Raw genomic sequence first — 56,123 nt, 5'->3', positions numbered from 1 at the left:
CCTTCGGAGGCCGTTGGATCCGGCGCCATGACGCCTCAAATCAGCCCCATTGTCCTGAAGGACGTCTCCGCGTGTTTACCGATGATGAGGTGGTCGTGAACGGAGACGTCGATCGCCTCGCAGGCCGCGATGACACGTTCGGTCATCAGAACGTCGTCGTCGCTCGGCGTGGGGTCGCCCGAAGGATGGTTATGGACCAGAATGACGGCGCTTGCCGCCAGTTCGAGTGCGCGTTTCGCCACCTCCCGCGGATAGACCGGGACGTGTCCGATTGTCCCCTGTCCGAGCGCCTCATCGGCGATCACCGCGTTCTTGCGATCCAGAAAAAGAACGCGAAACTGCTCTGTCTCCCGATGCGCCATGCAGGTGCGGCAGTAGGTCACCAGAGCATCCCATGACGAAACGACCTCCCTCTGAAGGACGCGCGTCTGCGCCATGCGCTGCGCGAAGGCATCAACGAGGCGAAGTTGCAGCCAGACCCAGCGATCCGCCCCCTCCACCTGCATTATACGATGTTCTGAAGCGGCGATGACACCGTTAAGGTCACCAAAAGCGGCGAGAAGGCGTTTCGCCAGCGGCTTCACATCGATGCGCGGTATCGCGTTGAAGAGCAGCAGTTCCAACAGTTCATACTCAGGCATCCCTATCGGCCCGCCGTCAAGAAAGCGCGTGCGGAGGCGTTCGCGATGTCCCCAGTAATGGGGGCGCTGCGCGCCGGTCTCATCCCGGACCAGCCCTCCTCCTGCGGCAGCGTCAGGCTTCAGGCGATCGGTCATCCGGTAAGCGGGTGGGTACGGCTGCGCCCAAGCATCGGGCGGGGCGCTCCGGGCCTCCAGTTCCGCCAGACCCCGAAGCGCTTCCGCCGAGAAACCCGACTTCTGCTGGCCATCTTGCCTAAGGGCAGGAGTACCGTCGGGCTGACCCTCACGACGGCGGCGTCCGATCCACCACACCTTTCATTACTCCCCATGCTCTTGCGGAGAAGCTAGGGCGAGAAGGGTAAAAATAGTCTTAACAGGCGGCGGAAAGAGCACTCCGGGTCTGCCCCAAGGCAGAAATCGTCCTCACATTGTTGGAAACCGCCAACAGATTTTGGCGGGTGAGCGGACCAACTGGCCTCCCACCCAAGCTTCGCCAGATGCCCGGCATTTTGCAGCAGCCCGCTAGCGCGATTGCATCGTCATTCCATGCTGGATTCACGCCCCCAATACCGCTGCGTCGCCGCCTCCGCCAAGTCATCCAGTCCCGTGACACCCGGCCCTTCCTCCACCCCGGCCCGGTCGAGAAGCGCTTTCGCCCCGTCATTCAGCCCAATCGCCTTGAGGTGGGAAAATGCGTCCATGACAAACGCGACCGCTGCCCCGTTGCGCGACAGCTTCTTCGCGGCTTCCGGTGTAAGGACGAGCGCCACCGCATCGAACAACACGGAGGGCGACCCCGCGAGTTGCCCATCGGCCTTCATCTTGCCACCCTTGAGCGACAGGCCGCCCACTTTCGGCGCGACGGTAAAGGCCGTGCCGCCCGCACTCTCTACTGCCTTGATAACGCGTTCCAGCTCACCCTTATCGGAGCCTTCGTCGAACAAAACGCCGACGGTGCGGCCGTTGAGGGTCGCGGTCCAGTTTTTCTGGATCGAAAGCGCATCGGAGAGATCGAGGTCAACCGGCTCCCGCGCAGGGGTTGCGCGATCGGGGAGGTCCATGGCCAACCCCTCGGCCACTTGCGCCGCGAGCGCCTCATCGACATTCCGCAACAGGGAGAGCACACGCTTGCGCACATGCTCCAATTCCACCTTGGAGAGTTCAAACGTGAACGCGGAGGCGATATGGGACTGTTCGCTCTCGGTCTGGGACCGGAAGAACAGGCGGGCCTGGCTGAAATGGTCGCTGAAGCTTTCCGCCCGGATACGCAGTTTTGGCCCTTCGACCTGCTGCGGCGCGGTCCTGAAGCCGGACGCGGCGGCACGCGGGCCGGGATCCTCCCCTGCATCGGCCAGACTGTTGGGTTCGTAGTTGGAGCGGCCCTTCGGCACCATGGTCTGCATCATCCCGTCCCGCTGCATGTTCGCGAAGGGACATTTCGGCGCGTTGATCGGGATTTGGTGGAAATTCGTCGTGCCGAGCCGGGATTTCTGCGTGTCCAGATATGAAAAAAGCCGCCCCTGCAACAAGGGATCATCGGTGAAGTCTATCCCCGGCACCACGTTGGAGGGCAGGAATGCCGCCTGCTCATTCTCGGCGAAATGGTTGTCCGGGTTGCGGTCAAGCACCATGCGCCCGATGATCCTGAGGGGGATGACTTCCTCGGGAATGATCTTGGTCGGGTCCAGGACGTCGAAGGGCAGCTTCTCTGCTGTCGCGGCATCGAAGGCCTGAATTCCGAATTCCCATTCCGGGAAATCGCCCGACGCGATGGCATTCCACAGATCGCGCCGGTGATAATCGTTGTCGGCCCCTTGCAACTTGGCCGATTCATCCCAGACAAGCGACTGCGTCCCCAGCTTCGGCCGCCAGTGGAACTTGACGAACGTCTCCTCGCCTGCTGCGTTCACCAACTTGAATGTATGCACACCGAAACCCTGCATCATGCGCGGGCTACGCGGGATGGCGCGGTCCGACATTGCCCAGAGCACCATATGCATGCTCTCAGGCATCAGGGAGACGAAATCCCAGAATGTATCATGCGCGCTCGCGGCCTGAGGAAAGCCGCGGTCGGCCTCCATCTTCACGGAATGGATGAGATCGGGGAACTTGATCGCATCCTGAATGAAGAAGACCGGGATATTGTTGCCGACCAGATCCCAGTTGCCTTCTTCGGTATAAAATTTGACGGCAAACCCCCGGACATCCCGCGGTGTATCCACGGATCCCGCTCCGCCGGCGACTGTTGAAAACCTGGCGAATACGGGAATTCGATTCCCCTTTTCCGCAAATAGGCTCGCGCGGCTCAGGTCTGGGATGGGATCTGTGCATTCGAAATAACCATGCGCCGCAGAGCCGCGGGCATGGACGATCCGCTCCGGGATCCGCTCGTGGTCGAAATGGAAGATTTTTTCCCGGAGAATGAAATCTTCCAGCAGGGTCGGGCCGCGATCCCCCGCACGGAGGCTGTTCTGATTGTCTGAAATCGGCGTCCCGTGATTGGTTGTAAGGACAGGGCTGCCCTCGGTGGCCATCTGCTGGGTTTCGCCCGCGTTGCCGCGCTCGCTATCGTAACCTTGCCGGGTCATGCCTGAGCCTCCTGACCGTGACGCTTCGCTGCTTCCCAACGTGGAACGGACAGGCGTGTTCCGCAGCTTTTCGGCGGGCAGGCGACGTGGTCTTAGAGTTCCGGGACGGCAAGCGGCCGCAGGTGACGCTTCTGCGCGGCGATGCGGAAAGGTGCGTTCGGCGCCCCGTAGCCCTGATAGCCGCCCTGCCGCTGCACGATCTCGAAGAAAAGCTCGCCCACCTGACCGGTGCTGTAGAACTGGAAGAAGCAGCCCTGCCCATCCTCGTCATACATGATGTTCAGGCGTCGCAGCCGATCGACGAAGTCCGGCTTCAGGTCGAAGCGGGCGGCCAGATCGGCATAGTAATTCGCGCCGATGCCGAGAAAGGGGAACCCCCGCTCCGCCAGTTGCTCGGCTGTTGCAAAGATGTCGTCGGATGCGAAGGCGATGTGCTGTACCGAAGCGCCGAACGTGTCGTCGATGAACCGCCTAGCCAGCGTCCGCCGCGCTTCCGCACCGTTCAGCGTGATGCGTAGCGCGCCCGAGAGAATGGCCTGGCTGCGCACCAGCCCGTCCGGATCGACGACGTCGAGCATGGGCATGCGCTCCGCCTCGAACAATGTGCTGTAGAATAAAGACGCGCTCAGCATTTCCTCATAGGCCATCGTCTGGGCGATGTGATCGGTGTGGGTGATGCCGCTTCCCTGCGCGATGCCTGTCGGGATGAACTCCCGCTCCCATAGGCTTTGCAGTTCGGGGCCGTCATCGACAAAGCGCAGAACGGTGCCGCCCACGCCGCGGACCGCGGGCACGACAGGGTCTTCGGGCGAAAGCCGATCCCCATGCGGCTCCGCCATGAGGGCGACGGCGCGGGTGGCGGCGTCTGCGGCGTCCGGGACGCGAATGCCGATCTCCGACACGGCGGTACCATGCGTGACCCAGGAGCTGTAGTTGAACCCTTCTTTTCCGGTGTTGAGCACGATATTCACCCGGCCCTGCTGCCATCGCGTGACTGGTTTCGACCTGTGCCGACCGACCTGAGAAAAGCCGGCACTGGTGAGAAAGCTGACGAGGGCAGGGAGCGTCGCCTCATCCGTCGCCATCTCGACATATTCGACCCCTTCGGGGCGGATGGGAGGGGGAAGCTGCTTATGCCCGGAGAGACGAAGATCTGGCTCTTCCCGGCTCACCTCGTCCATCAGCCCGATGAGGCTCCGCTTGCCGTCATTGGCGACAAGGCGGGGCAGGCCGGAGCGGAACTGATCGTTAAAAATCTCCAGACTGATCGGACCGGCATAGCCTGTCGCCATCACTGCGCGCATGAAGGCGGGGACGTCCAGATCGCCCTCGCCCGGCATATTCCGGAAGTGACGCGACCAGTAGAGCAAATCCATCTCTATCCGGGGAGCATCTGCCAGTTGCACGAAGAAAATGCGGTCGCCCGGTATCTCGCGGATCGTTTCCGGGTCTATTCTTGGGCCGAGGGTGTGGAAGCTGTCGAGGATCAGCCCGATGTTCGGATGGTCGGCGCGGCGCACGATCTCCCACGCGTCCCGATGGTCCCGGACGAAGCGACCCCAGCAGAGTGCCTCATACCCAACGCGGATACCGCGTGCTGCGGCGATTTCGCCAAGCGCACGGAAGTCGCTGGCGGCCCGGTCCACCCCACCGAGTGCGGCGGGATGAACCGAGGAGCAGACGAGCATCAGATCGACGCCCAGTTCCGCCATGAGGTCGAATTTCCGCTCCGCCCTGGCAAAAGCGCGCCGCCGCAGCGGATCCGGGAGCGTTTCAAAATCCCGGAACGGCTGGAACAGCATGATTTCCAACCCGTGATCGCGCACCATGCGGCCAACCTCTCGCGGGCTGAAGTCGGAGGCGATGAAATCCTGCTCGAATATCTCGATCCCGTCGAAACCCGCGCTCGCGATGGCGCGCAGCTTTTCGGGAAGCATCCCCGCTATGGAAACGGTGGCAATGGCTGTTTTCATGGTCATCCCAGTCTTGTCCCGCTGCGATTATGGCGTCAGCGCTTCCATGTGGTCCATGGCGTGAGCCACGCCCGCGTTGATATGTGCCCGAAGGATGGCAACCGCCGCAGCGCTGTCATGGCGCAAGGCCGCATCGCGCAGCGCCCTGTGCTCCTGCCGGGACACTTCGGGGCGAAAGGTCAATGCGATCATCTGGTAGCGCAGATATTTGTCGAAGACCTCCGCGTGGGTTTGCATCAGCACCCGCGATCCGCAAGCGGAGATAAGCGTCTGGTGAAAGGCCCAGTCGCTCCGGCGCCAAGCGGGGATGTCCTCCGCATCCCCCGCTTCCAGCCGTTCTTCATGCGCGTCGAGCTTGTGATGTGCGGAAAGCACCGCGGCCTCCCAGTCCAGCCCTCCCGTGGCGAAGGATCGGGCGAGGGCGTGTTCCTCCAGCAGCAGTCGCAACGCGGCAATTTCATGCAGACCGGCGCGGGAAATCGGTGCTACTTCAAAGCCGCGCTGCCCTTCCGCCAGTACAAAACCGTCAGAGGCAAGGCGTGTCAGCGCTTCGCGAAGGCTGCTGGTCCCCACATCGTAGGTTTCCCGCAGTGTCTCCAGCCGGAGCTTCCGGCCCGGTGCCAGCCTGCCCATGATGATGTCGGACCTGAGCCGCGCATAGAGCGTGGGGTGGACGTCTTCCGTCATGCCGCATCTCCCCGCAGCAGGCCATGCTCAACCGTGTAGTCGATGCAGGCGCCGATGTGCCGGGCAAGCAACTCCTGCGCCGCCGGCACGTCCCTGTCGAATGCGGCACGGAGCAGGGCGTGATGTTCCTCCGCCGCCACCGTGCCCCGGAACATCACCAGCAGCACCTGATAGCGCAGGAAGCGGTCGAATATTCGGTCGTGAGTGACCAGAAGCTCCCCGGACCCGCATGCGGAAATCAGTGCCACATGGAATTCGCGGTCATATCGTTTCCATGTCTCGCTGACGGTATGATCCCCCTGCAACATCCGCTCCTCCATGCGGGAGAGCTTGTGATGCGCGGCCACGACCGACGCCTCCCACTCCAGATCGCCATTGGCAAAGGATTGGGCGACCGCATGGCGCTCCAGAAGGAGACGCATTTCCGCGATGTCCCTCAGATCGGAGATGGAGATCGGCGCGACTTCGAACCCCCGCTGGTTCTCCGCGACAATCAGCCCCTCGGGCACGAGCCGCGTCAGTATCTCGCGCAATGTCGCTATGCTCACGTCGTATCGCGCGCGCAACTGCTCCAGCCGGAGACGCCGTCCCGGCTCGAGCTTGCCGAAGATGATGTCGCTCCGCAGGCGGCGATAGGCACTTTCCCCCGCGGTCTCTTCCCGGATTTCCGAGCCCATCCGTTCCTCCCGCAACATCAGTTAAAACATAAAATATCAGATGAAATGAAAATCTCTAGTTGAAAACTGAAATTTCCGATGACATCCTTGTTCGCAGGACGAAGCGCGGAGGGGGCGTTTCGCCATAAGGGAGGACACCATGACCGAAGTGACCCGGCGCGGCTTTGCCGCGCTCGGCGGGGCCATGCTTGCCACGCCATTTCTTGCACGTCTCGGCCACGCCGCCGAGCAAAGCCGCATTCGTTTTTCCGCCGTGTTCTCGGAGCAGGACATCCGGGCTGGAATGATGAAGCAGTTTGCCGAAGGCATCGGACCGGACTTCAAATACGAAGGCTTCTACGGCGGAACATTGTTCAAGCAGGGGACGGAGCTTGTCGCCCTCCAGCGCGGCAATCTGGAGATGTCGAACATCGCGCCGCAGGATGTCTCCAACCAGGTTCCGGCATGGTCCATTCTGACCTCCGGCTATCTGTTCCGCGATGCCGGCCACCTGCGCAGCTTCTTTGCCTCCGATGTCGGGACGGAGATGAAGGCGATGGCGGAAGGGCAGCTCGGCATCAAGATCCTTGGCCCCACCTTCTATGGCACGCGCCAAGTCGGGCTTCGCGGTACCCGCAAGATCGCCACACCCGCCGACATGGCCGGCGTGAAGCTGCGCATGCCGGGGGGCGAGGCGTGGCAATTCCTGGGGCAGGCGCTTGGTGCGAACCCGACCCCCATGGCCTATGCGGAGGTCTATACCGGCCTTCAGACTGGCGCGATCGACGGGCAGGACAATCCCCTGCCGAACGTGGACAACATGAAGTTCTATGAGGTGATGAACCAGATCGTCCTCACCTCGCATCTGGTCGCCTTCGACCTTCTGACCGTCTCTGGCCGGTTCTGGGAGAAGCTGACGGAAGAACAGCGCACCGCGTTTCAGACGGCGGCCGACCATGCCATCGGCTGGAGCACGGAGCAGCACGTCACGCGGGAGACGGAGCTTGCCAAGTCCTTCGCGGAAAGGGGACTCGACGTCTATGCGCCTGATCTGGCCGCCTTCCGCAGCCATGTTCAGAAGGCCTATCTCGAGTCCGATCTGGCCAAGGAATGGCCGTCCGGCATGATCGAGCGGATCGCCGCAGTCTGATGCGACCGGCGGCCCCCGGGCCGCCATTTCCATTCATCGGAGAATGCCCATGCCGACCCGGCTTCTTCCCTGGCTCCGGCGCCGTTGCGAAGACATCCTCGTCTTGATGCTCGCGACGATGTTCGTGGTCTTTCTCATTCAGATCGTTTCACGATATGTCCTCAACATGCCGATGGGCTGGACGCATGAAACCAGTGTCATCCTCTGGATCTGGCTCGTGCTTTTCGGGGCTTCCTTCGTCATCCGTGACAGGGAGGAGATGCGGTTCGACCTGATATACGGAGCGGCGAAGGACAGAACCCGGCGCTGGATGGCGGCGGCGACCTGCACGGCGCTGATCGCGATCTTCCTCCTGGCACTTCCCGCGACTTGGGATTACGTGACCTTCATGAAGGTGGAACGGACAGCCTATCTGCGGCTCCGCTTCGACTGGCTCTATTCCATCTACATCGTCTTCGTGATCGCCATGATCATCCGTCATTTGTGGATCGGCTGGAGGGCTGTCTTCGGACAGGCGCCGGAAGCCTATGATCCGACGACAGCGAGTTCCGGCGTATGACCCTTGCAGGCCCCTTTTCCCTCGCCATCACCATGATGACGGCGCTGGCGCTGCTCGGCCTGCCGATCGGCCTTTCGATGATCTGCGGCTCCGTTCTCTATCTCTGGATGTCGGGGATGGACATGGGCACGGCCGCGGAGCAGTTCCTGAACGGGATGTATTCGAACTACATCATCCTCGCCGTGCCGCTTTTCATCCTTGCCGCGGAAATCATGAATTCCGGCTCCATGACGGAGCGGCTGCTGCGGTTCTGCAACGTGCTGGTCGGCCATATGCGTGGCGGGCTGGCGCAGATCAACGTCGTGCAGAGCCTGATCTTTGCCGGCATGTCGGGTTCCGCCATCGCCGATGCCGCCGGATCGGGGCGCATGATGCAGAACATGATGACGAAGGAGGGCCGCTATACGCCGAGTTATGCGGCAGCACTGACCGCGGTCACCTCCGTCATCGGGCCGATCCTGCCGCCGTCCATTCCGATGGTCGTCTATGCGCTCGTCTCCGATGTCTCCATCGGCTACCTGTTCCTTGCGGGTGTGGTGCCCGGCCTGCTGATGACGGGAATGCAGATGTTCCAGGTCGCCTGGGATGCGAGGCGGCACAACTTCCCCGTGGAGCCGCGCGTTTCGCTTCGGGAGGTGCCGCGTGTCACCTGGCGGGCGCTTCCCACGCTGCTGATGCCGGTTATCCTGCTCGGCTGTATCTACACAGGTGTGACGACGCCAACCGAAGCCGCCGCGATCGCAGCCGCCTATGCGGTGCTGGTCTCCGTGATCCTTTACCGCAGTCTGAGCTGGCGCGAGGGCTACAACGCCGTATTGGTCAGCGCCAAGACCTCCGCCTCCATCGGCATGATGATCGGCGGCGCTCTGGTGTTCAACTACGTGGTGACGGTTGAAAACATCCCCGAAACCCTTCGCGCGGTCCTGACGGGGTGGGAGCTGACACCCGTGCAGTTCCTGCTGCTGGTCAACGTGCTCCTGCTGCTGCTGGGCTGTGTGCTGGAGGGGACGGCGATCCTCCTCATCATCGTGCCGGTGTTCATTCCCGCGGCGCAGGCGCTCGGGATCGACCTTGTCCACTTCGGCGTGGTGGTGGTGGTCAACATCATGCTCGGGTTGGTAACCCCGCGCTATGGCCTGTTGCTGTTCATCATGACCAACATCTCCGGCTCGCCCATGAAGGATATCATCCGCGATTGCCTGCCTTTCCTTGCGTGGATGGTGCTCTGCCTGGCGCTTATTACCTTCTTTCCCGACCTCGTGCTGTGGCTGCCGCGTCTCGCGGGCTACGCCGGCTGAACTGAGAGCTTCTCATGACCATCTGGATACTGAACGGACCCAACCTGAACCGACTCGGCAAGCGCGAGCCGGAGATCTATGGCCACACCACATTGGCGGAAGTGGAGACCTGGGCGCGGCAGGCGGCCGGAGACACACCCCTTCGGTTCCATCAGTCGAATGCCGAATACGAGATCATCGACTGGATTCATGAGGCGATCGACACGGGTGGGCGGGGGATCATCATCAATCCCGCCGGGCTCACCTTTACTTCCGTGCCGGTGATGGATGCGCTGAAGATGTTCTCCGGTCCGATCATCGAACTCCACATCTCCAACATTCACCGGCGCGAAGCGGTCTATCACCGGTCGCTGGTTTCTCCGGTTGCAACGGCCGTCGTGGCGGGGCTCAGCGCGCGCGGCTACGTCCATGCTGTCCACGCGATTGCAGAGATGATCGGGGGGGAAGCGCGATGACCACGCCGATCCGGGTAGGGCTGATCGGCGCCGGTATCGGGAAGTCCCGCACCCCCCGCCTGCATATGGCGGAGGCAGCCGCGCAGGGCTTCCGCCTCCGCTACGATCTCATTGATGTCGAGACGCAAACCAACCCCTCGCTGGAGAGCCTCATCGCCGAGGCGGAGGCGCAGGGTTTTGCCGGTCTCAACATCACTCATCCGTTCAAGCAGGCGGTGCTGCCGCTGCTGAACGAGCTGTCTGAGGATGCTTCTGCTCTTGGCGCGGTCAACACAGTGGTGTTCGGAGAGCGAGGGCGGGTCGGTCACAACACCGACTGGTCGGGGTTTCTTGAGGGCTTTCGGCAGACGCTGCCCGATGTACCGCTCGCCACTGTCCTGCAACTCGGTGCCGGAGGCGCGGGCGCGGCGGTCGCCTATGCGGCGCAGGCGATGAACGTTGAACGGCTTCTTCTTTCCGACATGGACATCGGACGGGCGGAGGCTCTGGCCGCTCGCATGAACGCCAGCGCCGGTCGCGCATATGTCCACGTGGTGAGCGACCTCTCGGCGGCGATGGAGGCTGCGGACGGGCTTATCAACACCACGCCGATGGGGATGGCGGCGCATCCCGGCCTGCCGCTGCCCGCCGACCTGCTCACATCGCGGCACTGGGTCGCGGATGTCGTGTACTTTCCGCTCGTCACCCAGCTGCTGGCCCTCGCGCGAGAGCGAGGCTGCCGCAGCGTGGATGGAAGCGGCATGGCGGTGTTTCAGGCGGTCGGCGCCTTCCGATTGTTCACCGGAAAAGAGGCCGATCCGTTGCGGATGCGCGAAACCTTTCAGGCCGCGACCCCCGTCACGGCCTGAGGGGTGTCCCGTCAGATCGTCGCGACGGGTGTCACAGGAGAGCCGACCGCGCCGGGCATGTAAAGCGGCGGCGCGGTGAGAAAGACCGCATGCCGCCCGCGCTCCTCCAGCGCGGCCGCCAGGTCGCGCAGGTACCACAGTTCGGCCAGAGGCAGGCCGATCTTGAACAGACAGTGATGGTGGAGGGGCAGCCGCAGGCAGCAATCCTCGCGATCGGCATGGGCATCTTCGACAGCGTAATTGTCGGCGGCGATGGCCGAGATGCGGCTTTCCGTGATCCAGTCGTGCAGTGTCTCGTCCGCACCGTCCAGAACCGCGCCCGTCCGCTCAAGCCGCGCCGGGTCCGGGCTGGCCTGCATGTCCAGGAGAGCCTCTGCAAAGCCGGTCCGCAGCAGAAGAATGTCACCTTCACGAATCACCACGCCCTGCGCCCGCATCGCGTCGTGGAGAGCGGCGCGACCCACGACGGTGCGATCCATGCCGAAGTGGCGGACGAGATCAACCAGCACGCCACGCCCCTGCACCGGCGTCTTTGCCATCTCCGTGACCGACAGCCGCTCCGCAAAGGACGTGTTCGGTCCCCGTGCCTCAGGCCCCAGGATGTCCCGCCCGGCAAGGTGCCCGTTGTAGTAGCAGCGCTCGGCCACTCCATCCCCGTCGGCGTCGAACAGCGCGCCGACATGTGCAAGCGAGTCCCATTGGGTTGAGAACTGCATCGACATCAGAACCTGATCGTCGCTGATCACGTCCTGAAGCAGCGGATCGACATTGCTCAGGGGGAAATTGATATAGGGCGTTTCGCCCGAACAAGTCGGGGCGAGGCGCGGCGGTTTGCGGCGCGGGTTGAGGGAAATCGGCCCCGGCACATCCAGCGGCAGCGACAGACAATACGCCCGCCCCTCACGGATTTCCGCGGCGGCCTCCATCCGGCGCGCATCTGTAATGTAGTTCAGCGTTCCAAGCTGATCGTCGGGCCCGAAATTCCCCCAGTTGGATTTCTCCGGTCGATTCACCCACTCCGGCATAGTCACTCCTCCGTCTGACGATCCCTGATGGCCATCTGGCAGCGCGACCGCAAGGGGAATGACCCCTCTCGCCCCGGATCGCTTCCTCCACCCGGAAAGACATCTGAAACTTTCCCAAACATATATGTTGACATCATAACTGACAATGACTGATTAGATTTGAGCATCATAGGAGAATCCTGGCGCCCCTATCCGGTGCCTGGAAGGAGAGAAAATTGACCGCAGTCGCCAACTTTTTCACGCGTATCGTCAATCGCTACATGCCGGACCCGCTGGTGGTGGCGATCATCCTTACCGGACTGACGCTCGTCTTTGCGATGATCTGGGAGGGAACGAATTTCGTCGATGCCACGCGCTACTGGGGCGACGGATTCTGGAACCTTCTGGCGTTCACCATGCAGATGACCGTCATCCTGCTTGCGGGCTACATCCTCGCCAAGACACCGTTGGTGGACCGGCTGATGGATCGGGTCGTCGCCGGCATCCACACACCTCAGGCAGCCGTCATCGCCGCCACACTTTTCGGCGGAATCGGCAGCTGGCTCAACTGGGGTTTCGGTCTGGTGCTGGGCACGCTGATTGCCCAGAAGCTGGGCCAGAAGGTCAAGGGCCTGCACTACCCGCTGGTGATCGCGGCCGGTTACTCCGGCTTTGCCGTCTATGGCGTGGGGCTTTCGGGTTCGGTGCCATTGCTCATCAACACGCCCGGCCATTTCCTTGAAAGTTCGATCGGGCTGATCCCGCTCAGCGAGACGATCTTTTCCCCCTATCTCATCGTGATGAACCTCCTGATCATCGTCACGCTGCCGCTGTTCAATGCCATGCTGCATCCGAAAGCGGGCGAGAAGATCATCGAGGCGAAGCGCATCACCCCCACCGCGTCCGAGACATCGGATCAGCCGCAGAAATACGACACCCTCGCCGATCGGCTCAACAATTCCCCGGTGATCGGCATCGGCATGGGAGTGTTCGGTCTGATCTACGCCGTGCTCTACCTGCTCGATGGAGGCGGCATCACGCTGAACTTCGTGAACCTGCTGTTCCTGTTCCTCGGGATCGCGCTCTTCGTGACGCCCAACCGCTTTCTCGCCGCCGTGAATGACGGGGTGCGCGTCGTGGGGGGCATCATCATCCAGTATCCGTTCTATGCCGGTATTCTGGCAATTCTCGCCGGGTCGGGGCTGGTCGTGACCTTCTCCAACTGGTTCGTGTCCTTCTCCAGCGCAGAGACGCTGCCATTGTGGTCCTTCATCTCGGCGGGGCTCATCAACATCTTCGTGCCCTCGGGCGGCGGGCAGTGGGTCATTCAGGGCCCGGTGATGACAGAAGCCGCGCATCAGCTTGGCGCTTCCATCCCCGCAACAGCGCTCGCCGTGCAGATCGGTGATCAATGGACCAACATGGTGCAACCCTTCTGGCTTCTTCCCGCGCTGGCGATTTCCGGGCTGAAGCTCAAGGATATCATGGGCTACATGGTGCTGATCCTGTTCTATCTCGGTGTGATCTTCGGCGTCACCTGCGGCATCTGGGGTATAATGGGGGCAACTGCCTGATGCCTTGGATGGTAGAAACCTACGACAGGCCGGGCGCGGGGGATCTGCGCCTCCGCCTCCGGCCGGAACACCTCGCCTATCTGGAGGAGAACAAGGCCCTTCTCCTTGCCTGCGGAGCCAAGCTCGATGACGCGGGAGAGGCTGCGAGCGGCGGAGTCTATCTGCTGGATGTGGAAAGCCGCGACGCCGCAGAAGCCTTCATCGCCGCCGATCCCTTCTTTCGGGGCGGGCTGTTCGAGACGGTCTTCGTCACCCGCTGGCGCAAGGCCTATCTCGACGGACGGAACACATTGCAGGAGGGCTGACATGCTCTATCAGGTCGAAATGACGGTGAACATTCCCCAGGATATGGACGAGGACACCGTGGCTGGCATCAAGGCGAAAGAGAAGGCCTATTCGCAGGATCTGCAGCGGCAGGGTATCTGGCGGCATATCTGGCGCGTCGCCGGAAGCTATGCGAATGTCAGCATCCTCGATTGCCGCGACAATGCTCATCTGCACGAGGTGCTGACGGCGCTGCCGCTCTATCCCTACATGGACATCTCGGTAACCCCGCTCTGCCGGCATCCCTCCTCCGTTCGGGAGGGGGATCTGTGACGGCGTTCGAACGCCGTGCTGCCGTCATAACCGGCGGAAGCGGGGGCATCGGCGCGGCAATCACCGCAAGGCTGAAGCGCGATGGTTTTCAGACCGTCGTCCTCGACATCACGGAGCCGGAAGCCGCCGTCGATGCCTTCGTTCGGGTGGACCTTTCCGATCTGGACGCGGCCCGTTCGGCGGCCGCGGATATCGCGAGCCGCTTTGCCGTCACCTGCCTTGTCAACAACGTGGGGGTGGTCATGCCCGCCCCGTTGGAAGCGGTGCAGGCAGAGGATATGGGGCGGCTGATGGACATCAACCTGCGCCCCTCCATCGTCTGCGCGCAGTCGTTCCTTCCGGGGATGAAAGCGGCGGGCGGCGGGCGCATCGTGATGAACACAAGCCGTGTGACGCTGGGCAAGGAGCTGCGCACGCTCTATTCCGCGACCAAGGGGGCGGCACAGTCCATGGCGCGGACATGGGCGCTGGAGCTCGGCCCGCATGGCATCACCGTCAACTGTGTTGCTCCGGGCCCGATCGGCACCGACGCTTTCTGGCGGAACAATCCCCCAGACGCGCCGCGAACGCAGGAGATCATCAATCATATCCCGGTCCGCCGTATCGGCACGGGGGAGGATGTGGCAAACGCCGTCTCCTTCTTCTGTGCGCCGGAGGCGGGGTTCGTCACCGGGCAGACCCTGTTCGTCTGTGGCGGTGTGACCGTCGGTTAGGTGAAAGGGGCCGCGGGGGGCCCCTTTTCCTCAGGCCAGGTGCTTTCCCAGCAACGCGGCGACTTCGGCAGGCTGCTCAACGCAGGGCAGATGTCCGGCGCGAGCGATTTCCACATAGGTCGCGTTCCGGATGCCCGCTGCCGTCGCCTTGACCAGGGCAGGCGGTGTGGAGGCGTCATCCGCCCCGGCGATCACCAGCGTGGGCTGGGCGATATGCGCGAGATCGGCGGTGTAGTCGGCATCCCGGATCGCCTCGCAGACCTGCGCATAGCCCTCCGCGGGTGTCCGCTCCAGCATGGTCCGCCACATGGCGAAATCCTCGGTCGTCTCATAGCCGGGAGCGAACCAGCGTTGCAGGATCGCGGCGCTGATGGAGGCGATACCATTGCTCCGCACCGCTTCGATCCGGGGATTCCAGATTTCCGGTGAGCCGATTTTCGCCGCGGTGTCCGACAACACGAGATGGCTCATGCCCTCCGCCCGCCGGAGGGCGAGCCGCTGCATGATCAGCCCTCCGACCGACAGACCGACGCCCGCGAAGCGCCGGATGTCATAGTGGTCGAGCAACGCTTCCGTATCATCCGCCATCGTCTCGATGGTCAGCACAGGGCGCGCCACGCTCAGCCCGTGGCCGCGCTTGTCCTGCCGCAACAGGCCCCAGCTTTCCGGAAGCAGGGCCACGACCCGGTCCCAGACGCGCAGATCGGTGCCAAGCGAATTCGCAAAGACGACCGTCGGCGCGTCGCCCTGCGGGGCGCGCCAGCCGTGGTGGATGCCATCGACAGCGGTGAAGATCTCTTGGCGCAAATCAGTCTCCTTCAGCGGGATCGCTCCCGTCCAGACAGGACAGGAGCAGGTGCAGCGGGCGGCTTTCGCTGTCCGCACGATAGACGAGCGAGATATTGGCGGTAACGCCGGTCTCCGTCAGCGGGCGGTAAACGACCCCGCTCATTTGGATGTTGCGAATGGCTTCGGGCACGATGGCCACGCCCAACCCCGCCGCCACAAGGCTTACGATGGAGGCAAACTGCGGCGAGCGTTGCACGATGTTCGGCGTAATGCCCGCCACAGCGCAAGCCGCGTGCATCGCCGCCGAAAAGCCCGTCTGCGGCGGAAGATGCGTGGCGACGAAAGGGTCGCGCGACAACGCGGCCAGCGCGACGCGTTTTTCCACCGCGAGGGGGTGGTCGGAGGGCAGGGCAATCCACAGGCTCTCCTCGCAGAGCGTCCTGCTGGCCACATTTTCCGGCATGTCGGGATAGGGCAACCGCACGATCCCCGCATCCAGATTTCCCGCGGCGATCTCCGGTATCTGCTGGTCGAGGTCCATGAGGCGCAGTGTCAGCACCGTTTCGGGCGCCCGCGCGCGGTAGTCACGGACAAGCTCAGTCAGCACGCCGTTGAAGGCCGCCGCGCCGATATAGCCAAGCGCCAGTTCCCCCATCATGCCGCGCCCGGCGCGAAGCGCTATGTCTTCCGCCCGCCGGGCCTGTCGCAAAACGGCGCGCGCTTCGGGCAGGATCAGCGCACCGGCCGGCGCGATGCGCACCCGTCGCCGGTTCCGATCGAACAGCACGGCGCCGACGACCTCTTCCATCTGCTGTAGTTGAAGCGTGAGCTGCGGCTGCGAGATGTTCAGCCGCACCGCCGCGTGGCCAAAGTGCAGTTCCTCTGCCAGAACGACGAGAAGTTCGTAGTGTTTGAGCGTGAGCACGTATCATTCAGCCGCTGTTATCAGAAAGACAGATAACAAAATCCGCCGGAAGGGCAACGGCTTCTCGCCAAGCACATAGAGCAGGAGTGATACGGCCCTTATCCCTGCGTGATCGGCCGGAGACTGCGAGCCACGTCCTGAAGCGCACGAAAAGCGGTGTATCGCCTGGTGTGAAGCGTCGCGATATCGCCGCCCGCTGGCCAGACCGTCTCTCCGGTCGAGGAAAGCCGCGACATGCCGTCCCGCATGTCGGTGACCAGACCGCCGGCCATGGCACCAAGGATGGCGGAGCCGAGCAGCACCGGTTCGTCGGATTTCGCGGAAAGCACCGGCAGGCCCGTCGTATCGGCAAGAAGCTGGCGCACGAGCGGCAGTTGCCCGGCGCCGCCGGAGATCATGATCCGCTCCACATGCGCGCCGGCCTGCTCCTGCGTCTCGACGATCTGCCGCAATCCGTAGCCGATACCGCAAAGCCCCGCGACATAGAGCGCAGCGAGGCTGTCGATATCCCGCTCCATGCCCAGCCCGGCGATGACGGCGCGGGCATGGGGGTCGGCGAAGGGCGCGCGGTTTCCGAGGAACTCCGGCACCACATGAAGCCCATCCGCCAGCAGCACCGCCTCGGGGAGGGAGGACGCCCGGTACGCAGCCCGTGTAGCAAGGAACGCGGGCAGGCTTTCTCCCTCCGCCCGCGCCATTTCGGCTGCTTCCTGCGTGGCGGGGTGGGAAGCGATGAGCTGTTCGATTGCGGCGCCCGCGGCGGACTGCCCGCCCTCGTTCAGCCACATGCCGGGCACCATTGCGGAAAAGTACGGGCCCCAGACACCGGGGACGAAAACGGGTTCCGCCGTGGTTGTCATGGTGCAGGAGGAAGTGCCGAACACGTAGGCGAGATTGGCCACGGGATCGCCCTCGGCCCCGACGGTGCCTATGCCCCCCGCATGCGCGTCGATCAGGCCCGCGCCCACCGGCGTACCGGGAAGAAGCCCGAGTTCCGACGCAGCCCTCTCTGTCAGCCCCTCGCCAAGCGGCGTGCCCGGCTCGACGATCCGGGTGCCGATACGGGCAAACTGCTCATCGGCCAGTTGGCCCAATCCGATCTGGCGGAAATAGCTCGCATCCCAGCGGCCTTCATGCGCGAGGTAGGTCCATTTGCAGGTGACCGTGCAGGTCGAGCGGGCAATATCCCCCGTCGCGCGCCATGTGAGAAAATCCGCCAGATCGAAGAACCCCCACGCGGCGTCGAACACCTCCGGCCGGTTCTCCCGCAGCCACAGGAGTTTCGGCGTTTCCATCTCCGGCGAGATGCGACCGCCGACATAGGCGAGCACCGGATGGCCTTGGGCATTGATGCGCTCGGCCTGTCCGACGGCGCGGTGATCCATCCAGACGATGATGTCGCGGGCGGGGTCTTCCGAGGGGCCGACGGGCAGGGGGGCGCCGCCTTCGCCCAGAACGACGAGCGAGCATGTGGCGTCGAACCCGACGCCCAGCACATCCTCCGGTCCAAGAGCGGCGCGCGCCATCGCCTCCCGCACCGCATGGCACACAGCAGACCAGATATCGGCGCTCGACTGCTCAACGATACCGCCCGGCTCCCGCCACAGCCGGATGGGGTGGCTCGCCGAAGCCAGTGCCTGCCCCGAAAGGTCGAAAAGTCCGGCCCGCGCGCTGCCCGTGCCGACATCGATGCCCAGAACCGCCTGCATCTCAGAGATCCACGCTGTTGGGCAGAATGACGAGATCGCGCACCACCACACCCCGCGGGCGTGTGAGCATGAAGACCACTGCCTCCGCCACTTCACTGGGCTGCATGAGGGAGCCGTTGGCCAGTGCCTCCTCCATCTTCGCCTTCGGCCAGTCATCCAGAAGGGCGGTGACGACCGGGCCGGGCAGAACGGCACCGACGCGGACCCCATGGGGGGCAACCTGACGGCGGGTCGTGTGGACGAACGCCTGAACGGCGAATTTGGAGGCAGTGTAGATGGGCTCCCACACCACCGGCACAACGCCGGCGACGGAAGACGTAAAGAGGATGTCACCGGTCTTCCGCTCGATCATATACGGCAGAACCGCGTGGACAGACCGGAAGGCGGCGTTGATGTTGAGGTTCAGCATTCGGTCCCAGGCATCCGGGTCGCCCTCGGCCACCGGACCGCCGATATAGGCCCCGGCATTGGCGTGAAAGATGTCGAGCGATCCCGCGAGGTCGAGGATGCGCGGGAGAAGGCCCGAGACTTGCGGACCGTCCAGCAGATCGACGGTAAGCGGCAGTGCTGCTGGCCCGATCTCGGCGCAGAGCGCCTTCAGCCGCTCCTCCGCCCGGTCGATCAGCACCACGGTCGCCCCTTCGGCCACCAGCGTACGGGCGCATTCCAGCCCGATGCCAGAGGCCGCACCGGTGATCGCAGCCACCTTGCCGCTAAGCGGTTCCGCCATGTTTTCGTCCTTTTTATGCGCGGCCGTGGCTGACGCGCGACTGCCGCGCGAGACTGTCAACGATAACCGCGATTGCCAGCACCCCGCCCGTGATCATGTAACGGAGCGAAGAGCTGAGGTTGAGAAGCGTCAGACCGTTGGAGATGGCCTGAATGACAATGATCCCCAGAAGGGCCGAATAGGCACTCCCCCGTCCGCCGAAGAGCGACGTGCCCCCGATCACCGCCGCCGCGATGGCGTTCAGGTTGACGTCGCCCGTGCCCGCCTGCTGGCTTGCCGAAGCGAGCCGCGCGGCGGAAAGCACACCCCCCAGCGCCGCCAGCGTGGAGCAGAGCACGAAAGCGGAAATGGTGATCCGCCGCACATCGATGCCCGCCCGCCGCGCGGCTTCCGAATTGCCCCCTGTCGCGAACATGGACCGGCCCCATTTCGTCCGGGTGAGCGCATAATCCATCACCACGACGAGAGCGACGAACAGCACGAACATGTAGGGGATGCCGCGCCCCTGATTGAGATACCACACCGCGAATTCGATCCCGATCGTCAGCGCCGCAGCCTTGAGGATCAGCACGCTGAGGCCGGGATAGGAGAGATTGGCCGCCGCGCGCCGCTGCATCGTCCTGAGGCCGAGCAGAAGCATTGCCGCACCCGGAAGCGCAGCCAGAATGTAGGAAAGCCAGTCCGGCATCACAAGGATCTGGCCGAAGCGCACCAGCGGTGACGCATAGGGCAGGTTGATCGACCCGCTCGGCCCCAGAATGTAGAGCTGCAACCCCAGGAGCGCCAGCAGCCCGGAGAGGGTGGAGACGAAGCTCGGCATCCCGAACCGGTTGAGCAACACGCCATAGATCAGACCCACCAGCGCCCCGAAGACCAGCGCCGCCAGAATGGCGAGCGGCAGCGCGACACCCATGTTCACCCAGAGGACGCCGACGATGGCGGAGGCCAGCCCGCTCATTGATCCCACCGACAGGTCGATCTGCCCCAGCATCAGGACCGCCACGATACCGAGCGAAATAAACCCGACCGTCGCACAGTCGAAGAGCAGGTTCACGAGGTTGTTGGGCGCCAGAAATACCGGGTTCAGCACGCTGAACACGGCCGAGATCACGATCAGACCGACAATGACCGGCAGCATGCCGAGATCACCTGAGCGCACCCGGTCGATGAAGCCGGTGAATGCGCCACCCAGCCCCTCGTCCCGGCGGAGACGGCTGTCGGAGCGGTCAAGACGTGCGGCATCGGCCTTGCGGTCGGGAAGGGTCATTGCTGAAGTTCCTGCTCCTTGCGGGCGCGTCGGCGAGAGACGGCATTCTCCGTCGCTCCGGTGATTGCGGCGATCAGTTCCGCATGCGGCACATCGGCATCGAAGGTGCCGCTGTTCCGCCCGAGCCTCAGCACGGCGATGCGATCGGCCACGGCGCGCACGTCTTCCATGTTATGGCTGATGATGATGACGCCAAGGCCCCGATCCCGCACCCGCTCTATCAGGTTCAGCACCTCGGCCGTCTGCGCGACGCCAAGCGCTGCGGTCGGTTCATCCAGCATGATGATGCGCGGATCGAGCAGGAGCGAGCGCGCGATGGCCACCGTCTGCCGCTGCCCGCCGGAAAGCGAGGCGATGGGTTCCCGGACCGAAGGGATCCGCGCGGCCAGTTCGCTCAGCAGCGTCCAAGCGCGCACCTCCATGGCCACCTCATCGAGCCGGAGGGGGGAAAGCTCCTGCCCGAGGAAAAGGTTCGCCACCACATCGAGGTTCTCGCACAGCGCGAGATCCTGAAACACGGTGGCGATGCCCATCTCCAGCGCCTTGCGCGGGCTGTCGAGCGTGACCGGCTTGCCCATGAACTCTATGGTGCCCGAACTGGGTTGATGGACGCCGGCCAGCACCTTGACCAACGTCGATTTTCCCGCGCCGTTGTCACCGACCAGCGCCACCACCTCTCCCGCCCGCACGTCGAGCGAAATGTCGGTGAGCGCAGAAACCGCGCCGAACTGCTTGGAAATCCCCTTGAGCCGCAGGATAGGCGTGTCGGTCGTGTCTCCGGGAACACTCCTGACGCTTTCCGGCGCGGCTGCCGCGCTGGCGCCGACTTGCTCCGCTGTCATATGGGGTCACCCTTCCTTGTAACCGCCCCCCTTCCCGTCATGGCGGGAAGGGGGGCGCGCCATCACTGGATACCGAGCTTCACGCAGGCCGCGGCATATTCGCCGGTGCAGACCTCTGAGGCCTTCTGGATACCCTTGTCGAAAATCTCTGCCTTGATGTTCTCCGCGGTCACCACGGCCGGAACGAAAAGCCGCGATGGCGTGTCGTAAAGGGTGGCCTTCGCCTCCGGCTTCTCACCTTTCAGAAAAGCGGCGACGACCTCCGCTGCAGCCGCCGCGACGACTTCCGAGGGTTTGGAGATGGTATTATACTGGTCTCCGGCGATGATGAGCTGCAACGCGGCGATCGTCGCGTCATTGCCGGTGACGGGGGGGACAGGGTTCACCCCGGCGGCCTTGAAGGCCGCGATGGCGCCGCCCGCCGTGCCGTCATTCGCCGCGACGACACCCTTGATGTCGGCACCGAAGCGGGTGATCTGGCCCGCAGCCCATTCCTGCGCCTTGGGAGGCGCCCATTCGGGCGTATCGAATTCGGAAAGCGTCTTGTAGTCCGATGCCTGCAGCGTTGCATGAATACCGTCGCGGATCAGACCCGCCGCCGCGTCGGTGGGAGACCCGTTGATCTGAAGCACCCCGGCGCCCGACGGCACGCCCGCCGCTTTCATATGATCAACGAGCGACTGCGCGATTGCCTGCCCAATCGCCTTGTTGTCGAAGGAGACGTAATAGTCGGCGGGCTTGTCCGGGATCGGGCGGTCATAGGCGATGACCTTGACGTCCTGGGACTGTGCAATTTCCACCAGCGCAGCGGCGGCGGCGCTGTCTACCGGGTCCAGCACGATGACTTTCGCGCCTTGCGTGATCACCGAGTTGAACTGCTGCTGCTGAAGCGCCGCGTTGCCGTTGGCGTTCTGGTAGATCACCGTGCAGCCCGCACAGAGCTTCGCCATCGCCGCTTTGAAGCCGGGGAAGTCGTGTTGCTCATAGCGGGTCGAGGCCTGATCCGGCATCAGGAAGGCCACGGTCGCATTGTCCTGCGCCAGGGCAGCTGTGCCCAGCGTGGCAACCGTAAGGCTCATGGCGACGCCTGCCGCAAGACGCGGAGCGAATGCGCCTGAAAAACGTGTGGATGTCATCTCTTTCCTCCCAGCGAGATGTCGTAGCTGTCCGGGCGTCGTGTATTGACCACGCGCCCGATTCTCCCAGCTACACCGATTGTGCAAATCCGCTCAATCGGTGTAGCATGATTGAAAAACATGATGCAGAATGTCAAGAGCATCCAGCGCAGACCAAGTGGAGACCGTCGATGAAGGGAGCAGAGGGCGACAGCCTCCCCGCGGAAGAAACGGCCCAGCGACGGCGGCCCACGATCTATGATCTCGCCTCGCTCGCCGGCACCTCCCCGAGTGCGGTGAGCGCCGTGCTCAACGGCAGCTGGAAGAAGCGGCGGATCAGCGCGGGACTGGCCGACCGGATCAACCGCGTCGCGGAGGAGCAGGGCTATGCGGTGAACCGGCAGGCCAGCGCGCTCCGGTCCGCCCGCTCGGGCATCGTGGGCATGATCGTCCCGAAATACGACAACCGCTATTTCGGGGCGATTGCCGAACAATTCGAGGCCGGCGCACGGGAGCGGGGGCTGTTTCCCGTCATCACCTGCACCCAGCGCGACCCGGAACTGGAGATGGAGGCCGCGCGGGAATTGTTGTCCTACCAGGTGGATTGTCTCGTCGCGACCGGGGCCACCGATCCTGACCGGATCGCCGAGCTCTGCGCGGCTTCCGGGGTGCGCACGCTCAACCTCGACCTGCCCGGACGGGCGGCGCCCTCGGTGGTTTCGGACAATTTCGGCGGTGCCCGCGATCTGTCACATCTCATCCTGACGCGCACGGAGACGGCCTTCGGGCGCAGAAAGCCGTTGATGTTTCTGGGTGGCAGGCGGACCGACCACAATACGCTCGAACGGATCCGGGGGTTTCGCGCTGCGCATGAGGCGGCTGGAATCCCCTTGCAGGAGGCGCATATCCTTCCCTGCGGTTATGCTGCCGACAAGGTGGAGCACGCTCTCGACGCGCTGGAAGGTCCACTGGCGGACGGTATCTTCGTCAATTCCACCATCGCGCTGGAAGGGGTCGTGCGGTGGCTGAAAAGGCGGCGGCTTGATCCCGAGGCCTGTCTTTTCGGCTGTTTCGACTGGGATCCCTTCGCCGCTCTGCTGACGGGCAACGTCGGCATGGTGCGTCAGGACGTGCCCGCCATGCTGACGGCGCTGTTCGCCCTGCTCGATGACAGGGCGAAAGCACCGCAGGCCAAAGGACAGATCGTCGTGCCCGTGCTGATGGAACCCGTCGGCTAGCTAGCTTAGATGCCGAGATATGCCTCGCGTATCCGCGGGTCCTCGATCAGCGCCTCAGCCGGACCCGAAATGGTGATACCGCCCGTTTCCATCACATAACCCCGATCCGCGATCTTCAGGGCGCCGAAGGCGTTCTGCTCTACCAGAAGCACCGTGACGCCCCTGTCCTTCAGCCCCTTCACTACCTCGAAGATCTGTTGCACAATGATCGGAGCCAATCCCATCGACGGCTCATCCAGCAGCAGGCAGGCGGGACGTCCCATCAGCGCGCGGGCCATGGCGAGCATCTGCTGCTGACCGCCCGACAGGCCGCCAGCGGCCAGATTGCGCTTCTCGCGCAGGATCGGGAACATGCCGAATGCATCCTGCATGTCCTTCTCCACCTGCTCGTCCGAATAGAGATAGGCACCGAGCCGCAGGTTCTCCTCCACCGTGAGGTTGGTGAAGATCTGCCGCCCCTCCGGCGATTGGGTCAGCCCCCGCGCGGGCCGCCGGTACGCGGGCACGGCGGTGATCTCCTCACCCCGGAAGACGATCGAACCCGCGGTCACGGGTTGAACACCAGAAAGGCATCGGAGCAGCGTCGTCTTGCCCGCGCCATTGGCGCCAACCACCGTCACGATTTCGCCCGCGTCAACGCGGAGGTCCACGCCATGAAGCACCTCGATCCGCCCGTAGCGGGAGCGCAGCCCGTCAACCTTCAGCATGTTCGGCCCCCAGATAGGCGGCGATCACCGCAGGATTGCGGCTGACCGTGGCCGGATCGCCTTCGGCGATCTTTTCGCCATGGTCCAGCACGACGATATGGCTGGAGATCCGCATCACCATCTTCATGTCGTGTTCGACCAGCAATATGGCGACTCCTGATGCGGCCACAGCGGCGATGAGGTGGTCGATCTCCTCCGTCTCCACGGCATTGCATCCGGCCGCGGGTTCGTCGAGCAGCAGGATCTTGGGTTCCAATGCGAGGGCGCGGGCGATCTCCAGCCGTTTGAGCGAGCCGTAGGACAGGCTGCCCGCCTCTCTCCCCGCCACACGGTCGAGGCCGACGCGCGCGAGCAGGGCCATCGCGCCCTCTTCCGCCTCCCGCGCGCGGCGACGTGCGGCAGGCAGCGCCAGCATATCCGCCAGCACTGTCCCCCGCTCCCGCAGGTGATAGCCGGTCACCGCATTTTCCAGCACGGTCATCGACTGGAAAATCTGCAGGTTCTGGAAGGTCCGGCTCATTCCGCGGCGCGCGAGCAGATGCGGCGCGAAGCCGGTTACATCCTCACCCGCCAACATGACCCGCCCCGAACCCGGCTGGTAAAGGCCCGATATCATGTTGAACAGCGTGGTCTTGCCCGCCCCGTTCGGTCCGATGACAGAGGCGATTTCTCCGGAGCGGACGGAAAAACTCACGTCGTTTACTGCTTTCAGCCCGCCAAAGGCGATGCCCAGCCCCTCCACCGAGAGAAGCGGATTACCGTCGCGCATCATTCCCTGTTCCTCCGCAGCTTGCGCAGGAGGGAGGGCAGCAACCCCTGCGGCAGGAAGATCATCACCAGAACCATCACCAGCCCCAGAACCATCTGCTCGTATTCGGCAAACACCGTCAGCACCTGCGGCAGCACCGTCAGAAGCGCGGTACCGAAAATCGCGCCCAGAACCGAACCGACGCCGCCAAGGACCGCCATCGTCACCATCTCTATCGAGTGCATGAAACCTGCGACATCGGGAGTGATGAACTTGTTTTGGAGCGCCAGAAGCGAACCGGAAACGGAGGCATAGACCGCAGAAATCACGAAGGCCTTGAGCTTCATCCGCGAGACGTCGATCCCAACGGTGCTCGCCGCGACCTCCGATCCATGGAGCGCCCGCAACGCCCGTCCCGTGGGGCTGTCATGCAGGTTGAGCGCCAGCCACGCGCCGAGGATCATGCAAATGCCGCAGAAGAAATACCAGAACTCGCCATTCGACAGGTCGAGCCCCATGCCCTTCAGCACAGCCCGGAGGCCGAGTTCCGGCACTGCCATCCCATCCGGCCCGCCGGTAAGCGCGCGCTCATTGTTCAGCACCATGGAGACGAGAATGCCGAAGCCCAGCGTGGCGACCCCCAGATAGTAGCCCTTCAGCCGCAGGATCGGGCGTCCCACCAGATAGGCGAGAGCAGCGGAAACCGCCGCGCCGAGAAGGATGGAAAGCGCGGGTGACAACCCCAGATGTACTGGTGCCAGCGCACAGGCATAGGCGCCGATCCCGGCGAAACCGGCATGTCCAAGGCTGATCTGCCCGGCATAGCCGATCAGGATGACGATGCCCGTCACCGCGATAGCGTTCACGAACACCAGTGCCCCCACCCGGTAGTAGAAGCTGGAGGGAAACAGCAGCGGCGACAATGCAACGAGCGCGATCAGCACCATCAGCGTGGCGGTTTTCGTATTGAACCTCATGGCATCAGACCCGTTCTGTCGATTTGCGCCCGAACAGCCCCTGCGGCCGGACGAAGAGAACGAGCAGGATCATCACGAAGGCCACCGCATCCTTGTACTGTGAGGAGAGGTAACCGGCGGTAAGCGCCTCTATCAGCCCGAGCAGGAAGCCGCCCACCAGCGCGCCCTTGGGATTGCCCATGCCGCCCAGCATCGCCGCGGCGAAACCTTTCAGCGCGAACCCGATCCCGACACTGTAGGCCGTGAGCGTGATCGGCGTCGCCAACACCCCGGCCAGCGCTCCGATGGCGGCGGACAGCGCAAAGGACAGGGTCATCACGAAGGTCGTGTTGATCCCCACCAATTGTGCTGCCAGCCGGTTGTTGGAGGTGGCGAGCACCGCGCGTCCCAGCAGCGTCCTGGTAAAGAATGCCCACAGCCCGACGAAGACCGCGATCGCGCCACCGATGACCCACAGGCTCTGCGGCAGGATCGTGGCCCCTCCGATGCGAAGCGGCGTATCGCCGGAAAACGCGGGAAAGCTGTGGATCTGCTTGTCGAAGACCACTTGCGCGCCGCCCTGTATGAAGATCGACACCCCGATGGTGATGATGATGACCGACACCACAGGCGCGCCGCGTGCCGGTTCGATGGCGAGCTTGTTGATCGCCACGCCCACCGCCGCAGTCACCACGATGGCAATCAGGGCGGCCAGCGGCAGAGGTACGCCCGCCGCGTGAGCGAACCACGTGATCATCCCGCCCAGCATGACGAATTCGCCCTGGGCGAAATTGACCACGTCGGAAGCGTTGTAGATGATCGTGAAACCGAGCGCGACGAGCGCGTAAACCGCGCCGACCGTCACACCGGAAAAGATGAACTGTAGGAATTCCGACACTTGGGCTGCTCCCGTGGGCGGTAACCTGAGGATCGCCCCGCCGTGGAGCGGGGCACTGGCTGTCGTCCGGGGGCCGGGATCTCTCGGCCGGCGCGATCCGGTCAGTCGACCGGAACCCAGTTGCCGTCCTTGATCTCCAGCATACGGAAGGCCGACAGATCGAGCCCGAGATGGTCCTCGGGGCCGAACGTGTAGATCCCGGTCGTCCCGGCAAGACCGGAGGTTGCCTCGATCGCATCGCGGATGTCGCCCGGATCCGTGGACCCGGCACGCTTGATCGCATCGGTGAGGATCAGGAAGGCATCATGGGCATAGCCGCCGAATGTGCCGACAGGGGTTCCGGTCGCCGCCTCATAGGCCGCCTTGTAGCTGGTGACCGGCGCCTTCTGCGGATCCCCGTCGGCCAGCAGATCGGCGATGAGCAGCGCGGTCCCGGGCAGGCGGATCCCTTCGGCGGCTTCCGCGCCGGCCAGCTCGATGAAGCCCGCCGAGGCGACGCCATGCGACTGATAGAAGGGCAGACCGATTGCCAGCTGCTTGTAGTTCCGCGTCACGATGGACGGCCCCTGCCCGAAGCCGGGGTTCAGAACGGCCTGCACGCCGGGCGTGCCCTTGATCTTGGTCAATTGCGCGGTCATGTCGGAATCGCGGGGATCGTAGGTCTCGTCTGCCACGACTTCGATACCGTAATCGCCGACGACCGCTTTGCACTGGGCCTGCATGGACGCGCCGAACCCGTCCGTGCCGGAGATCATGCCGATCTTCGTATAGCCCTGCTTCTTCATATCCTCGAAGATCTTCTGGCAGGCCATGCGATCGGTATGGGGCGTCTTGAAGGTGAAAGGCTTGACCGGCTGAATGATGTCTATGGCCCCGGCGAGAGAGATGAACGGCACCTCCGCATCTTCCGCCACCGCAAGGATCGACATCGACGTGCCCGTGCTCGTTCCACCGATGATTGCCACGACCTCGTCATCCTCGATCAGCCGGGTCGCAAAGGTGCGGGCCTTGTTGGGGTCGCCGCCGTCATCATAGAGCACCAGCGTGATCGGCTCGCCGTCCAGCCCGCCCGCCGCATTCGCCTTTTCGACCAGCATGTGCAGTGTCTTGGCCTCGGGGTCGCCAAGAAAGGCGGCAGGTCCCGTCGCGGAGATACTGGCGCCGATCTTGATCTCCGCGGATGCACCGGATGGCAGCAGCGCCGCCACGCCAAGAGCCAGGCCAGCCAACGCGGTAGTGGTCATTGCCTTCTTCATCGGTCTCTCCTCCCAGAAACGTTATTGTCAGGTGATTATTTGCGGGGCGGCCGATTTTCCCGACCTCGGCACGACGGAACGGACGCGCGCGCAGGGACGTGTTGGCCGTTCGCTGTCGAACAGGTCAGTCATGGCAGGCCTCCCCAGGGCGTCTCCCTCGCCCTGCTTTATCATTGACCGACCGGTCGGTGTATGCAACATGATTCTTGGAGGGCCCGTCAGATATTGGGCCGGGAGACGAAAATGACATCGACAGTAGGCTCGGCGCTGGCCGAAGGCGTCTTGACGCTGACCCTTAATCGTCCCGAAAAACTGAACTCATTCAATGAGGAGATGCACACAGCGCTCCGTGCGGGGTTTCAGCGGGCCAAGGACGATCCTGCGATTCGAGCGGTGCTGCTGACAGGTGCGGGCAGGGGATTCTGTGCCGGACAGGATCTGGGCGACCGGGATCCCCGCAAGTCCGAGGACGCCCCCGATCTCGGCGCGACGCTGGAGACATGGTACAATCCGACCCTTCGCCTGATCCGCGCGTTGGAGAAACCAGTCGTCTGTGCGGTGAACGGGGTTGCTGCGGGGGCGGGCGCCAACATCGCGCTGGCCTGTGATATCGTGATCGCGGCCCGCTCGGCGAAGTTCATTCAGGCCTTCTCCCGCATCGGCCTTGTCCCCGACGCGGGCGGAAGCTGGAGCCTCGCGCGGATACTGGGTGAACCGCGGGCAAAGGCGCTCGCCCTGACGGCAGAGCCGCTGATGGCGCAGACGGCGGCCGATTGGGGTCTCATCTGGCAGGCCGTCGACGATGCGGATCTCATGCCTGTCGCCACGACCCTTGCGAAGAGCCTGGCCGCAGGCCCGACGCTTGGCCTCGGCCTGACGAAGCGGCTCATTCAGGCCGCTGCGACCAATGACATGGATGCGCAGCTCGACCTTGAGCGCGATTGTCAGCGAGAGGCGGGGCGAAGCGCGGACTACGCCGAAGGCGTTACCGCCTTTCTGGGAAAACGCCCTCCGGTCTTCGTCGGAAAATGAGCTTTGACATGAAACCTGTCAGTCAGATGACCCCGGAAGAAGTGGCAAAGGCCTCCGCCGCCGCCATGTGGCAGGGCGATACGGCGAGCCAAGGGCTCGGCATGCAGCTTCGCCACATGGCGCCCGGCGAGGCGACGATGACGATGACGGTGACCCCGGCCATGTCGAACGGCCACGGCAATTGCCACGGCGGCTTCATGTTCGCCCTCGCCGATAGCACCTTTGCCTTCGCCTGCAACAGCTACAATCAGGCCGTTGTCGCCCAGCACTGCTCCATCACCTACATCGCGCCCGGTCAGGTGGGCGATGTGCTCACGGCGGAAGCGCGCGAGGTCTCGCGCCGCGGCCGGTCGGGCATCTACGACATTCGCATCACCAATCAGCGCGGAGAGCATATTGCCGAGTTCCGCGGCCATTCCCGCAGCGTGAAAGGCACACACCTGCCCGTCGAAGACTGACGGGAGTCCGCTGCGTTCAGACACTCCAAGGGAGGAGCACCATGGAAGACCTGACCCCTCGCAAAGAGGATCTGGACCCGATCGAAACCGCCTCGCGGGATGAGATCGAGGCCCTTCAGTTCGATCGCATGAAGCGGTCGCTGGCTCATGCCTACGCGAACTCGGCCTTTTACCGCCGCCGGTTCGATGAGGCAGGCGCGCACCCGGATGATCTGCATTCGCTGAAGGATCTGGCGAAATTCCCGTTCACGGTGAAGCAGGACCTCCGCGATACTTATCCCTTCGGGATGTTCGCGGTCCCGCGGGAGAAGCTCGCCCGGATACACGGCTCGTCCGGCACGACCGGCAAACCCACCGTGGTGGGGTACACGCAGAACGACATCGACGTCTGGGCGGGGCTGATCGCGCGGTCCATCCGGGCGGGCGGCGGGCGGCCGGGTGACATCCTGCACAACGCCTATGGTTACGGCCTGTTCACCGGCGGGCTCGGCGCGCATTACGGCGCGGAGAAGCTGGGCTGCACCGTCGTTCCCATGTCCGGCGGCATGACCGAACGTCAGGTCACGCTCATCAACGACTTCGAGCCGCGCGTCATCATGGTAACGCCGAGCTACATGCTCTCCATCCTGGACGAGTTCCGCAGGCAGGGTGTCGATCCGCGCAAATCCTCCCTCGCCGTCGGCATCTTCGGTGCGGAACCGTGGACGAACGCCATGCGGAAGGAGATCGAGGATGCCTTCGACATGCATGCCGTGGACATCTATGGCCTGTCGGAGATCATGGGTCCTGGTGTCGCCATGGAATGTGTCGAGACGAAAGACGGGCTGCATTTCTGGGAAGACCATTTCTATCCCGAGATCATCGACCCCGTTACCGGCGCGCCGCTGCCGGACGGCGAAATGGGTGAACTCGTCATCACCACGCTGACCAAGGAGGGGTTGCCCATGGTGCGATATCGCACGCGCGACCTCACCCGGCTTCTCCCCGGTACGGCGCGGAGCATGCGGCGGATCGAGAAGATCACCGGGCGCTCGGACGACATGATCATCCTGCGCGGGGTCAACGTCTTTCCGACGCAGATCGAGGAGCAGGTGCTGAAATGCCGGGGGCTTGCGCCGCATTTTCAGATCGAACTCACCCGATCCGGCCGGATGGACAATCTTACGGTACATGTGGAATGCATGCCTGATCACGCGGCAGAAGACGCGCGCACGAAATCCGCCAGGGAGCTTGCGCATCACATCAAGTCGATCGTCGGCGTATCCACCCGGATCGAAGTGCATGACTGCGAGGGTATCTCCCGCTCCGACGGCAAGGCGAAGCGGGTCATCGACAACCGGCCGAAAAGCTGAAATCAGTCCGCCGACGCTGGGTCGGCGGACTGCTCCGCCTCAGGGCGATGTCAGGAGGGGCGACCCATGGCGCGAACGCGGGCGCAGGATTTTGAGGAAAAGCGGCGCGTGATCCTTGATTGCGCGGCGCAGGTCTTTGCCGAACAAGGCATGGACAAGGCTTCCATGTCTCAGATAGCGGCTCAGGCGCAGGTATCCAAGGCGCTTCTCTATCACTACTATCCGGGCAAGGACGCGCTGATCTTTGCCATCATCGTCACGCATCTGACGGAGCTGGACAGCGTCGTGGCAGAGGCGGACGACCCTGCACTCTCTCCCGATCAACGTCTCCGCCAGCTTGTCGGTTCAGTGCTGGAAGCCTATCGCGGCGCAGATAACGAACACAAGGTGCAGCTCAATGCTGCCTCCACCCTCTCCGAAGCGCAGCGAGAGGAAATTCTCATGATCGAACGCCGTATCGTCCGCCGTTTCTCCACCGTCCTCGACCAGTTGAACCCGGAGCTGAAGGACAGGGAAAGACCGCTGCTCACGCCGGTCACAATGTCGCTCTTCGGCATGATGAACTGGATGTACATGTGGTTCCGCGAGGGGGGACGTATCAGCCGCGAGGATTACGCCGACGTGGCGACGACGCTGATCCTTGAAGGGATCCGCGCCGTCCGCTGACAGCCTGCAGAAGGAAGGGCGGGTCCGTCGCCGGACCCTATCCTCTCACTCCGCCGCGTGCGCGGCCGCCATCGGCCAGCTTTTCGCCACCATGGTCAGCACGTCATACTGCGCGACGACCTCTCCCTTTTGGTTGGTGACGCGGCAGTCCCAGCGCACCTCGCCGTGGTCGGCATTGGCGCGCGGATTGATCTCCTTGCATGTCAGACGGACCTGAAGCGTATCGCCAAAATAGACCGGCGTCAGGAAACGGAGGTTGTCCACACCGTAATTGGCAAGGACAGGCCCGGGATTCGGCTCCACGAACAGCCCGGCGGCGAACGAGGCGATAAGATAGCCATGCGCCACCCGGCCGTCGAAGAACGGATTCGCCTTCGCCGCGGCCTCATCCATGTGGGCATAGAACGTATCGCCGGTGAAATCGGCGAAATGCTCCACATCCTCCTGGGTCACCTGCCGGGCAGCGGTGATGAGCTGGTCGCCGATCTGCAGGTCTTCCAGAGACTTGCGGAAGGGATGGATATCGCTCCGCACCTCCGCCCCATCCATCCAGCGCCCGGTGACGGCGGAGAGAAGACGGGGCGTCCCCTGCACGGCGGTGCGCTGCATGTAATGCTTCACGCCCCGCATCCCGCCCATTTCCTCGCCACCCCCCGCGCGGCCCGGGCCGCCATGCACCAGCGGCGCGAGCGGCGATCCATGGCCGGTGGAGGTCTTGGCGGAGGCGCGGTTGCCGATGAGGATCCGTCCGTGGAACGGGGCAGCTTCCACAACCGCCGCTTCCGCGACGCGGGGGTCGTCGGTAAAGACGGAAGCGACCAGCGATCCCTTGCCCATGCGGGTAAGGGCCAGCGCCTCGTCCAGATCGTCGTATGGCATGACGGTGGAGACCGGGCCGAATGCCTCGACCTCGTGCACTGCAGCGGCGCTGAAGGGCTGGGCTGCATGCAGCAGGACAGGGTTGAGGAAGGCTCCCCTGTCCGCATCGCCCGTTGCCAGCGTGACGGTGTCGGGATCACCTGCGACGATTTCCGCCACCTTGGAAAGTTCCGCGATCCGGGCGCGCACTTCCTCCCGCTGGGCGAGGCTGGCGAGCGCTCCCATGCGGGTGGCTTCGTCCTCCGGCAGGCCGGGCGGCGTCTTGGCGAGCCGCGACTGCAGCGCGTCCACAAGCGCCTCAACCTGACCGCGGGGAGCGATGACACGCCGGATGGCGGTACATTTCTGCCCTGCCTTGGACGTCATCTCCCGTGCGACCTCTTTCACGAACAGGTCGAACTCCGGCGTGCCCGCGACCGCGTCCGGCCCGAGGACAGAGGCGTTCAGGCTGTCGGCCTCCATGGTGAAGCGCGTGGAATTGCCCACGATGGAGGGATGGGCGCGGAGCGATTGGCCCGTCGCGGCCGACCCGGTGAAGGTCACGACATCCTGCCCGGTCATGTGATCGAGCATATCACCCACCGAGCCGCAGATGAGCTGAAGCGCGCCCTCCGGCAGAAGACCCGTCTCCACGATGCGGCGCACGACAAGTTCCGTGAGATAGGCCGTCTGGCTTGCCGGTTTCACCACGCAGGGCATGCCCGCGATGAGGCTGGGCGCGATCTTTTCCAACATCCCCCAGACGGGAAAGTTGTAAGCGTTGATATGCACCGCGACGCCCTGAAGCGGGGTCAGGATATGCTGGGCGACAAAGCTGCCGTCGCGGGAAAGCCCCTCCACGTCGCCCTCGGTGAGCACGCGGGCATTGGGGAGTTCACGGCGTGCCTTCGAGGCATAGGTCAGCATCGTGCCGATGCCGCCTTCGATATCCACCCATCCATCGGCACGGGTCGCCCCGGTGCGGAAGCTCTCGGTGTAGAACTCCTCCTTCCGCTCCATCAGCGCCATCCCCAACGCACGGAGCATCAGGGCGCGGTCATGGAAGCTCATGGCGCGCAGCCTTGCGCCTGCCTTCCGTCCGTGGTCGAGCACATCGGCAAAGTCGATCCCGGTGGAGTCGATGGTCGCGACCTCCGCCCCGGTGGCTGCATCAAGCAAGGTGACGCCCGTCTTCTGACCCGGCGCCCATGCGCCGCAGACATAGCTTTCGAGACGGCGCGGGGGCTGGACGGTTGCGGTCATTGGGGTTCCTCAAACGTGGTCTGACAGCGGGTCATCCCCGCACGGGATTACAGGCCGAGATCGGCCAGATGTTGCTGGCTGCACTGCTCCCAGCGGGCGCGCAGCTCCTCATTCGTCTCGTGCCGGAGGCCGAAGCGCTGCAATGTCGCGAACCGGTCCGATCCGGCCACTCCGAAGCCCGCTCCGACCCGGGGCCACCAGTAATCCACCGCGACACGCACACCTTCCCGGTCGGAAAGCACGAGCTGCGCAAGGCCCTCCGATCCGAGTTCCCGATGCCGCTTCTCACGCGGGGCGATGGCGCGGAACACCTCGGCCAGCGGCGCATAGGAGAGGCGGGTCAACTCGCCCATCTGGACACCCGTCGCCAAGCCCTGCAACACGTTCATCACCACGGCATCCGTCCAGCCGGTGATCGGATAGTGAAAAACCGAAAGGCGCATATCGCCTTCCTGCCGCGCCTGGCCCAGATCCGCATCGCGCGGCAGACGGGCGGCCCAGTCATGGGTCGTCTCATAGCGGGCCGCATCGGCGCCGAAGCTGGCCATCACCGCCAGCACCCGCTCCGCATGGTCCGCCTTCTCCAACGTGATGCGGCTTGCGGCGATCCGTGCCTTGATGCCGGGCGCATGATTGATTGACGCAGCGAATCCGGCGGAGGCTGCAAGCTCGCTGTCCACGAAAGAGGACATCAAACGCAGAAGCTCTCCCCGGTAGCGGGCGGGCACGTTGTCAGGTGTCGTCAGCACTCCGCCCTGTGCGAGATACTCTTCTACGGAGATCGCATCATTCATCATAGGTCACCACGACGCGGTCGCTGAGCGGCATGGCTTGGCAGGAGAGGACATAGCCCGCGCGGACCTCATAATCCTCCAGCGCATGGTTCACCGCCATTTCCACCTCGCCCTCCAGCACCTTGCAGCGGCAGGTGGAGCATACACCCGCCTTGCAGGCATAGGGCGCGTCCATCTGGGCCGCGATCGCCGCATCGAGGATCGACTGCCCCTGCCGCGGCATCTCGAAGGTCCGGGTCGCCCCGTCGAGCGTCACCGTCGCCTGCGTGCCGGCACCGGGGTTGACCGCCCCGCGTGACACCGCACGGGCCTTGGCCCGGCCCGGTTGTCCGCTGGCGAAAAGCTCGAACTTGATCTGGTCGTCCCGCAGCCCCTGAGCGCGCAGGCTCTCCGCAATGGCCAGCATCATCGGCTCCGGCCCGCAGATGAAGGCGGTGTCTATTGAATCCGCATCAAGCCAGTGGGTGAACAGCCCGCGCATCTTCTCTGCGTCGATCCGGCCGGTGAACAGGTCGATCTCCTGTCCCTCCTGCTCCAGCACATGGATGATGGACAGCCGCCCGAGATAGAGGTTCTTCAGATCCTCCAGCTCCTCCCGGAACATGATCGTGTTGATCTGGCGGTTGGAATAGACCAGCGTGAACCTGGACCCCGGCTCCCGCGCCAGCACCGTCTTGATGATCGACAGCAAAGGGGTGATCCCGGAGCCGCCCGCGAAGCCCAGATACTGGCGGGACGCCCGCGGGTCCAGCTCGGTGAAGAACCGGCCCATGGGCGGCATCGCCTCGATCTGGTCGCCGACGCCCAGCATCTCGTTGGCCCAGGTGGAGAAGGCCCCGCCATCCACCCGCTTGATCCCGACCTTCAGGCAACCCTCGTCGCGCCCCGCGCAGATGGAGTAGCTGCGGCGCAGCTCCTCGCCATCGAAATCATGGCGAAAGGTCAGATACTGGCCCTGCGTGAAGTCGAACAGTGGCCTGTCCTCCTCCCGCGGGCGGAGGGTGACGACAACGGCGTCGCGAGTCTCACGGCGCACATCGGTGACGGTCAACGGATGGAAGCGTGCCATTTGGGTATCCTCGGCATCCTAGATGCACTTGAAGTAATCGAAAGGCTCCAGACAATCCTGGCAGCGATAGCTCGCCTTGCAGGGCGTGGAGCCGAACTGGCTGATCTTCTCGGTCCGGGCGGAGCCGCAGCGGGGGCAGGCAATGGTCAGGTTGCTGCTGCCCGCCAGCCGGGAGATCCGCCCCGCCAGCCGCCCGTCCGCCGCGGTGCCATCGACAGGCGGCGCGATCCCGTAGTCGCGGAGCTTCTGCCGGCCTTCCTCGGTCAGCCAGTCCGTCGTCCAGGGCGGGGACAACTGCCGCTTGAGCCGCACCTGTTCTATGCCCCGGTTCTGCAGTGCCGTCTCGATATCAAGGTTGATGATCGCGGTGGCAGGACAGCCGGAATAGGTGGGCGTGACGGTGACGACCAGGGTTTCGCCCTCCCACGCCACGTCGCGGATGATGCCCAGATCGGTCAGGCTGATGACCGGGATCTCCGGGTCCGGCACTTCGGAAAGCCAGTGCCAGACCTCTGCCAGATCGGGATGCGCAGTGCCGTCCATCGCATCACCAGCGCGCGCCGGGATAGGCGCGTTGCAGGAACTGCATCTCGGCCAGAATGTAGCCCAGATGTTCGCTGTGCAGGCCGCGCTTGCCGCCACGGCCCTTCACGCCGTGCTGCCAGACATCGGCAGGCAGGGTCAGCGTGGCCTCGGCCAGCACATCCCGCACCGTGCGGTCCCATGCGTCCTTCAGGCTTGAGGACAACGGAGCGATGCCCGCCTCCGCAACGTCGCGGTCGAGATCGTCATCCGCAAACATCTCGCCCGTATAGGGATAGAGCAGGTCGAGCGCCTTCTGCATCCGGTCACGGCTTTCCGCGCTGCCATCCCCGAGACGGATCACGAGATCGGCGGAGCGTTCGAGATGATAAGCCACCTCCTTTTCCGCCTTGGCCGCGATTTCCGCCACACGCATGTCGGTCGAGCCCTTCAAGGCGCCCATCAGTTCCAGGTGGAATGCGTCGAACAGGAACTGCCGCATCAGGGTCTGGCCGAAGTCGCCATTCGGGCGTTCGACCAGCAAGAGATTGCGGAAGGCACCGGCATCGCGCAGATAGGCCAGATCGTCCGCGCTGCGGCCCTTGCCCTCCACCTCCCCGGCATATTCCAGCCAGAGCTGACACTGACCGATGAGATCGAGCGCCTGGTTAGCGAGCGCGATATCCTCCTCCAGCGCGGGGGCATGGCCGCACCACTCGGAGACCCTGTGTCCAAGGATCAGCGCATTGTCACCGAGCCGCTGAAGCCATTCGGCCAGGGTGGCCCTGCTTACCGTTTCAACCGCGACGCCCATCACATATGCCCGATTTCTTCGGGAATGTCGAAGAAGGTCGGATGACGATAGACCTTGCTGTTCGACGGCTCGAACAGCGGCCCCTTGTCGGATGGCGACGAAGCGGTGATCTCGTTCGAGCGCACGACCCAGATCGAAACGCCTTCGTTGCGCCGGGTATAGACGTCGCGTGCGTTACGGATCGCCATCTCCGCATCGGGCGCATGCAGGCTGCCGACGTGACGGTGATTAAGGCCGTGCTGACCACGGATGAAGATTTCCCACAGGGGCCATTCGCTGGACATGTCTTGCTCCTCCCGGGAGGCTGGATATTCTGGCTGGACGGGCGGGTTACTCGGCTGCGATGGCAGAGCGCCGCGTTGCGGCCTTGTCCGCATGGGCCATCAGCCCGTCGCGGAACCACGCGCCATCTTCCCACGCCTTCACGCGCGCGCCGAGGCGTTCCGCGTTGCACGGGCCGTTGCCCTGAATGACGGCGAAGAACTCCGACCAGTCCGGCTCGGAGAAATCGTAGCCGCCTTTTTCCTCGTTCCATTTCAGATCGGGATCGGGGACGGTCAGCCCCAGATATTCCGCCTGCGGAACGGTCTGATCGACGAATTTCTGCCGAAGCTCGTCATTCGTGTTCATCTTGATCTTCCACGCCATGGATTGCGCGGAATGCACGCTGTCCTTGTCGGAGGGTCCGAACATCATCAGAGAGGGATACCAGAACCGGTCAAGGGCATCCTGCGCCATCGCCTTCTGCTCCGGCGTGCCGTTCGCCATCTTCATCATGATGTCGTAGCCCTGCCGCTGGTGAAAAGATTCCTCCTTGCAGATGCGGATCATCGCGCGGCTGTAGGGGCCGTAGCTGGTGCGTTGCAGCGGCACCTGATTCATGATCGCCGCCCCATCGACAAGCCAGCCCACCGCACCCATGTCCGCCCATGTCAGCGTGGGATAGTTGAAGATGGAGGAATATTTCATGTTGCCGCTGTGGAGTTTCTCCAGCAGCTCGTCCCGGCTCACGCCAAGCGTCTCAGCGGCGGAGTAGAGATAGAGGCCGTGGCCAGCCTCGTCCTGCACCTTGGCGAGCAGGATGGCCTTGCGCTGAAGCGTGGGCGCGCGGGTGATCCAGTTGCCCTCTGGCAGCTGGCCGACGATCTCAGAATGCGCGTGTTGGCCGATCTGACGGATCAGGGTCTTGCGATACCCGTCCGGCATCCATTCCTTCGGTTCGATCTTTTCCCCGCGGTCGATGCGGTCCTGAAAGGCGAGCTCCTGCGGCGTCATCTCATCACGATGCTTGGAGCCTTCGGATTTCACGAGCTGTGCATACATGGCCTAACCTCCTCCAGAATGGCGCCGCAAACATTCGGCGACCGCAGACCGGCGAGATCGAATCCCCCTTCGCCAGTCCCCGGATCTTGATACGCCATAACACATCACATGAAAAGCCTTAAAATAGATAATCGTGTGATGTATTGCGAGTCGCCGGAACAAGCCACTGAAGGTGATGGATTTTTTACCTCAATCCTGAAAGACGCATGTCGCTTTCGGGAGTGTGGGCAGGCAGGGGGCCGTCAAGACCTTCAAAGCTCGCGGCGATATGCCGTTCGGCTGCGTCAGACAGCGCCAGATAGCTGCGCCTGAACAACGCCCTCGCCGTCGCTCCCCGCCAATCGGCAGGCAACGCCGCGGGCGGCAGGCGCGGATCGCGGAGCAGGACATTGCGGTAGAGATGGACGAGCAGCAGCCGCGCCACCAGCGATGCCTCATCCGACAGCGCGCCTTTCAGCAACGCATCCAGCAGCACCTCGAACCGGCGGTTGATATCATGATACTGCTCCTGCAAGGCGGAGAGGTCCCAGAAACCTGCCAGCTCCTCCGGGCGGTCCACCGGCGCCGCGCGCAGCAGCAGCGCACCGGGCGGCGGCGCCTGATCCCGGTCGGGCCGAATATAGACAGACCCGCCCATATGACCTAAGCGGAGCCGCTTCGCCTCCACCTCCGCAAGATCGGGGGCATGGAGAACCTGCCATCCGCGCGGAGGCTTCTCGGTCGAATAGAGCAGCCGGGCGGCATGGCCGAACTCCGTCTGGGCCGACGCATCCAGACGGTAATAGCTCCGTCGGCCGGCCCGCTCGCCCGCAAGCTGCCGGGCCGCCACCAGACGGGAGACCGCCGTCCGCACGAGAGATTCATTGATCCCGACGCGCGCGCAGATGTCGATCAGCGTGCCCGTCCAGAGCACTCCGCCACGCGGCACCACCACATCGCCGTAGATCGTGACGATGAACGGAGCAGACCGAAGCTCCACACCGTCCAGCAAGCGTGCTATCGCCTCGTCGCCCTTCATGTTCCTCACCATCCGTTCCCGGTCTCAACCCCTAGCGGAGAGAGCAAATTCTCCGCAAGAGCGGGTTCACGCCGCTTCGGGAGGAAGCACTGCCAGAGTCCCCGCCGGATACGCGCAAAAGCGCGGCGGAAGTATCGGGGTGAAGCGGGATTTCCACCCCGGACGATACAAAAATGTGCAACCTTGCATCGGAGGCGGGGCGACTCCGCTTCCGCGGCCTTTGGGGGCTTGCCAGCCAACAGGCCCTGACTGGAAGATCGGAACATGCGCCGAAACAATGGCCGGATGCGAAAGGCGGGGACGTGACGGAAAAGAGCATGATCGCCATCCGGCGCGTCAGCAAGGCATTCGGGCGGGGAGAGGCAAGCGTCCGGGCGCTGGATGATGTGTCGCTCGAGATCGCGCAGGGAGAGTTCTTCACGTTGCTTGGCCCATCCGGCTGCGGCAAAACCACTCTCCTGCGCATGATTGCGGGGTTCGAGATGCCGACGGAGGGAGAGATCTTTCTGGACGGCGCGGCGATCAGCCATCTGCCGCCGAACCGCAGGCCCGTGAATACCGTGTTCCAGAGCTACGCGCTTTTCCCCCATCTCACGGTTGCGGAAAACATCGCCTTCGGTCTGAAGATGCTCGGGCGATCGCGGGCGGAGCAGCGGCAGCGGACGGAGCGGATGCTGTCGCTTGTCAGGCTTGACTCGCTCGCCGGACGGCGGACCAGCCAGCTCTCGGGCGGCCAACAGCAGCGGGTGGCGCTGGCCCGCGCGCTCGCTCCCGAGCCGAAGGTGCTTCTGCTGGACGAGCCGCTTTCGGCGCTGGATCTGCAGTTGCGGAAGGAGATGCAGGTCGAGCTGAAACGCCTTCAGACGGAAACCGGGATCACCTTCGTCTTCGTCACCCATGACCAGGAGGAGGCGTTGACCATGTCCGACCGTATCGGGGTGATGAGCGCGGGGCGGCTTCAGCAGACAGGCACCCCGCGAGAGGTCTATACCCGCCCGGCAAACCGTTTCGTCGCCGCCTTCATCGGAGAAACCAACCTGCTCCGCGGCACGGCGACTGCTGAGGGCGTGCGGCTGCCGGGTGGCTTCGTGCTCCCCGTCGAAGAGCCCGCGCGGGGGGAGGTCACCCTCGCCATTCGCCCCGAACATATCCGGATCGTCGCCCCGGAGGAACAGGGCGCGATCCCAGCGGAGGTTCGCAGCGCGATCTATTTCGGGACGGACACGCATTACCACCTCGCTCTCGCAGACGGAACACCGCTCATCGCACGGGCCCAATCGGCGGTTGACGGTATGTCCGCCCTCCAACCGGGCCAGCAGGTCGGTCTCCGGGTCGCACCGGGCGCGGCCCATGTCCTGGGGGATTGACGAATGAGGGGTGAGACGGAGATGGAGCGGCGCTCCGCTCGGAACGGGTGGTTGCTCTCGCTGCCCGCCCTCGTGGTGCTGCTCTTTGCGGCGGTGGGGCCGTTGTTCATCCTGCTGGTCTATTCCTTCCTGACGCGGAACGATGCCGGCACGGTCACCTGGGCCTTTTCCACCGATGGCTGGGTGTCGGTCCTGTTCACTTATGACATTTTCGATGAGGCCTACCGCCTCGCCGATGCACATCTGGCGATCCTGTGGCGCTCGGTGTGGCTGTCGCTGATGACGACGCTCATTACCTTCGTGCTCGGTTTTCCAACGGCATGGTTCATCGCGACCCGGCCGCCGCAGGCTCGCGCGCTATGGCTGTTTTTCATCACCATACCCTTCTGGACGAACATCCTGATCCGCACCTTCGCGATCAACGAGATCATCCGCAACGAAGGGGTGCTGAACACCGTGCTGCTCCGGCTCGGCGTGATCGAGGCGCCATTGCAGATCATCTATACCGACCTCGCCGTGCTGATCGGGATGGCCTATGTCTATCTTCCGCTGATGGTCCTGCCCCTCTATGCCGCGATAGACCGGTTCGACATGCGGCTCCTGGAGGCCAGCTACGATCTCTATGCCAGCCGATGGCGCGCCTTGAGAAGCATCGTCCTGCCCATCGTCCGGCCGGGGATCATCGCTGGCTCCATTCTGGTCTTCGTGCCTTCGCTCGGCGCCTATGTCACGCCGCGGGTACTGGGGGGCGGACGCAACATGATGATCGGCAATTTTATCGAACTTCAGTTTCTTCAGGGGCGAAACTGGCCGCTGGGGGCGGCGCTGTCGATGACGCTGCTCCTCATCGTGGCGCTGGCGCTCATGGCCTATATCCGTGCGGCCGGGCAGGGGAGGGGTCCGCATGGCTGATGGTCATTTCGACGCCACACGGCTTCCCGGCTTTGCGACCGTGGCCGTGGCTGCCTTTGTCCTGCTTTACCTGCCGATCGTCACTCTGGTGATCTATTCCTTCAACGCCTCGCAATCCGTGGCGATGTGGGGCGGCTTCTCGCTTTCGTGGTACACCCATGCGTGGGAGAACGAGGCAGTTAAGGCGGCGGCGCTGCGGTCGCTCATCATCGCAAGCTTCGCCGCGGTCTTTTCCACCCTTCTCGCCACGATGGCCGCCCTCGGGACGACACGCCGCCGTGCCTTCCGGGGCGAGACGCTGATCTACATGACCATCAACCAACCCCTCATGGTCCCGGAGATCGTGACGGCGGTGGCGCTGATGATCTTCTTCGGTATCCTGAAACTCTGGACGGGCTATCAGGGGCTGGGTTGGCTGATCGCGGCCCATACAGCCTTCTGCATCCCCTTCGCCTACCTGCCGATCCGCGCGCGGCTCGAAGGGATGGACCTTTCGCTGGAGACGGCGGCGGCCGATCTCTATGCGACGCCGTGGCAGACATTCCGATGGGTTACATTGCCCAACCTCGCACCGGGCATACTTGCAGGCGCCATGCTGGCCTTCGTCATTTCGCTCGATGACGTCGTCATAACGGAGTTCGTGAAATCGGGCGGTCAGGATACACTGCCGACCTACATGCTCGGCCAGATGCGACGCGCCTTTACACCGGAGGTGAACGCCATTTCGACGCTGCTGCTCGCCCTGACCGTCGTGCTGCTGACGGCTTTCTTTCTGCTCACACCAAAGAAAAAATAATCGACATCGACGGGAGATCACCATGAAGACCTTGCTCGCCTCCGCGGCCCTGCTCTGCGCGTTGTCAACCACCGGTTACGCGGCGGGTCAGCTGCAGCTTTACAACTGGGGCAACTACACCAACCCTGAATTGCTGAAGAAATTCGAGGATGAAACCGGCATCAAGGTGACGGTCACCGACTATGATTCCAACGATGTGGCAATCGCCAAGGTGGGGGCCGGCGGTTCCGGTTTCGATCTGGTTGTGCCCTCCGCCAACTACGTCCGTTTCTGGGTGGATCGCGGGTTGATCCAGGAGCTCGATCATGCGCGGCTGGCGAATATCGGCAATATCGCCACCGAATGGCGGGAGGTCGTCTGGGATCCGGGGCGCAAGTTCACCATTCCGTGGCAATGGGGGTCTACCGGGGTCGCGGTGAATACCGGTGTCTATTCCGGGGACATCAACACTTCCGCCATCTTCCTCGACCCTCCGGCAGAACTGGTCGGCAAGGTGAACGTCGTGCCGGAAATGAGCGACGTTCTGGCGCTGGCCACGATGTATGCAGGCGGCGAACCCTGCTCGGAGGATCCGGCGGTCATGAAGAAGGTGCGCGACATCATTCTCGCCGCCAAGCCGAAGTGGATCTCCATGGACTATGGCGCGACGGAGCGCCTCTCGAACGGTGACTGGGCCGCCTCCGTGAACTGGAACGGCTCCACCATGCGGGCACGGATCAATACGCAGGGAAAGGTCCAGTATGGCTATCCCAAGGAAGGCTATCCGCTATTCATGGATTCCGTCGCGCTGCTGTCGGATGCGAAGAATGTCGATGAGGCCTACAAGTTCCTCGACTTCATCATGGTGCCGGAAAATGCGGCCCTGATCTCCGCCTTTGCGCGCTATGCCAACGGTATCGCCGGATCTGAGGCCTTCATGCCGGAAGACATGAAAACTGCGCCCGAAGTCGTGGTGCCCGAGGCCGCCCGCGCCGCTGGACGGTTCCTGCCGGGCTGCACCGGCAAGGCGCTGGACTATCAGACGGCGATCTGGACGGAGTTGCAGAAGTAACTGCCCGGACGCGCATATGACCGGCTTTACAGGCGCAGCGACGGCGCCCGTCGCTGCAGATCTCATTATAACCAACGCACGCGTCCTGACGATGGATACCGACCGGCCCCGCGCCGAGGCGGTCGCTATCGCGCGGGGTCGTATCCTCGCGGTCGGGCTCGGTGCTGATATCCTGCATCTGCAAGCCCCGGGAACGGAGGTCATCGACGCAGGGGGGCGGACGCTGCTGCCGGGCTTCGTCGAAAGTCACCTGCACCTCCTTCTTGGCGGGCTGGAGCTTGACCGGCTCCACCTCGGCGGGGTGCGGGGGCGGGAGGCCCTCAACGCCGCTTTTCGGCACTACGCCAGCAAACATCCCCATGCGCCTCTGCTCATGGCGCATGGGGTGACCTACGACATTCTTGATCACCCTGTCACCCGTCACGATCTGGATGAGGTGATCGCGGACCGGCCCGTGGCGATGATGGCGGCGGATCATCATACCGTCTGGGCGAACACCGCCGCTCTGGAGGCTGGGGGACTGCTTCACGGCGCCGAGACACCCCCGGGACATGTGGTCGTCATGGGGCCGGACGGTCTGGCCACTGGTGAGTTGCGGGAGTTCGAGGCCTTTGGCCCGGTGCTGGATCTGGATGGCACGGGACATCTGCAGCTGGGCATTGCCACGGGCGAGGAACCGGACCTCTGGCCGGATGCCGCCCGCCGGGCCGCCGACAAACAGATCATCGCGGCCGGTCTTGCCCACTGTGCGCGTCATGGGATCACCACGATGGTGAACATGGACGGCAACCGCTACACCCTTGCCCTGCTCCGGGAGATGGAGGAGGAGGGGCGGCTTACCGCGCGCGTCCTGGTGCCTTTCCACTTCAAACCGCACATGGATCTCTCTGCGCTGGATCGTGCCAGCGCCATGTCCGCCGATTTCAGCGGCGCGTGGCTCCGCTCCGGCTTTGTCAAGATGTTCATGGATGGCGTACTGGAAAGCCGGACCGCATTCCTGCTTCAGGATTACGCGAACCATCCCGGGGAGCGGGGCGAGGCGCTGTTCAGCGCCGAACGCTTTGCGGAAATCTGCAAGGAGATCGACCGCCGGGGCCTTCAGATCGCGGTGCATGCCATCGGTAACGCCGCCGTTCGACGCACAATCGACGGCTACGAAGCGGCGCGACGCGCGAACGGGGCGCGCGACAGCCGCCATCGTATCGAGCATATCGAATTGATCGATCCGGTCGATGTGCCACGCCTCGCCGCGAATGGGATAACCGCCAGCCTCCAGCCATCGCACCCGCCGGGGGCGATGGATTTTCCGCTGGCCACGATGGAAGCGGTGATGCCGGCCGCGCTGTGGCGCACTGCCTACCTCTGCCGGACCTTTACAGAGACAGGTACGCCCCTTGCCTTCGGCTCAGACTGGCCGGTCGCCGATGTCGATGTGCTCCGCAGTCTCAGCGCCCAGGGGTCCCGTGGTCCTTATCCCGGCGGGGTGGATGAGCGTGTGTCGCTCACGGAGGCGCTCCGCGCCTATACCGCGGGCGGCGCCTGGGCGGCCCATCTCGATCATTTGACGGGACGGCTCAAGCCCGGCTTCGCCGCTGATCTGGTTCTGCTGGATGCGGATATCGAAGCTCTCGCATCGGAGGAGTACCCCGGCGCAGGCGTCCGGCTTACGATCGCAGGCGGCAGGATCGTCTATCGGGCGTGATGTCCGCCTACGCTGGAAAGTGGCATCGCCCGTGAGCCGGTCACGGGCGATGAGCACTCACTGCGAGGCCTTTTCCACAAAGGCATTGGTATAGGTCTTGGACAGATCGACGTTCGCCGCGGCGATTTCCGGAGAGTTGAAGCTCATCACCTTGAGCACCGCCTCTGCCGCGCCGTCTTCCATCAGCCCATCGCGCGAGATCATCTCGAGGCTGCTTTTCAGCGATTCCACGTAGATGTCACGATCTCCGACAAGTTCCGCAGGCATCCTGTCCGCGATCTCCTCCGGCGGAGTTTCATGGATATATTTCAGCGTGTCCACGATGGCTGCGGCCAGCGCCTGCGTTGCCTCGGGGTGGGCGTCGATCCACTCCTGCCGGGTGTAGAGCGCGCCGCCCGCATAGTCCGCCCCAAAGAGCGCCCGCGCATCCGCCTCCTTGCGGGTATCCACCAGCATCTTCAGATCGGCGTGCCGGTTCTTGAGTTGCGAGATGGCAGGATCCAGCGTAACGACCGCGTCGATCCCGCCCTGCTCCAGCGCGACGACCGCCGTCGCCCCGACGCCGACGCCCACGACAGAGGCGGAACTCGGGTCCAGCCCCTCGCGCGAAAGCATGTATTTCAGGAAGAAATCCGTCGAAGACCCCGGCGCGGTGACCCCCACGGTCTTGCCCGCCAGGTCTGCAACGGTTGATATCTGTTTATCCGGCCCGACCACCATCGCGATGCCCGGCAGACGGTCCATCACCACGAAGGCCGCGAGCTGCTGCCGCTTCGCAGCGAGGCTGATGGTATGCTCATAATAGCCCGACACCACATCGGCGCTGCCGCCTACAACGGCCTTCAGCGCGGCGGAGCCGCCCTTGAAATCTATGAGTTCGACATCCAGCCCGTGCTTCTCATAGTTGCCAAGCTCCTTGGCCAATACGGTCGGCAGGTAGCAGATGCAGCTCGAACCGCCGATGGCGATCTTTACCGTATCGGCCGCAGCGGGCAGCCCAAGTGTTGCGGCGACCAGCGTCGCGAAGAGATACTTTCCAAAGCCCATTTCCGTTCCTCCCTCCAGAAATCAGTGGTTGTCGCGCCCCGGCTGCCAGATCAGCAGACGCCGCTCCGCCAGCGTCACCAGCCAGTCGATGACCAGCACAAAGGCCGAAAGCACGAACATGCCGGCAAAGACACCGGCGATATCGAACATGCCCTCCGCCTGCGCGATGAGATAGCCCAGACCCGCCGACGAACCCAGATATTCACCCACCACCGCGCCCACCACCGCAAAGCCGATGGACACATGGAGGGAGGAGAACACCCAGCTCAACGCGGAGGGCAGATAGACGTGGCGCAGAAGCTGCCGCTCCGTCATGCCGAGCATCCGCGCGTTCTGAAGCACGGTCCGGTTCACCTCCTTCACGCCCTGATAGACGTTGAAGAAGACGATGAAGAACACCAGCGTAAAGCCGAGGGCGACCTTCGACCAGATGCCAAGACCGAACCAGAGCGTGAAGATCGGCGCCAGAACCACGCGGGGCAGGGCGTTCGCCCCTTTGATATAGGGGTCGAAGACCGCGGCAAGCCGTGGCCGTCGGGCGAGCCAGAACCCGAGGATTAGCGCCGCCAATGTGCCCAGGATGAAGGCCAACGCCGCTTCCAGAAGGGTGATCCAAAGGTGATACCAGATCGTGCCGGTTGAGAACCACCGCACGACCTGGGCCAGAACATCGCCGGGCGTCGAGAAGAAGAACTGGATGCGCGCCGGGTCACCGAATAGGGTGGTATTGGTAAGGACCCACCAGAAACCGATCGCGACCAGGGCGACCAATGTCTGCAGGGCCAGAAGCACCGGTTTCGACATCAGGACACCCGTTCCTTGTTGCTGTAGGCTTGCAGCACCTGCTCCTTCAGGAGGTGCCAGATCTCGCGATGCAGCGACTGGAATTCCGGGGTCAGCTTGATCTCAGAAACGTCACGGGGCCGAGAGAGCGGGATGGCGAAGTCACCGATGATGCGTGCGGAAGGTCCTGCCGAAAGGATCACCACCCGATCGGAGAGGGAGATCGCCTCTTCCAGATCATGCGTGACGAACATCACCGCCTTGCGATCCTGCTGCCACAGCTCCAGCAGCAGATCCCCCATGATCAGCCGGGTCTGCGCGTCGAGCGGGCCGAAGGGTTCGTCCATGAGCAGGATTGCCGGATCGCGGATGAGCACCTGCGCCATCGCAACCCGCTTGCGTTGCCCTCCCGACAGCATATGCGGATAGCGGTCGCCGAACCCCTTGAGGCCCACCTTTTCCAACCAGTCATCGGCGCGGGTGAGTGCCTCCCTCCGCCGTGTGCCGCCAATTTCGAGCGCGATGGCCACATTGTCCCGCGCGGTCTTCCACGGCATCAGCGCGTCGGCCTGAAAGAGATAGCCTGCGCGCGCATTCAGCCCCTGAAGCGGCTGCCCTTCGATCCTCACCATACCGGCGCTCGGGCGGAGAAGACCGGCCGCCGCGTTGAGCAGCGTCGATTTGCCGGAGCCTGTCGGCCCGACGATGGCAACGAATTCCCCTTTGGAGACCTCCAGATCCGCACCGGCAACGGCGCGAAATTCCGATTTCCCTCCGACGCCGAAACTGATGTCCACGGCGTCAAGACTGACAGCGACCGCTTGCGGATCGCTGCGGCCCTCTCCCGACTGCGGCATTTCTGCGGCCTCCCCCTTGGCTGGGACCTTATAGTGGCAGCGAAATCCTCTGCAAGAGCGCCACCGGCGAGAGTGGGCTGCAAATGTTCGCGAAAGGCCATCACGATGTCACAACCTTTGCGCGAAACGGTCGCCAAAGCGTCGTCGTTTTGTCAATCTTGGCGGTCATGGTCCCGGCCACGCGACGAATTCGCGCGAAATCTTTCTGATGGAGAATCCCATGACCTCTCGGATCACGCTTGCCGCCACGGCCCTCTTGGCGACCGCGCTTTCCGCGCCGATTGCCGAGGCCGCGACCTATGGCACCCTTTCCGGCAAGGCGCCCATCGTGGTCGCGCATCGCGGGGCCAGCGGCTATCTCCCGGAGGAGACGCTTGGTGGCTATGAACTCGCGCTGAAGCTCGGTGCGGACTACATCGAGCCCGACGTCCAGATGACCGCTGACGGCGCGCTGGTCGCCATGCATGACGCGACATTGAACCGGACGACGAATGTGGAGTCGCTCTTTGCTCCCCGGAACGGCGGATACAAGGTGTCGGATTTCACGCTGGCTGAGATCAAGACGCTGACGGTTGAGCCGACCGGCGCGCTTGCCCGCCCGGATTCGACCTATCCCGGTTTCACGCCCGGCATGGCGGACCCCTACAAGGTGCCGACGCTGGGCGAGGTGCTGGACCTGCTGACCGCCCACAATCAGGCGAACGGCACCTCCGTCGGGGTCTATCCCGAGTCCAAGACCCCTTATAACTCGCCGCAGAACCAGGCGATCATCGCGACGCTGAAGGACAAGGGCTACACGGATGCGGAGGACAAGGTCATCCTCCAATCCTTCGTACGCGCCTCGGTGATCGAGATGGGCGAGGCGCTGGAAGAGCAGGGCATGCAGGCCATCCTCGCGCAGCTCGGGTCAGTGCGCATGGTGGATGGCGTCTATGGGGTTGCCGGAACGGACGGGTTCTTCACGCTGGCCGAGATCGCCGGGATCGCGGACGGCGTCGGCGTCAGCTACGGCGGGATCACCAAGGAATTCATCGACGCGGCGCATGATCTCGATCTGGTCGTGCACGCCTATACCTTCCGCCCGCTGAGCGAAGCCGAGGCCTTCACGATGATCCGCCCGATGCTGGACTGGGGTCTGGATGGCTTCTTCACCGATTACACGGATTTCGGCCGCGCCGTCGTGGACAGCCTTGCGCCGGTTCCGGTTCCCGCGGCGCTGCCGCTGCTCGCAGCTGGTCTGGGCGGGCTTGTCATCCTGCGGCGCCGCAAGACGGCCTGAACACGGTACGAACCATGCGGGCGCCGGTGTGGCGCCCGCAACCCGCATCAAGCGGTTTTGGCCGGGACGAACAGCGTCTTGAACTGATCCCGGAGCAGGTTCTTCTGCACCTTCCCCATGGTATTCCTTGGCAGTTCGTTCAGGACTGCAACGTGTTTGGGCTGCTTGAAGCGGGCAAGGCTCTGGCCCATTGCCGCCCCGATTGCCGCGACATCCGGCGCTTCGCCTGCCAAGGGCACAAGCACCGCAACGACGGCCTCGCCGAAGTCGGGATGCGGTACACCTATGACCGCGCTTTCCAGCACCCCCGGCTGTTCGTCCAGGATCAGCTCGATTTCCTTAGGATAGACGTTGTATCCGCCGGTGATGATAAGGTCCTTCTGCCGCCCGACGATGGTGACATAGCCCTCTGCATCAATCACGCCGATGTCGCCGGTGACGAAGAACCCGTCGTCGCGCAGCTCCTCCCGCGTCTTTTCAGGCATCTCCCAATAGCCCTTGAAGACGTTCGGTCCCCTCACTTCGATCATCCCCGGTTCACCCGCGGGGAGGGTGGCTCCGGTTTCCGGGTCGGTGATCTTCACCTCCACACCGGGCAGGGCAGGCCCCACCGTGCCGGCCCGGCGCTCGCCCTCGTAGGGATTGGACGTGGTCATGTTGGTTTCGGTCATGCCGTAGCGCTCAAGGATACGGTGGCCCGTCCGATCCTCGAACGCGCGATGCGTTTCGGCGAGCAGGGGGGCCGAGCCGGAGGTGAACAGCCTCATATGGCCGACAAGCGCCCTCGTGAAGCGTGGATCGTCCAGGAGCCGGGTGTAGAATGTCGGTACGCCCATCATCGCCGTCGCCTCCGGCAGATGTGCGATGACCTGATCGAGTTTGAACCCCGGCAGGAAGATCATTTTGCCTCCCGCGAGAAGCGACACATTGGAGGCCACGAAGAGCCCGTGCGTATGGAAGATCGGCAGGGCGTGCAGCAGCACATCTTCGGAAGTGAAGCGCCATGCCTGCACCAGCACCTCGGCATTGGACAGAAGATTGCGCTGCGTGAGCATCGCGCCCTTGGACCGGCCGGTCGTTCCCGAAGTATAGAGGATCGCGGCCAGATCATCCTCCGCCCGTTCCACCGGAGTGAACTCCGCACCTGCATCCGCCGCGCGTTCAGTGAAGCTGCCCTTCCCGGCGGCATCGAGCGTCTCGAATTTCGCCCCGTGGCGGGAAGCGACCTCGTGGAGCGCCTCCGCCTTGTCCGGCGAACCGACAAGCAGGGCCGCACGCGCGTTGCCTACGAAATAGTCCACTTCATCCGCAGTATAGGCGGTGTTGAGCGGAAGGAACACGACACCCGCCGTTATGGCGCCGAGGTAAAGCGCCAGCGCCTCGGGGGTTTTTTCCACCTGCACGGCCACCCGGTCACCGGGCACAAGACCCAGATCGGCAAGCGCCTTTGCGGCCGAGAGCGCCATGCGATGGAGTTCGACCCCGGTGACCCGCCGACCGGAGCCGTCGGTCAGCACCCAGTCCTGCCGGTCCGCCAGCGGTGCCACAAGCGCGTTGTAAAGCGGATTGCTCATTTGCGTCTTCCTGTCCTTGCACCCTGAGCGAGCAGGGCTTCGATCTGTTTCGATGTGGCGACGGTTCCGTTCACCACGAAGGCTTCGTTGTTTGGCTCGACCCTGGCAAGGTCATAAAGATAGTTCACCATGGCTCCACAGGACTGGCCAAGACCGTTCGGAGACACGTCCGCCAGCGCATGTACATCATGGACCAGCGCACCATTGCCAAGATGGAAGCGCGCCACCGGATCGGCGGGCTGCCCGTCACCGCGCTTGGCGTGGATGAGGTAATCAGCGGCATGTTGACGGAGCGCGGTGGCGAGGGGGGCGAGCCGTTCCACATCGCGGGCGCCCGCAGCCTCCAGCAGTTCCGCCGCCCCCGCATCGTTCTGGTCGCGCAGCCAGCGGGACAGACCGGGGATGGGCGAGAGCGTGACGAAGCGGCTGACCTGCGGCAGATCGCGCCGCAGCTCCTCCACGACCTGCTTGATGAGGGAATTGCCAAAGGATATGCCGCGCAACCCCTCCTGACAGTTGGAAATGGAGTAGAACACCGCGGTGTCGAAGGCACTCTCCTTCAACACCGGCCGCTCTTCCGCGAGCAGCGATTGCACCGAGCCGGGAACCCCCTCGCAGAGCGCGACTTCAACGAAGATCAGCGGCTCCTCCGGCATGGCCGGGTGAAAGAAAGCGAAGCAGCGTCGATCCGCGGGCAGGAGGCGGCGGCGCAGTTCCTCCCAGTCGTTGATCGCGTGCACGGCCTCGTCTTCGATGATCTTCTCCAGAATGCTCGCCGGTGTGCCCCAGCCGATCGGACGGAGCACGAGGAAGCCGCGGTTGAACCAGCTTGCGAACAGATGCTGAAAGTCGAGGTCTATCACCCCCAGCTCCGGCGCCTGCGGCAGCAGACGCAGCAGGTCCAGACGCATCCGCACGAGTTCTTCGGTCGCGCCCGGCGCCTGATTGAGCCGGCGGAGCAATTCTTGCCGCCGCGGCTCCGCTTCCCGAGCCAGCCGGGCCATGGCCTTTGCATCCCGCGTGTCACGGTAGCGTGTCGCGGCCTCGATCACCTTGTCCGGCTGGATATCCAGTTGCGCGGCCATGAAATCGAAGAAGGCGCGGCGCTCCTCTGCCATCATCGCGCGATAATGGGCCAGAATGTCCCGCGCGATCCGTACCCCCGACACTTCCCCCTGCGAGGAGAGGAGGGCGAGGCACAACCGCCCGACGGCTTCGGGGCTGGGAGCGGGCGCGACGGGGGCGCGGCGGTCGAACAGCGTTCCCATCATGTCGGCGAAGAAGGCGATCCGACTCATTCACATTCCCTTTCAAACCGGCCCCATGACCAGATCGGGCAGCCATGTCGCAATTCCGGGCAGGAAGCACAGGATGACGATGGCAAGAACCATGCAGCCCACATAGGGCGCAGAACCCTTCAGAATGGTCTTCAAGGATATGTCGGGCGCGATGGAGTTGATGACGAAAAGGTTCAGCCCCACGGGTGGCGTTATCAACCCGATCTCCAGATTGATGGTCAGGATCACGGCGAACCAGTAGGGGTCGAACTGGGCGGCCTGCAGGATGGGCATGAGGATGGGCGCGGTCATCAGGATCACGGCCACCGGCGGCAGGAAGAACCCGGCAACCAGCAGCAGGATGTTGACCATGAGCATCAGCACCCAGCGGTTGACCTCCAGCCCCGCGATCCATTGTGCGATGGACTGGGTGATGAAGAGGGAGGACATCATGTAGGCGAACACACCCGCCGCCGCCATCACGAAGAGGATCATCACGCTTTCCCTCGTGCTGTCGCGCAGCACTTTCCAGATCGCCGGGAAGCTCCACATCCTGTAGATGACGATGGCCATGATGAGACAGAGCACCGCCCCCACGGCCGCTGTCTCTGACGTCGTGGCAACGCCGCCGTAAAGCGCATAGAGCACCCCGATCACGACCAGCAGGAAGGGCAGGACCCGCGGCAGGATCTCCAGCCGCTCCCGCAGCGAATAGTGACGGGGTGAGAGGACGGTCGTGTTGCCCGACCGCCATGTGGCCCAGATCGACCAGAGCATGAACATCAGCGCCAGCATGATCCCCGGCATCACACCGGCAAGGAACAGCCGCCCGATGGAGGTCTCTGTCGCGATGCCATAAACGATCATCGTGACGGAGGGCGGGATCAGAATGCCCAGCGTGCCGCCCGCGGCGATGGAGCCGGCGGCGACGGTATCCGGGTAGCCGCGCTTCTTCATCTCCGGGATGCCCATCTTGCCGATCGCGGCGCAGGTGGCGGGGCTGGAGCCGGAGAGGGCCGCGAAAAGGGCGCAGGCGCCGAGGTTCGATACCACCAGCCCTCCCGGCACGCGTGTGAGCCAGCGTTCCAGCGCCTCGAACAAATCCGCCCCGGCGCGGGTGGAGGCCACCGCCGCACCCATGATGATGAACATCGGAATGGAGAGGATGGCGAAGCTGTTCAGGTCCGCAAAGAAGATCTCCGGGATCATCTCCAGCGACCGGGTGCCGTCGAATATAAGCAGGAAGAATGCCGAGACGATCAGCAGCCCCACCGCCACGGATACGCCTGAGAAAAGCACGACCACCGTTACGACGGCGACCAGCAGGCCGAGCGAGAGCGGATCCATCATCCCTCCTCCCTGATGCCGAACGGAGCTTCGCTGCGGGTTATCAACCCGATGAGGTCCGCCAGCAGTTGCAGAAGAAACGCGCCAAAACCGATGGGCAAGGCGAGATACGGGATCCACAAAGGCGGCGCCCAGACAGAGGGGCTTTTCCAGTTGCGCCGCCAAGCCTGATGGAACACGTCCCAAGAATACCACGCCACCACCGCGACCACCGCTATCGTCGCCAGCAAAACCACATAGGCAAGCACCCGGCGCGCGGCGGGCCCCAGCCAAAGCGGCACCAGATCGACGTTCACATGCCCCCGGAGCATCTGGACATAGGGCAGGCCAAGGCAGGTCGCGGCGATCATCATGTAGATGACCGCTTCCGTCTGCCAGATCGTGGATTGTCCGAGCACGGCCCGGACGAAGATCATGTGGCACGTCACGAACAGCGCGATCACCGTCAGCGCGGCCGCGATCCAGCCGCAGAGCGTCGAGAGGGCGCGGACGGTACGGATGAAAGGGTTCGCCCGTACCGGCATCACCGCCGGGGCGGTTGTGACCGACATGAAGTGTCCCCGCTCACTCGACCGACAGCGCCATGTCGAGCAGCTTCTGCCCGTCCGGCACGTCTTTTGCGAAGATCGCGTAGGAGGATTGTTCGGCCAGTTGCTTCCAGGCCGCGAAATCCTCCGGGGTCATCTCGGCAATCTCGACACCAGCGGCGCGGAAGACTTCGGTGGAGGTCGCATCCTCTTTCTTGGCCTCCTCAAGATAGTAGGCTTCAGCCTTGGCCGAGGCGTCCCGCAGCGCCTTCTGCTGGTCCTCCGTCAGTTCCTCGAAGGTCGTCTTGTTGATCAGCAGCGGCTGATACATGAACCACAGCGCAACATCGCCCGCGGGCGTGTAGCACTTCGCCAGTTCCTGAAGCCGGAAGGAGACGAAGGAGGAAGAGGAGGTGTTCAGCGCCTGAAGAACATGCTGCTGCATGGCGTTGTAGGTTTCCGACGAGGGCATGGACGAAATGGAGGCGCCTGCGGCCTGCAGCATCTCCTCAAACCCCTTGCCGGCGGCGCGCACCGTCTTTCCTTTCACGTCCTCCGGCTTGCGAATGCAGTTGTCCACGCTCGCGAACCCGCCCGCCAGATAGCCATGCACGAGTGTGACGATATCGTCCTCGTTCAGGATCTTCTCGATTTCGCCCATGAAAGGCGAGGCGTTCATCCGCGCGGCGTGGTCGTGGCTCTTGATGAGGCCGGGCATGAGCGTGAGGTTGTATTCGGGGCGCTGGCCCCCGGCGTAGGACAGGGGGAACACCGTCATGTCCAGCTGGCCCCGGCTCAACGGCAGATATTGCTCGGTGGCCTTGAAAAGAGAGCCGGACGGGAAAATCCTGATGGTGAGATCGACATCCGCGGCGGCGACCTCATCGGCGACCATCTGCGCAATCTTGTGCCGCAGATCACCGGGCGCGAACTGATGTGAAAGCCGCAATTCCGTTGCACCCGCTGCAGTCGAGATGAACGGGATCGCAGCAAGCGCTGCAACCTTGAAAAACTGCATGTGACCTCCTCCCAAAGGTGACGCGCTGCCACGCGACGCTGCAAGGTTGGCGTTGTGTGCATGCTACGTCAAGCTTATTGTATACACGAGCGCCAGCAGAGGATGCAAAATGGAGCCATTCCCGCCTGATCGGCGTACCGACAAGGTTCGCAGGACTCTTGAGGAAATGATCGTCGAGGGTTTTTTCGCTGATGGCGAAAGGCTGGACGAAGTGAGGCTGGCGGAGCAACTCGAGGTGTCAAGAACGCCTCTTCGCGAGGCATTTCAATCTCTTGCAGCGTCTGGCCTGCTCGAACTTCGTCCGCGGCGCGGCACATTCGTGCGCTTTCCGGCGCTGGACGAGGTTGTCGAGATGTTCGATGTCATGGCCGAAATAGAGGCGCTTTGCGGCCGCTACGCCGCGCGCCGTATGACGGACACCGAACTGAAGGATGTTCAGGCAGCGCTTGTGGAATGCGAGAACGCAGTCCACCGGAACGATCTTGACGACTATTATCGCGCGAACCAGACGTTCCACCAATTGATCTATCATGCCAGCGGCAACCGGTTCCTGGCGGCCGAGGCTGAGCGGTTGCACCGCAGGCTCAAACCTTTCCGCCGCCTGCAACTTCGGGTCCGGGGGCGGCTGGCCGAATCCCTTCGGGAACACAGGCTGATCGTATCGGCACTGGCTGATGGCGACGAAGCAAGGGTGACACGGGTCATGCGTGATCACATCGCGGTTCAGGGCGCGCGCTTTAACGACCTTGCTGCCGGCTATCGAACCGCAATCCGAGGCCGCCAGAATCCTTCACAGCGCCATTTGCCTGCCGGAACAGGCCCCGAGGGATGACCGAACACCAGGATCGAGCCGCCACTGAAGGTCGGAGACAAGGTGCGGAGTGCTATACTCCTTTGCGCTCGAGGCTGGTTACTAGCGCGGGCGCAGCAGACTGTTGAAAAAGCTTTGGAGTATCCTGTCTATGCTTTCGAAATTGGAAAATTGAACCTCGGAATAATCCGAAGTGGGTAGATTTCCGATCGAATTTTGAACGATTTCCACTCCCCACAGGCATGAAAGCGCTTTTTAGCAGCCTGTAGCCGGAACCACGCAACCGATACGGCGGTCCGCCGCCATCGCCATGGCGACGTCGAAGTAATGGGCCTGCATCCTCATAGTCGTCGAAAGCGGCCTGACGATGCCAGGCTGAATGTCCTAGCGTAATATATCTATATTAGTGAATATTTCGCGCACAATTGTGACCCTGCAAATACGGAATGGCGGGGCGGGCAGGTTAGCTCGAAAATCGAGGCCGGGGTAACGACCGGGGTCTTGGGTTTGGCCGGTGCTGCGCCGTCCGCTGCGATGCGATACTGATCCCGTGCATCGCACCGCTGTGTATAAGGGCGGGCAAAGGTGACTGGTACCGGTTCTGATCAGGTAGCATGACAGGAGCTCCACGCCTGGGCATGCATTTGCCGTATCCATAAATACCATAGCGATAATTATGTCAT

The 56,123-nt window shown here is 63.5% G+C and carries 55 protein-coding genes; 21 read left to right on the top strand and 34 right to left on the bottom strand.

Annotated elements, in window-relative coordinates; translation table 11 throughout:
- Window positions 1-35 precede the first annotated feature (35 nt).
- From radC to CDV49_RS04725, 5 genes are all read right to left on the bottom strand, one after another.
- Window positions 36-776 (bottom strand): RadC family protein, encoded by a 741-nt coding sequence (radC, locus tag CDV49_RS04745; RefSeq protein WP_088214421.1) that lies wholly within the window; start codon window positions 774-776, stop codon window positions 36-38.
- Window positions 777-1,180: 404 nt separating this feature from the next.
- Window positions 1,181-3,229, bottom strand: coding sequence for a catalase (locus tag CDV49_RS04740; protein WP_088214420.1), 2,049 nt, complete (start codon window positions 3,227-3,229; stop codon window positions 1,181-1,183).
- Window positions 3,230-3,321: 92 nt separating this feature from the next.
- The gene (locus CDV49_RS04735; protein WP_088214533.1) at window positions 3,322-5,202 is read right to left on the bottom strand and encodes a bifunctional sugar phosphate isomerase/epimerase/4-hydroxyphenylpyruvate dioxygenase family protein; all 1,881 of its coding nucleotides are present in this window, start codon (window positions 5,200-5,202) and stop codon (window positions 3,322-3,324) included.
- Window positions 5,203-5,229: 27 nt separating this feature from the next.
- Window positions 5,230-5,889, bottom strand: coding sequence for a GntR family transcriptional regulator (locus tag CDV49_RS04730; RefSeq protein ID WP_088214419.1), 660 nt, complete (start codon window positions 5,887-5,889; stop codon window positions 5,230-5,232).
- Window positions 5,886-6,566 carry a GntR family transcriptional regulator gene (locus CDV49_RS04725; protein WP_088214418.1) on the bottom strand — a complete coding sequence of 227 codons (681 nt, stop codon included), beginning with the start codon at window positions 6,564-6,566 and terminating at the stop codon, window positions 5,886-5,888. The genes CDV49_RS04730 and CDV49_RS04725 overlap by 4 nt, the downstream gene beginning before the upstream one ends.
- A 139-nt stretch (window positions 6,567-6,705) precedes the next feature.
- Between CDV49_RS04725 and dctP (CDV49_RS04720) the strand changes: the two genes are divergently transcribed.
- The 5 genes from dctP (CDV49_RS04720) to CDV49_RS04700 are packed head-to-tail and all read left to right on the top strand — an operon-like array spanning window position 6,706 to window position 10,855.
- The gene (gene dctP / locus CDV49_RS04720; RefSeq protein ID WP_088214417.1) at window positions 6,706-7,695 is read left to right on the top strand and encodes a TRAP transporter substrate-binding protein DctP; all 990 of its coding nucleotides are present in this window, start codon (window positions 6,706-6,708) and stop codon (window positions 7,693-7,695) included.
- A 49-nt stretch (window positions 7,696-7,744) separates the two neighbouring features.
- Window positions 7,745-8,254, top strand: a complete 510-nt coding sequence (locus tag CDV49_RS04715; RefSeq protein WP_088214416.1) for a TRAP transporter small permease — start codon at window positions 7,745-7,747, stop codon at window positions 8,252-8,254.
- A complete protein-coding gene (locus CDV49_RS04710; protein ID WP_088214415.1) occupies window positions 8,251-9,552 on the top strand; it encodes a TRAP transporter large permease in 1,302 nt (433 codons plus the stop codon). The genes CDV49_RS04715 and CDV49_RS04710 overlap by 4 nt, the downstream gene beginning before the upstream one ends.
- 14 nt (window positions 9,553-9,566) lie before the next feature.
- Window positions 9,567-10,007 carry a type II 3-dehydroquinate dehydratase gene (locus tag CDV49_RS04705; RefSeq protein ID WP_088214414.1) on the top strand — a complete coding sequence of 147 codons (441 nt, stop codon included), beginning with the start codon at window positions 9,567-9,569 and terminating at the stop codon, window positions 10,005-10,007.
- Window positions 10,004-10,855, top strand: coding sequence for a shikimate dehydrogenase (locus CDV49_RS04700; protein ID WP_088214413.1), 852 nt, complete (start codon window positions 10,004-10,006; stop codon window positions 10,853-10,855). Before CDV49_RS04705 ends, CDV49_RS04700 begins: the two co-directional genes overlap by 4 nt.
- Window positions 10,856-10,866: 11 nt before the next feature.
- Here CDV49_RS04700 and CDV49_RS04695 read toward each other — a convergent pair whose 3' ends face one another.
- The gene (locus tag CDV49_RS04695; protein ID WP_088214412.1) at window positions 10,867-11,880 is read right to left on the bottom strand and encodes a cyclase family protein; all 1,014 of its coding nucleotides are present in this window, start codon (window positions 11,878-11,880) and stop codon (window positions 10,867-10,869) included.
- Window positions 11,881-12,095: 215 nt separating this feature from the next.
- Here CDV49_RS04695 and CDV49_RS04690 point away from each other — a divergent pair, with 215 nt between their 5' ends.
- The 4 genes from CDV49_RS04690 to CDV49_RS04675 are packed head-to-tail and all read left to right on the top strand — an operon-like array spanning window position 12,096 to window position 14,743.
- On the top strand, window positions 12,096-13,433 hold the full coding sequence (locus CDV49_RS04690) for a short-chain fatty acid transporter (protein ID WP_088214411.1): 1,338 nt from the start codon (window positions 12,096-12,098) through the stop codon (window positions 13,431-13,433).
- Window positions 13,434-13,441: 8 nt separating this feature from the next.
- The gene (locus CDV49_RS04685; RefSeq protein WP_256947238.1) at window positions 13,442-13,738 is read left to right on the top strand and encodes a YciI family protein; all 297 of its coding nucleotides are present in this window, start codon (window positions 13,442-13,444) and stop codon (window positions 13,736-13,738) included.
- A 1-nt stretch (window position 13,739) separates the two neighbouring features.
- Window positions 13,740-14,030 (top strand): muconolactone Delta-isomerase, encoded by a 291-nt coding sequence (gene catC / locus CDV49_RS04680; RefSeq protein ID WP_088214409.1) that lies wholly within the window; start codon window positions 13,740-13,742, stop codon window positions 14,028-14,030.
- Window positions 14,027-14,743, top strand: coding sequence for an SDR family NAD(P)-dependent oxidoreductase (locus CDV49_RS04675; RefSeq protein WP_088214408.1), 717 nt, complete (start codon window positions 14,027-14,029; stop codon window positions 14,741-14,743). Before catC ends, CDV49_RS04675 begins: the two co-directional genes overlap by 4 nt.
- A 30-nt stretch (window positions 14,744-14,773) precedes the next feature.
- Here the strand turns inward: CDV49_RS04675 and pcaD are convergent, their stop codons facing one another.
- From pcaD to CDV49_RS04640, 7 genes are all read right to left on the bottom strand, one after another.
- Window positions 14,774-15,550 carry a 3-oxoadipate enol-lactonase gene (gene pcaD / locus CDV49_RS04670; RefSeq protein ID WP_256947237.1) on the bottom strand — a complete coding sequence of 259 codons (777 nt, stop codon included), beginning with the start codon at window positions 15,548-15,550 and terminating at the stop codon, window positions 14,774-14,776.
- Between the two features lies 1 nt (window position 15,551).
- On the bottom strand, window positions 15,552-16,457 hold the full coding sequence (locus CDV49_RS04665) for a LysR family transcriptional regulator (protein ID WP_088214407.1): 906 nt from the start codon (window positions 16,455-16,457) through the stop codon (window positions 15,552-15,554).
- Between the two features lie 98 nt (window positions 16,458-16,555).
- Window positions 16,556-18,166: an FGGY-family carbohydrate kinase gene (locus CDV49_RS04660; protein WP_088214406.1), complete on the bottom strand. Its 1,611-nt coding sequence runs from the start codon at window positions 18,164-18,166 to the stop codon at window positions 16,556-16,558.
- Window position 18,167: 1 nt separating this feature from the next.
- Complete coding sequence (locus CDV49_RS04655) at window positions 18,168-18,896, bottom strand: SDR family oxidoreductase (protein WP_088214405.1); 729 nt, start codon at window positions 18,894-18,896, stop codon at window positions 18,168-18,170.
- 13 nt (window positions 18,897-18,909) lie between these two features.
- The gene (locus CDV49_RS04650) at window positions 18,910-20,163 is read right to left on the bottom strand and encodes a sugar ABC transporter permease (RefSeq protein ID WP_088214404.1); all 1,254 of its coding nucleotides are present in this window, start codon (window positions 20,161-20,163) and stop codon (window positions 18,910-18,912) included.
- Window positions 20,160-21,005, bottom strand: coding sequence for an ATP-binding cassette domain-containing protein (locus CDV49_RS04645; RefSeq protein ID WP_088214403.1), 846 nt, complete (start codon window positions 21,003-21,005; stop codon window positions 20,160-20,162). The genes CDV49_RS04650 and CDV49_RS04645 overlap by 4 nt, the downstream gene beginning before the upstream one ends.
- Window positions 21,006-21,067: 62 nt before the next feature.
- The gene (locus CDV49_RS04640) at window positions 21,068-22,141 is read right to left on the bottom strand and encodes an ABC transporter substrate-binding protein (RefSeq protein ID WP_256947236.1); all 1,074 of its coding nucleotides are present in this window, start codon (window positions 22,139-22,141) and stop codon (window positions 21,068-21,070) included.
- A 170-nt stretch (window positions 22,142-22,311) separates the two neighbouring features.
- Between CDV49_RS04640 and CDV49_RS04635 the strand changes: the two genes are divergently transcribed.
- On the top strand, window positions 22,312-23,358 hold the full coding sequence (locus tag CDV49_RS04635; RefSeq protein WP_088214402.1) for a substrate-binding domain-containing protein: 1,047 nt from the start codon (window positions 22,312-22,314) through the stop codon (window positions 23,356-23,358).
- 5 nt (window positions 23,359-23,363) lie between these two features.
- Here CDV49_RS04635 and CDV49_RS04630 read toward each other — a convergent pair whose 3' ends face one another.
- The 5 genes from CDV49_RS04630 to CDV49_RS04610 all read right to left on the bottom strand — a co-directional run bounded on the left by CDV49_RS04630 (window position 23,364) and on the right by CDV49_RS04610 (window position 27,923).
- Window positions 23,364-24,065, bottom strand: a complete 702-nt coding sequence (locus CDV49_RS04630; protein WP_088214401.1) for an ABC transporter ATP-binding protein — start codon at window positions 24,063-24,065, stop codon at window positions 23,364-23,366.
- Window positions 24,052-24,837 carry an ABC transporter ATP-binding protein gene (locus CDV49_RS04625; RefSeq protein ID WP_256947235.1) on the bottom strand — a complete coding sequence of 262 codons (786 nt, stop codon included), beginning with the start codon at window positions 24,835-24,837 and terminating at the stop codon, window positions 24,052-24,054. Before CDV49_RS04625 ends, CDV49_RS04630 begins: the two co-directional genes overlap by 14 nt.
- A complete protein-coding gene (locus CDV49_RS04620; RefSeq protein WP_088214400.1) occupies window positions 24,834-25,790 on the bottom strand; it encodes a branched-chain amino acid ABC transporter permease in 957 nt (318 codons plus the stop codon). Before CDV49_RS04620 ends, CDV49_RS04625 begins: the two co-directional genes overlap by 4 nt.
- A gap of 4 nt (window positions 25,791-25,794) precedes the next feature.
- A complete protein-coding gene (locus tag CDV49_RS04615; RefSeq protein WP_088214399.1) occupies window positions 25,795-26,667 on the bottom strand; it encodes a branched-chain amino acid ABC transporter permease in 873 nt (290 codons plus the stop codon).
- Between the two features lie 101 nt (window positions 26,668-26,768).
- A complete protein-coding gene (locus CDV49_RS04610; RefSeq protein WP_088214398.1) occupies window positions 26,769-27,923 on the bottom strand; it encodes an ABC transporter substrate-binding protein in 1,155 nt (384 codons plus the stop codon).
- A 243-nt stretch (window positions 27,924-28,166) separates the two neighbouring features.
- Here CDV49_RS04610 and paaG point away from each other — a divergent pair, with 243 nt between their 5' ends.
- From paaG to CDV49_RS04590, 4 genes are all read left to right on the top strand, one after another.
- A complete protein-coding gene (paaG, locus tag CDV49_RS04605; RefSeq protein WP_088214397.1) occupies window positions 28,167-28,955 on the top strand; it encodes a 2-(1,2-epoxy-1,2-dihydrophenyl)acetyl-CoA isomerase PaaG in 789 nt (262 codons plus the stop codon).
- 26 nt (window positions 28,956-28,981) lie between these two features.
- Complete coding sequence (gene paaI / locus CDV49_RS04600) at window positions 28,982-29,413, top strand: hydroxyphenylacetyl-CoA thioesterase PaaI (protein WP_218821894.1); 432 nt, start codon at window positions 28,982-28,984, stop codon at window positions 29,411-29,413.
- A gap of 41 nt (window positions 29,414-29,454) precedes the next feature.
- A complete protein-coding gene (gene paaK, locus CDV49_RS04595; RefSeq protein WP_088214396.1) occupies window positions 29,455-30,765 on the top strand; it encodes a phenylacetate--CoA ligase PaaK in 1,311 nt (436 codons plus the stop codon).
- 66 nt (window positions 30,766-30,831) lie between these two features.
- Window positions 30,832-31,431: a TetR/AcrR family transcriptional regulator gene (locus CDV49_RS04590; RefSeq protein WP_088214395.1), complete on the top strand. Its 600-nt coding sequence runs from the start codon at window positions 30,832-30,834 to the stop codon at window positions 31,429-31,431.
- 45 nt (window positions 31,432-31,476) lie between these two features.
- Here the strand turns inward: CDV49_RS04590 and paaZ are convergent, their stop codons facing one another.
- From paaZ to CDV49_RS04550, 8 genes are all read right to left on the bottom strand, one after another.
- Complete coding sequence (gene paaZ, locus CDV49_RS04585) at window positions 31,477-33,552, bottom strand: phenylacetic acid degradation bifunctional protein PaaZ (protein ID WP_088214394.1); 2,076 nt, start codon at window positions 33,550-33,552, stop codon at window positions 31,477-31,479.
- A gap of 47 nt (window positions 33,553-33,599) precedes the next feature.
- Window positions 33,600-34,346 (bottom strand): Phenylacetic acid catabolic protein, encoded by a 747-nt coding sequence (locus tag CDV49_RS04580; protein WP_088214528.1) that lies wholly within the window; start codon window positions 34,344-34,346, stop codon window positions 33,600-33,602.
- Entirely contained in the window at window positions 34,339-35,415 is a 1,077-nt protein-coding gene (gene paaE, locus CDV49_RS04575; protein WP_088214393.1) for a 1,2-phenylacetyl-CoA epoxidase subunit PaaE, read from the bottom strand. Before paaE ends, CDV49_RS04580 begins: the two co-directional genes overlap by 8 nt.
- 18 nt (window positions 35,416-35,433) lie before the next feature.
- A complete protein-coding gene (gene paaD / locus CDV49_RS04570; RefSeq protein ID WP_088214392.1) occupies window positions 35,434-35,958 on the bottom strand; it encodes a 1,2-phenylacetyl-CoA epoxidase subunit PaaD in 525 nt (174 codons plus the stop codon).
- Between the two features lie 4 nt (window positions 35,959-35,962).
- Complete coding sequence (gene paaC, locus CDV49_RS04565; protein ID WP_088214391.1) at window positions 35,963-36,751, bottom strand: 1,2-phenylacetyl-CoA epoxidase subunit PaaC; 789 nt, start codon at window positions 36,749-36,751, stop codon at window positions 35,963-35,965.
- Window positions 36,751-37,035, bottom strand: a complete 285-nt coding sequence (paaB, locus tag CDV49_RS04560; RefSeq protein WP_035709888.1) for a 1,2-phenylacetyl-CoA epoxidase subunit PaaB — start codon at window positions 37,033-37,035, stop codon at window positions 36,751-36,753. The genes paaC and paaB overlap by 1 nt, the downstream gene beginning before the upstream one ends.
- Before the next feature lie 46 nt (window positions 37,036-37,081).
- Complete coding sequence (gene paaA / locus CDV49_RS04555; RefSeq protein ID WP_088214390.1) at window positions 37,082-38,074, bottom strand: 1,2-phenylacetyl-CoA epoxidase subunit PaaA; 993 nt, start codon at window positions 38,072-38,074, stop codon at window positions 37,082-37,084.
- A 184-nt stretch (window positions 38,075-38,258) separates the two neighbouring features.
- Window positions 38,259-39,092 carry a PaaX family transcriptional regulator C-terminal domain-containing protein gene (locus CDV49_RS04550; RefSeq protein ID WP_088214527.1) on the bottom strand — a complete coding sequence of 278 codons (834 nt, stop codon included), beginning with the start codon at window positions 39,090-39,092 and terminating at the stop codon, window positions 38,259-38,261.
- 302 nt (window positions 39,093-39,394) lie between these two features.
- On the opposite strand from CDV49_RS04550, the gene CDV49_RS04545 reads away from it, so the two are divergent.
- The 5 genes from CDV49_RS04545 to CDV49_RS04525 are packed head-to-tail and all read left to right on the top strand — an operon-like array spanning window position 39,395 to window position 44,920.
- Window positions 39,395-40,459: an ABC transporter ATP-binding protein gene (locus CDV49_RS04545; RefSeq protein ID WP_373447785.1), complete on the top strand. Its 1,065-nt coding sequence runs from the start codon at window positions 39,395-39,397 to the stop codon at window positions 40,457-40,459.
- Window positions 40,460-40,462: 3 nt separating this feature from the next.
- The gene (locus tag CDV49_RS04540; RefSeq protein WP_256947234.1) at window positions 40,463-41,371 is read left to right on the top strand and encodes an ABC transporter permease; all 909 of its coding nucleotides are present in this window, start codon (window positions 40,463-40,465) and stop codon (window positions 41,369-41,371) included.
- The gene (locus CDV49_RS04535; protein ID WP_088214387.1) at window positions 41,364-42,167 is read left to right on the top strand and encodes an ABC transporter permease; all 804 of its coding nucleotides are present in this window, start codon (window positions 41,364-41,366) and stop codon (window positions 42,165-42,167) included. Before CDV49_RS04540 ends, CDV49_RS04535 begins: the two co-directional genes overlap by 8 nt.
- A gap of 22 nt (window positions 42,168-42,189) precedes the next feature.
- Window positions 42,190-43,218 (top strand): extracellular solute-binding protein, encoded by a 1,029-nt coding sequence (locus tag CDV49_RS04530; RefSeq protein WP_088214386.1) that lies wholly within the window; start codon window positions 42,190-42,192, stop codon window positions 43,216-43,218.
- Window positions 43,219-43,234: 16 nt separating this feature from the next.
- Window positions 43,235-44,920 (top strand): amidohydrolase, encoded by a 1,686-nt coding sequence (locus CDV49_RS04525; protein WP_088214385.1) that lies wholly within the window; start codon window positions 43,235-43,237, stop codon window positions 44,918-44,920.
- Between the two features lie 57 nt (window positions 44,921-44,977).
- Here CDV49_RS04525 and CDV49_RS04520 read toward each other — a convergent pair whose 3' ends face one another.
- Genes CDV49_RS04520 through CDV49_RS04510 form a run of 3 tightly spaced genes read right to left on the bottom strand, consistent with a single transcriptional unit; the run spans window position 44,978 to window position 47,607 of the window.
- Complete coding sequence (locus CDV49_RS04520; protein WP_088214384.1) at window positions 44,978-45,967, bottom strand: ABC transporter substrate-binding protein; 990 nt, start codon at window positions 45,965-45,967, stop codon at window positions 44,978-44,980.
- Between the two features lie 21 nt (window positions 45,968-45,988).
- Window positions 45,989-46,771 carry an ABC transporter permease gene (locus CDV49_RS04515; RefSeq protein ID WP_088214383.1) on the bottom strand — a complete coding sequence of 261 codons (783 nt, stop codon included), beginning with the start codon at window positions 46,769-46,771 and terminating at the stop codon, window positions 45,989-45,991.
- Window positions 46,771-47,607, bottom strand: coding sequence for an ABC transporter ATP-binding protein (locus CDV49_RS04510; protein ID WP_088214382.1), 837 nt, complete (start codon window positions 47,605-47,607; stop codon window positions 46,771-46,773). Before CDV49_RS04510 ends, CDV49_RS04515 begins: the two co-directional genes overlap by 1 nt.
- Window positions 47,608-47,827: 220 nt before the next feature.
- Here CDV49_RS04510 and CDV49_RS20785 point away from each other — a divergent pair, with 220 nt between their 5' ends.
- A complete protein-coding gene (locus tag CDV49_RS20785) occupies window positions 47,828-48,886 on the top strand; it encodes a glycerophosphodiester phosphodiesterase family protein (protein WP_179209119.1) in 1,059 nt (352 codons plus the stop codon).
- 47 nt (window positions 48,887-48,933) lie between these two features.
- On the opposite strand, the gene CDV49_RS04500 is transcribed toward CDV49_RS20785, so the two are convergent.
- The 5 genes from CDV49_RS04500 to dctP (CDV49_RS04480) are packed head-to-tail and all read right to left on the bottom strand — an operon-like array spanning window position 48,934 to window position 54,629.
- Complete coding sequence (locus tag CDV49_RS04500; protein WP_088214381.1) at window positions 48,934-50,460, bottom strand: malonate--CoA ligase; 1,527 nt, start codon at window positions 50,458-50,460, stop codon at window positions 48,934-48,936.
- Entirely contained in the window at window positions 50,457-51,749 is a 1,293-nt protein-coding gene (locus CDV49_RS04495; protein WP_088214525.1) for a malonyl-CoA decarboxylase domain-containing protein, read from the bottom strand. The genes CDV49_RS04500 and CDV49_RS04495 overlap by 4 nt, the downstream gene beginning before the upstream one ends.
- Window positions 51,750-51,770: 21 nt before the next feature.
- A complete protein-coding gene (locus CDV49_RS04490; RefSeq protein ID WP_088214524.1) occupies window positions 51,771-53,084 on the bottom strand; it encodes a TRAP transporter large permease in 1,314 nt (437 codons plus the stop codon).
- Window positions 53,084-53,635 (bottom strand): TRAP transporter small permease subunit, encoded by a 552-nt coding sequence (locus CDV49_RS04485; RefSeq protein WP_088214380.1) that lies wholly within the window; start codon window positions 53,633-53,635, stop codon window positions 53,084-53,086. The genes CDV49_RS04490 and CDV49_RS04485 overlap by 1 nt, the downstream gene beginning before the upstream one ends.
- Before the next feature lie 13 nt (window positions 53,636-53,648).
- Window positions 53,649-54,629: a TRAP transporter substrate-binding protein DctP gene (dctP, locus tag CDV49_RS04480; RefSeq protein WP_088214379.1), complete on the bottom strand. Its 981-nt coding sequence runs from the start codon at window positions 54,627-54,629 to the stop codon at window positions 53,649-53,651.
- 109 nt (window positions 54,630-54,738) lie between these two features.
- Here dctP (CDV49_RS04480) and CDV49_RS04475 point away from each other — a divergent pair, with 109 nt between their 5' ends.
- On the top strand, window positions 54,739-55,461 hold the full coding sequence (locus CDV49_RS04475; protein WP_088214378.1) for a GntR family transcriptional regulator: 723 nt from the start codon (window positions 54,739-54,741) through the stop codon (window positions 55,459-55,461).
- The last annotated feature ends 662 nt before the right edge of the window (window positions 55,462-56,123 follow it).

The sequence above is a fragment of the Haematobacter genomosp. 1 genome (assembly GCF_002196855.1).
GTDB lineage: Bacteria > Pseudomonadota > Alphaproteobacteria > Rhodobacterales > Rhodobacteraceae > Haematobacter.
Note: the sequence above shows the minus strand (reverse complement) of the source record. Positions and strands in the feature narration are given on the sequence as shown.

Bases quoted from the DNA above. Each gene is read 5' to 3' on its own strand.
- CDV49_RS04695 (WP_088214412.1), bottom strand. From the start codon at position 11,880: ATGCCGGAGTGGGTGAATCGACCGGAGAAATCCAACTGGGGGAATTTC.
- CDV49_RS04625 (WP_256947235.1), bottom strand. From the start codon at position 24,837: ATGATGCGCGACGGTAATCCGCTTCTCTCGGTGGAGGGGCTGGGCATC.
- paaZ (WP_088214394.1), bottom strand. From the start codon at position 33,552: ATGACCGCAACCGTCCAGCCCCCGCGCCGTCTCGAAAGCTATGTCTGC.
- CDV49_RS04705 (WP_088214414.1), top strand. From the start codon at position 9,567: ATGACCATCTGGATACTGAACGGACCCAACCTGAACCGACTCGGCAAG.
- CDV49_RS04630 (WP_088214401.1), bottom strand. From the start codon at position 24,065: ATGCTGAAGGTTGACGGGCTGCGCTCCCGCTACGGGCGGATCGAGGTG.
- CDV49_RS04730 (WP_088214419.1), bottom strand. From the start codon at position 5,889: ATGACGGAAGACGTCCACCCCACGCTCTATGCGCGGCTCAGGTCCGAC.
- paaD (WP_088214392.1), bottom strand. From the start codon at position 35,958: ATGGACGGCACTGCGCATCCCGATCTGGCAGAGGTCTGGCACTGGCTT.
- CDV49_RS04660 (WP_088214406.1), bottom strand. From the start codon at position 18,166: ATGCAGGCGGTTCTGGGCATCGATGTCGGCACGGGCAGCGCGCGGGCC.
- CDV49_RS04640 (WP_256947236.1), bottom strand. From the start codon at position 22,141: ATGACATCCACACGTTTTTCAGGCGCATTCGCTCCGCGTCTTGCGGCA.
- paaB (WP_035709888.1), bottom strand. From the start codon at position 37,035: ATGTCCAGCGAATGGCCCCTGTGGGAAATCTTCATCCGTGGTCAGCAC.
- CDV49_RS04620 (WP_088214400.1), bottom strand. From the start codon at position 25,790: ATGAGGTTCAATACGAAAACCGCCACGCTGATGGTGCTGATCGCGCTC.
- dctP (WP_088214417.1), top strand. From the start codon at position 6,706: ATGACCGAAGTGACCCGGCGCGGCTTTGCCGCGCTCGGCGGGGCCATG.
- paaG (WP_088214397.1), top strand. From the start codon at position 28,167: ATGACATCGACAGTAGGCTCGGCGCTGGCCGAAGGCGTCTTGACGCTG.
- CDV49_RS04725 (WP_088214418.1), bottom strand. From the start codon at position 6,566: ATGGGCTCGGAAATCCGGGAAGAGACCGCGGGGGAAAGTGCCTATCGC.
- CDV49_RS04610 (WP_088214398.1), bottom strand. From the start codon at position 27,923: ATGAAGAAGGCAATGACCACTACCGCGTTGGCTGGCCTGGCTCTTGGC.
- paaK (WP_088214396.1), top strand. From the start codon at position 29,455: ATGGAAGACCTGACCCCTCGCAAAGAGGATCTGGACCCGATCGAAACC.
- paaE (WP_088214393.1), bottom strand. From the start codon at position 35,415: ATGGCACGCTTCCATCCGTTGACCGTCACCGATGTGCGCCGTGAGACT.
- CDV49_RS04700 (WP_088214413.1), top strand. From the start codon at position 10,004: ATGACCACGCCGATCCGGGTAGGGCTGATCGGCGCCGGTATCGGGAAG.
- CDV49_RS04590 (WP_088214395.1), top strand. From the start codon at position 30,832: ATGGCGCGAACGCGGGCGCAGGATTTTGAGGAAAAGCGGCGCGTGATC.
- CDV49_RS04515 (WP_088214383.1), bottom strand. From the start codon at position 46,771: ATGTCGAAACCGGTGCTTCTGGCCCTGCAGACATTGGTCGCCCTGGTC.
- CDV49_RS04550 (WP_088214527.1), bottom strand. From the start codon at position 39,092: ATGAAGGGCGACGAGGCGATAGCACGCTTGCTGGACGGTGTGGAGCTT.
- CDV49_RS04735 (WP_088214533.1), bottom strand. From the start codon at position 5,202: ATGAAAACAGCCATTGCCACCGTTTCCATAGCGGGGATGCTTCCCGAA.
- CDV49_RS04490 (WP_088214524.1), bottom strand. From the start codon at position 53,084: ATGGATCCGCTCTCGCTCGGCCTGCTGGTCGCCGTCGTAACGGTGGTC.
- CDV49_RS04645 (WP_088214403.1), bottom strand. From the start codon at position 21,005: ATGACAGCGGAGCAAGTCGGCGCCAGCGCGGCAGCCGCGCCGGAAAGC.
- CDV49_RS04740 (WP_088214420.1), bottom strand. From the start codon at position 3,229: ATGACCCGGCAAGGTTACGATAGCGAGCGCGGCAACGCGGGCGAAACC.
- CDV49_RS04685 (WP_256947238.1), top strand. From the start codon at position 13,442: ATGGTAGAAACCTACGACAGGCCGGGCGCGGGGGATCTGCGCCTCCGC.
- paaC (WP_088214391.1), bottom strand. From the start codon at position 36,751: ATGGGCGTCGCGGTTGAAACGGTAAGCAGGGCCACCCTGGCCGAATGG.
- CDV49_RS04535 (WP_088214387.1), top strand. From the start codon at position 41,364: ATGGCTGATGGTCATTTCGACGCCACACGGCTTCCCGGCTTTGCGACC.
- CDV49_RS04635 (WP_088214402.1), top strand. From the start codon at position 22,312: ATGAAGGGAGCAGAGGGCGACAGCCTCCCCGCGGAAGAAACGGCCCAG.
- CDV49_RS04485 (WP_088214380.1), bottom strand. From the start codon at position 53,635: ATGTCGGTCACAACCGCCCCGGCGGTGATGCCGGTACGGGCGAACCCT.
- paaI (WP_218821894.1), top strand. From the start codon at position 28,982: ATGACCCCGGAAGAAGTGGCAAAGGCCTCCGCCGCCGCCATGTGGCAG.
- CDV49_RS04500 (WP_088214381.1), bottom strand. From the start codon at position 50,460: ATGAGCAATCCGCTTTACAACGCGCTTGTGGCACCGCTGGCGGACCGG.
- dctP (WP_088214379.1), bottom strand. From the start codon at position 54,629: ATGCAGTTTTTCAAGGTTGCAGCGCTTGCTGCGATCCCGTTCATCTCG.
- CDV49_RS20785 (WP_179209119.1), top strand. From the start codon at position 47,828: ATGACCTCTCGGATCACGCTTGCCGCCACGGCCCTCTTGGCGACCGCG.
- CDV49_RS04475 (WP_088214378.1), top strand. From the start codon at position 54,739: ATGGAGCCATTCCCGCCTGATCGGCGTACCGACAAGGTTCGCAGGACT.
- CDV49_RS04525 (WP_088214385.1), top strand. From the start codon at position 43,235: ATGACCGGCTTTACAGGCGCAGCGACGGCGCCCGTCGCTGCAGATCTC.
- CDV49_RS04655 (WP_088214405.1), bottom strand. From the start codon at position 18,896: ATGGCGGAACCGCTTAGCGGCAAGGTGGCTGCGATCACCGGTGCGGCC.
- CDV49_RS04715 (WP_088214416.1), top strand. From the start codon at position 7,745: ATGCCGACCCGGCTTCTTCCCTGGCTCCGGCGCCGTTGCGAAGACATC.
- CDV49_RS04530 (WP_088214386.1), top strand. From the start codon at position 42,190: ATGAAGACCTTGCTCGCCTCCGCGGCCCTGCTCTGCGCGTTGTCAACC.
- CDV49_RS04510 (WP_088214382.1), bottom strand. From the start codon at position 47,607: ATGCCGCAGTCGGGAGAGGGCCGCAGCGATCCGCAAGCGGTCGCTGTC.
- catC (WP_088214409.1), top strand. From the start codon at position 13,740: ATGCTCTATCAGGTCGAAATGACGGTGAACATTCCCCAGGATATGGAC.
- CDV49_RS04710 (WP_088214415.1), top strand. From the start codon at position 8,251: ATGACCCTTGCAGGCCCCTTTTCCCTCGCCATCACCATGATGACGGCG.
- CDV49_RS04650 (WP_088214404.1), bottom strand. From the start codon at position 20,163: ATGACCCTTCCCGACCGCAAGGCCGATGCCGCACGTCTTGACCGCTCC.
- paaA (WP_088214390.1), bottom strand. From the start codon at position 38,074: ATGTATGCACAGCTCGTGAAATCCGAAGGCTCCAAGCATCGTGATGAG.
- CDV49_RS04540 (WP_256947234.1), top strand. From the start codon at position 40,463: ATGAGGGGTGAGACGGAGATGGAGCGGCGCTCCGCTCGGAACGGGTGG.
- CDV49_RS04520 (WP_088214384.1), bottom strand. From the start codon at position 45,967: ATGGGCTTTGGAAAGTATCTCTTCGCGACGCTGGTCGCCGCAACACTT.
- radC (WP_088214421.1), bottom strand. From the start codon at position 776: ATGACCGATCGCCTGAAGCCTGACGCTGCCGCAGGAGGAGGGCTGGTC.
- CDV49_RS04580 (WP_088214528.1), bottom strand. From the start codon at position 34,346: ATGAATGATGCGATCTCCGTAGAAGAGTATCTCGCACAGGGCGGAGTG.